Origin of the sequence: Kitasatospora misakiensis, assembly GCF_042656005.1 — a bacterium.
GTDB lineage: Bacteria > Actinomycetota > Actinomycetes > Streptomycetales > Streptomycetaceae > Kitasatospora > Kitasatospora misakiensis.
Genome location: NZ_JBHSOF010000019.1, coordinates 57,672 through 115,342, shown reverse-complemented (window position 1 = coordinate 115,342; position 57,671 = coordinate 57,672). Strand labels below are relative to the sequence as shown.

Sequence of the window (57,671 nt, the reverse complement as noted above, 5' to 3'; positions counted from 1 at the left end):
CGCTCGGAGGCCTCCTGGGCGGCGCGCAGGGTGGACTCGGCCTCGGCGCGCAGCGCCTCGTCCCAGGCCAGCGCCTCGGCCCGCTGCCGGGCCAGCTCGGCCTCGGCGGCCTCGCGCTCGGCGGCCAGCTCCAGCTCGGTCTGCTCGCGCAGCGCGGTGGTCTCGGCGGTGGTGCGGGCCCGCAGGTCGGCGGTCTCGTGCTCGGCGACCGCGCGCAGCTCGGCCACCTCGCGCTCGACGGCGTCGCGCAGCTCGGCGGTCTCGCGGTCGGCCAGCGCCCGGAGTTCGGCGGTCTCGCGGTCGGCCAGCGCCCGCAGCTCGGTGGTCTCCCGGTCGGCGGTGTCGCGCAGCTGGGCGGCGGCCCGCTCGACCTGCTCGCGCAGCTCCTCGGCGTCCCGCTCGGCGGCGGCCCGGAGTTCGGCGATCTGCTGGGAGGCGGTCTCGTGCAGCCCGGCCACCGACTGGCGGACCTCGGCGGCCTCCTCGTCGGCGGCCTCGACCAGCCCGGCGGCCTCGGTCCGGGCGGCGGCGACCAGTTCCTCGCCGTCGCGCCGGGCCTGCTCCAGCTCCTCGCCGGCCTCGGCGCGGATCGCCGCGGCGGTGGACCGGGCCTCGGACAGCTCGCGGCCGGCCTCGGCGCGGACCGTCTCGGCCTGCTCCTCGGCGAGCGCCAGCTCGGCCGCGGCCCGCTCACGCAGCTCCGCCGCGGCGGTCTCGGCCTCGGTGCGGACGTGCTCGGCGTGGGCGTCGGCGGCTTCGCGGACGGCGGTGGTCTCCGCGGCGGTGCGCTCGGTCAGCTCGGCGGCGGCGGTCTCGGCCTGTTCGCGGGTCTCCGCAGCGGCGGCCTCGGCCTCGGCCCGGAGCTGTTCGGCGACGGTCTCGGCGGTCTCCAGCGCCCGCTCGGCCTCGGCCTGGAGCCGGGCGGTCTCGATGGCGGTGCGTTCGGTGAGCTCGGCGGCGGCGGTCTCGGCCTCGGTGCGGACGCGTTCGGCGTGGGCGTCGGCGGCCTCGCGGACGGCGGTGGTCTCCGCGGCGGTGCGCTCGGTCAGCTCGGCGGCGGCGGTCTCGGCCTGCTCGCGGGCCTCCGCGGCGGCGGCCAAGCGCTCGGCGGTCTCCTCGCGCTCGCGGAGCAGCCCGGCGGAGGCCTCCTCGCGCTCGCGCCGGCTCTCCTCGCGCAGCGCCTCGGCGGCGGCCTCGGCCTCGGCCCGGCTGCGGGCCACCTCGGTGTCGGTCTCGGTGCGCAGCCGCTCGGCGGCGCCGACGGCGGCGTCCCGGACGGCGTCCGCCTCGGCCTGCGCGTCGGCCCGCAGGGCCTGCGCGGCGGCGGTCGCCTCGGCGCGCACCCGCTGGTCGAACTCGCCTGCCTCGCGGCGCAGTTCGGCGGTCTCACGTTCGGCGGCGGAGCGGTTCTCGGCGGCCGCGGCCTTCGCGGCGGTGAGCGCGTCCTGGCCCTGCTGCTCGGCCGCGGCGGTGATCTTCGCGGCCTCGGTGCGGGCCCGCTCCAGGGTCTGCTCGGCCCGGCCCTGGGTCTCGGCGGCGTGCTCCTTGGCCTGCGCGCGCAGCCGCTCGATCTCGGCGGCGGCGCCGGAGCGCAGCTCGTCCGCGTCGGACTTGGCCTTGGTGAGCAGCTCCTCGGCGGTCTTCGCCGACTCCTCGATCTGCACCACGGCCTGCCGGCGGGCCTCGCCGCGCACCCGCTCGGCCTCGGCGGCGGCCTGGGCGCGCAGCTCCTCGGCCTCGGCGCGCAGTCGGGCGGCCTCGTCCTGCATCTCCTGGATCCGCTCGCGGATCGCGGCGGCGTCGTCCAGGGCGGCGTTCTGGGCGGCCTCGACCGCGGCCCGCGCCTGCTCGCGCAGCCGCTCGGCCTCGGCGGCGGCCTCGGCCCGGATCCGCTCGGCCTCGGTGGTCGCCCCGGCGCGGGTGGCCTCGGCGTCCCGGCCGGCCCGGTCGAGCATCTCCTCGGCGCTCTTGGCGGCCTTGGCCAGGTGGGCGGCGGCGTCCGTGGCACCGGTCGCCCGGCCGGCCTCCTCGGCCTCGCCGCGCAGCCGCTCGGCGGCGGCCTCGGCCTGGGCCCGCAGCTCGGCGACGTCCCGTTCGGCCCGCTCGCGCATCTCGGCGATCGCGGCCTCGGCCTCGGCGCGCAGCTGACCGGCCACCGACTCGGCGGTGGCGCGCAGCCGCTCGCTCTCCTCGGCGGCGGCGGCCTTGGCGGCGTCCGCCTCGGCCTGCTTGGTGGCGGCCTCGACGCGGATCGCCTCGGCCTCCTTGGTGGCCTGGGCGACCATCCGGGCGACCTCGGCGCGGGCGGTCTGCGAGCGCTGCTCGCTGGCCGCCTCGCCGTCGGCGAACCGGCGCTCGGCGGCGGCCTCCGCGTCGGCCTGGAGCTGTTCGGCGGCGGCCGTGGCGCGGGTCCGCAGCTCGGCGGCCTCCTGCCGGGCCCGCTCGGCCTCGGCGACGGCCTCGGCGCGCAGCCGTGCTATCTCCGCCTGGGCGTGGGCGAGCTGCTGCTCGGCGCGGCTCTGCTCGGCGGCGGCGGCCTCGGTGAGCCGGCCGATCTCGGCGCGGGCGGCGGCCAGCTCCTGCTCGGCGGCGGCGTGCGCGGCGGCGAGCTGCAGCTGGGCCTCGCCGCGGGCGGCGTCCACGTCGGCGGCGGCCTGGGCGCCGGCCTGCTGGGCCTGCTCGGAGGCGGCCCGGAGGAGTCGTTCGGCGTCGTTCTGGGCCCGGTGGAGGGCGGCCTCGGCGGCGGCCTGGGCCTCACCGCGGGCGGCGTCCACGTCGGCGGCGGTCTGCGCGCGGGCCTGGTCGGAGAGGGCGGCGGCCTCGGCGCGGGCCGCGGCCATCATCCGCTCGGCCTCGCCGCGGGCCTCCTGGAGCAGGCGCTGGGCCTCCTGCTCGGTGCCGGCCCGGGTCTGCTCGGCCCAGTTGACGTTCTCGTTGACGTGCTGCTCGGCGCTGCGCCGCAGCTCGGCGAGCTCGTCCTCCAGCTGGCGGCGGCGGGCGGCCAGCTCGGCCTCCAGCCGGGCGGTGCGCTCGGCGGCCTCGGCCATGATCCGCTGGGTCGCGGCCTGGGAGTCGCGCAGCTGGCGCTCGGCGTCGGCGCGCAGCTGCTGGGCCTGCATCTCGGCCGTGCGGAGCATCTGCTCGGCCTGGCCGGAGACGGCGTCGAAGGCGCGCGGCTGGGCGAGCATGCGGCGGGATTCGTGCAGCTTGGCCCGGAGCACCTCCACCTGGTAGGCGAGGTCCTCGGCATGCTCGACTGACTTGTCCCGCTCCTTCCGAGTCCGATCCATCTCGGCCTCGAACTGGGAGAGGTGATCGTCAACCTCGTAGCGGTCGTAGCCCCGCACTCCGCGGTCCCATCCATCTCCTGGTCGCGTCCTCGACCCGGCCGGTCCGCTCCCGTGGTCCGGGCGCTGTTCCGACTGGTCCTTGCATCCGCGGACGTTCGGACGTCCCCCGTCCAATCGGGGGCGCCCGCCGCGTCGTCGGAGTCCTGGCCGTGGGAGCGCGGTCGATCCGCATTCCCCCGTCCGGGTGGACTCCTGGGCGAACTCTTGCCTTGTGGAGAATGGTGACAGATCCGTCTTGCGACTGTTCGGTCGTGCCCGCGTAATGGACTCCCCTGCGACGGGCCTCCCACCGGGGCGGGCGGGCCTGTCTCGGCCGTGCCCGTCTTCTCCGTCCCCCGGAGTCTTCGCGCACCTGGGCATTGTAGTGGGAGCGTCTTGCGGGGGAATGGCCGCGTAGGGGTTTCCGGCTCGACGGGCGAGGTTACCAGCGGGTTGGCGGTGCGGAGGGGCGGCGGACGGGCGCGGGGAGGCCCGGGTGCCGCCGCGCGGCGGCACCCGGGGGCGGCTCAGTGGTCCTCGTGGGCGCCCGGCTCGGCGGAGGTGACGAGCTCGGTCAGCACCCCGCCGCAGTCCTTGGGGTGCAGGAAGGTGATCCGCGAGCCCATCGAGCCGATCCGCGGCTGCTCGTAGAGCACCCGGACGCCCTTGGCGCGGATGGACTCGGAGTCGGCGTCGACGTCGGCGGTGCCGAAGGCGATGTGGTGGACGCCCTCGCCGTTCTTCTCCAGCCACTTGCCGACCGGGGAGTCCTCGCGGATCGGCTCCAGCAGCTGGAGGTAGGAGGCACCGCCGTCGCCGGTGTCGTTGATCTTGAGCATGGCCTCGCGGACGCCCTGCTCCTCGTTGACCTCGCTGTGGAACACCTCGAAGCCGTAGGTGGAGCGGTAGAACTCGACCGTCTTGTCGAGGTCTCGGCAGGCGATGCCGATGTGGTCGATGCGGGTGAGCACGGTGGCCTCCGGTGAGGGGCGGGCGTGACAGGACGGCAAACAGTGCAACGCATGGCGGTCGGCGGCGCCAGTGATCCCGGTGCGAGCCTGCTCACACGGAGCCGCCGAGGGTTCACCCGGATCGGTTCGGCACGGTGTTGACTTGAACGTGCCAGTGCGCTCGATCACACCATAGGTCCGGTGACGGGTGGGTAACAGGTCAGTACATTGAGCGGCATCCTCCACCCGGCCACGACGCGCAAAGGGGCTCGTCCCATGTCCTCCAACACCACCTCCGTGATCGTCGCCGGGGCGCGGACCCCGATGGGTCGGCTGCTCGGCTCCCTCAAGGGGTTCTCCGGCGCGGAGCTCGGCGCCTTCGCGATCAAGGCGGCGCTGGAGCGGGCCGGCGTGACCGGTGACCAGGTCCAGTACGTGATCATGGGCCAGGTCCTCCAGGCCGGCGCCGGCCAGATCCCGGCCCGCCAGGCCGCCGTCAAGGCCGGCATCCCGATGAACGTCCCGGCGCTCACCATCAACAAGGTGTGCCTCTCCGGCCTGGACGCCATCGCGCTGGCCGACCAGCTGATCCGGGCCGGCGAGTTCGACGTGGTGGTGGCCGGCGGCCAGGAGTCGATGACCAACGCCCCGCACCTGCTGCCGAAGTCCCGCGAGGGCTACAAGTACGGCGCGATCGAGCTGCTCGACGCAATGGCCCACGACGGTCTGACCGACGCCTACGAGAACATCCCGATGGGCGAGTCCACCGAGAAGCACAACGCCCGCCTCGGCATCCCGCGCGAGGCCCAGGACGAGATCGCCGCCGCCTCGCACCAGCGCGCCGCCAAGGCGCAGGCCGACGGCGTCTTCGACGCCGAGATCGTCCCGGTGGAGATCCCGCAGCGCAGGGGCGAGCCGGTCGTCTTCAGCCAGGACGAGGGCATCCGCGCCGACACCACCGTCGAGGGCCTGGCCCGGCTGCGCCCGGCGTTCACCAAGGACGGCACCATCACCGCCGGCACCTCCTCGCAGATCTCGGACGGCGCCGCCGCCGTGGTCGTGATGAGCAAGGCCAAGGCCGAGGAGCTGGGCCTGAGCTGGATCGCCGAGATCGGCGCGCACGGCAACGTCGCGGGCCCGGACAACTCGCTGCAGTCGCAGCCGTCCAACGCGATCAGGCACGCGGTCGCCAAGGAGGGCATCGCGGTCGAGGACCTCGACCTGATCGAGATCAACGAGGCCTTCGCCGCCGTCGCCCACCAGTCGACCAAGGACCTGGGCGTCTCCCCGGAGATCGTCAACGTCAACGGTGGCGCGATCGCGCTCGGCCACCCGATCGGGATGTCCGGCGCCCGCGTGGTGCTGCACCTGGCGCTGGAGCTGCAGCGCCGGGGCGGCGGCGTCGGCGCGGCCGCGCTGTGCGGCGGCGGCGGCCAGGGCGACGCGCTGATCGTCCGGGTGCCCAAGGCCTGACGACACCGGCCCACCCGACCGACGCACACCGGGGCTGCGCACCGCCATGGGCGGGGCGCAGCCCTTCGGCGCAAGGAGACCCACCCATGATCGATGTGCCGACCCTGGTCGAGCAGGCCCGGCAGGGCCGTCCGCGGGCCGTCGCCCGCCTGATCTCGCTGGTCGAGAACGCCGCGCCGGAGCTGCGCGAGGTGATGGCCGCGCTGGCGCCGCACACCGGACACGCCTACACCGTCGGCCTGACCGGCTCGCCGGGCGTGGGCAAGTCCACCTCCACCTCGGCGCTGGTCTCCGCCTACCGGCGGCTGGGCAAGCGGGTCGGCGTGCTGGCGGTGGACCCGTCCTCGCCGTTCTCCGGCGGCGCGCTGCTCGGCGACCGGGTCCGGATGCAGGACCACGCCACCGACCCCGAGGTGTTCATCCGCTCGATGGCCACCCGCGGCCACCTGGGCGGCCTGTCCTGGGCCGCTCCGCAGGCGCTGCGGGTGCTGGACGCGGCCGGCTGCGACGTGATCCTGGTGGAGACGGTCGGCGTCGGCCAGTCCGAGGTGGAGATCGCCGCGCAGGCCGACACCACGGTGGTGCTGCTCGCCCCCGGGATGGGGGACGGCATCCAGGCCGCCAAGGCCGGGATCCTGGAGATCGGCGACCTGTTCGTGGTCAACAAGGCCGACCGGGACGGTGCCGACGCCACCGCCCGGGAGCTCAACCACATGCTGGGCCTCGGCGAGGCCCGCGGGGCGGGGGACTGGCGCCCGCCGATCGTGAAGACCGTCGCGGCCCGCGGCGAGGGCGTGGACGAGGTGGTCGAGGCGCTGGAGAAGCACCGCGCCTGGCTGGACGAGCACGGCGAGCTGGCCGTCCGGCGCGCGCGCCGGGCCGCCGAGGAGATCGAGGCGATCGCGCTGGCCGCGCTGCGCGCCCGGATCGGCGATCTGCACGGCGACCGGCAGCTGGCCGCGCTGGCCGAGCGGGTGGTGGCCGGCGAGCTGGACCCGTACGGCGCGGCCGACCGGCTGGTGGCCGGCCTGACCACGCTCTGAGAAGTGGCGCGAACGACGGACGGGAGGCGGCCTCCCGTCCGTCCTGCGGGCGGGGTGCTCAGCCGCGCCCGCGCAGGCCCCGCAGGTGCTCGGCGACCGGGGCCAGCGCCTCGTACATCGCGTCGAGCTGCTCGGGGGTGAAGCGGTCGATGAAGTGCGCCCGGACGCTGCGCACGTGGCAGGGCGCGACCCGTTCCATGGTCGCCCAGCCCTGGTCGGTGAGGTGGGCGTAGAGGCCGCGGCGGTCGCCGGGACACTCCTGGCGCAGGACCAGGCCGGCGGTCTCCATACGGGTGATCTGGTGCGAGAGCCGGCTCTTCGACTGGAGGGTGGCGGTGGCCAGGTCGGTCATCCGCATCCGCCGCTCGGGCGCCTCGGAGAGCACGACCAGGATCTCGTAGTCGTTGATCGCCAGGTTGTGCGGCTGGAGTTCGCGGCTGAGCTGGTACTCCAGCAGCTTGGCGACCTCCAGGTGGGCGCGCCACAACCGCTGTTCCCGGGCGGTCAGCCAGGGGGTCTCCTCGGTCCCTTCGGGCTGCGGGGCCGAGATGTCTGCCGGGTCGATGGTGTGCGTGTCCATGGTGCCACGATAGCGCATTTAGTTCAATGTTGTACGACTTTACCGGCGTTCACGTCCGGCGGCCGTCGCGATCCGGCCACGGCGCCGCGCGCGGGGCGCGGCGCCGTACCGGTCGACGGCGATGGCGGCGCGGGTCAGAGCCCGAAGCGCCGTCCGAGGTCGCCCAGGTTGCCGAGACCGGGCACGTTCACGTTCGGCAGCTGGCCGCCGTGACCCGAGGCGTGCTGGCCCGGCACCCCGCCCATCGGCACCCCGGCCTCGGCGTGCACCTGGCCGACGGCGCGCTCGGCCATCAGCACCTCGGTCGACTGGAGCAGCACCTGGCCGGCGCCGATGAACTCGAACTGGTGCTCCTCGCCGGACGCCCCGCCCAGCCCGGTGAGCCGGCGGAGGCCGCCGATCACGCCGTGCATGTAGTCGTGGTCGTAGTGGTGGCACGGCGCCGGGCAGTCCGCCCAGCCGACCAGGGCCTGCGGGTCCACCCGGATCGGCGGCTCGACGAAGTGCACCGGCCCGTTCGAGGCGGCGACGAACTTGCCGCTGCCGATCAGGGTCAGGAACCCCGGGATGATCGACTGCTTGAGCCGCAGCGTGGGCTCGTACGCCAGGAGGTTCCCCGAGCGGACCGTCAGGTTCCCCTCCTCCAGGTCGTAGGAGTTGAGGTCGAAGGCCCGGTCGGCCAGCAGCAGCTTGCCGCGGCCCTCGGCGACCACCCAGTCCGCCGCGTGCATCGGCGAGTTGAAGTGCTGCCCGAGCATCCGGTCGATCGCTCCGGCGCCGACGCCCTTGAAGGAGATGTCGCCGTAGTAGGCGACCATCTTGCCCTTCTGCAGGAAGTACGAGCCGTTGAGGTCCACCGAGAAGGCGTACGGGTTGACGTTGTCGTTGGACGGCAGGCTGTGCGCGTCGTGCACCACGGGGCCGGAGCCGTCCTGGGCCTTGGGCAGCGGGGCCTGCGCGCCGCCGTACTGCTCCTGGGCGTACTGCTGCGGCGGCTGGGCCGGGTAGCCCTGCGGCGGGGGCGGCGGGTAGCCCTGCTGGGGGTGGCCCTGCGGCGGGTACGGCTGCTGCCCCTGCTGGGGGTAGCCCTGCTGCGGGTAGCCGGGCGGCGGGGCGGCGGGGTAGCCGGGCTGGGTCGGCTGGCCGTACGGGGACTGGCCGTACGGGTCCTGGGGCTGCCCGTACGGGGGCTGCGGCGGGTAGGACATCAGAGCTTCTCCTCGCTCGCCTGCACGTACACCGAGCCGTGCCCGGACAGCTCCAGCTGGAACGCCTCGCCGGAGCCGCGGCCGATCATGTCGCGCCACCCCAGCGCGGTGGACAGCTTGTTCTGGACCTGGCCGCGGTGCGCGACGTAGGCCTGCGGGTCGACGTGCACCGGCTGGTTCGGGGTGATCGGCAGCTCGAAGACGCCGCCGTGGGCCATCACGGCGACCGCGCCGTGGCCGTCCAGCTTGGTGGTGAACAGGCCCTGGCCGGTCACCTGACCGCGGACCATGCCCATCACGCCGCCCTGGGAGCCCATGAACATGGTGGACTGCTGCAGCGAGCCCTCGAAGGCCAGCAGCCGGTCGGCCTCGACGTACAGGGTGTCGCCGGTCAGGTCGATCACGTGCACGTGGTGGCCGCCGTGGCCGAACATCACGCTGCCCTGGCCCTCGACGGTCATCAGCGGGGTGTCCTCGTTGGCCACCCGGCGGCCGATCATCGACATGACGCCGCCCTGCCCGCCGGTGATGTTCGGCGTGAACCGCACCTCGCCGGTGTACGCGAGCATCGCGCCGCGCTGGCTGAACAGCCGCTGCCCGGGGACGACCCGGGCCTCGATCATCTTGTTGTTGATCTTCGTGAACGCCATCAGACGTCGCCCCCGACGGTCAGCTTCTCGGAGGGCTGCACGTAGACCAGTCCCTCACCGGTGAACTCCACCTGGACGGCCTCGCCGCCGCCCTCGCCGATGAAGGTGGTCCAGCCGGCGCCGGACTTGATGGAGCGGTTGAGGTTGCCGGTGTGCGCCACGTACGCGCCGGGGTCGACCCGCAGCGGCATGCCCTGGGTGACCCGCAGGATGACCGCAGGCCCCTTGGAGGTGACGGCGGCCCAGCCGTGGCCCTCGACCTTGGTGGTGAACAGGCCGTTGCCGGAGGAGACGCCGTTCAGGCCGGTGAAGCTGGTGCCGGTCCTGAGCGTGCCCTCGGTGCAGAGCAGGTTGTCGGACTCGACGTAGAGCGTCTCGCCGTTCAGCCGCACCAGGTTGATCTCGGTCGCCCGGTCGGCGAAGTAGCAGATGCCCTGTCCCTTCACCTCCATGACCGTCATCTGCTCACCGGTGAGCCGGCGCGTCACCATGCCGCGCAGGCCGTCGCCTCCGCCGCTGAGCTTCTTGAAGTTCATCTGGCCGGTGTACGCGACCATCGAACCGTTCTTGGCCTTCACGAGGTCGCCGGTCATGTCGACGGCGAGCGTCTTGGACCCCTGGAGTCGAAACTGTGCCACGGGCGCAATCTAGCGGTCGACGGGCCGAACGGGGGAGAGGGTGGCCCGGTTCTGGTACGCGTTCGCGACAAAGCGGGCGGTCGGACTCCGCTCGCCGCACCCCGGAGGCGGGTTCGGACATGTGCTCGGTGATAATGGGGCGGATGCTTGTGAGCCGGTTCACAAGCGATCTTCGAGCCCCGTGTCGAGCCCCCGTATCGAGGTACGCATCGTGAACAGCAGCGCCGTCCACCGCCTGCGCCTGGTCTCCGGCCCCGAAGGGGTCTCCTTCCTCCTCCTGCTGCTGTGCTCGGTGCTCAAGCGCACCACCAGCTTCAACGGGGTGCCGGTGATGGGCATGGTCCACGGGATCCTGTTCATCCTGTACGTGGTCTTCTGGATCCTGGCCTGGCAGACGCAGAAGTGGGACGTCAAGCGCGGTGCCCTGCTGTTCGTCCTCTCGGTGCTGCCCGGCGGCGGCTTCGTCGCCGAGCGGATGCTCGCCAAGGAGGAGCGCGGCAAGGCCGTGGACGCGGTGCCGGTCGCGGCCTGACCGCGCCACCCCGGGACGCCGACAGGCTGCCGGGGCCCCCTCTCCCGGTGGGGCCCCGGCAGCCTGTCGCTTTTCCGGGAGTGGTCCGCTCTCGGTTAGTTGACGTTCACCGCGCTCCAGGCGGCCGCGACCGCGTTGTACTCGGTGCTGCCGGTGCCGTAGAGGTCCTTGGCGGCGTTCAGCGTGCCGGTCCGGGCGCCCTTGTAGTTGGTGCTGGAGGTGAAGTAGACGGTCAGCGCGCGGTACCAGATCGCCGCGGCCTTGTCCTTGCCGATGCCGGTGACGGTCGAGCCGTTGGAGGTCGGGCTGTTGTACGCGACGCCGTTGATGGTCTTGGCGCCGCTGCCCTCGGCCAGCAGGTAGAAGAAGTGGTTGGCGACGCCCGAGGAGTAGTGGACGTCGATGTTGCCGATCCCCGAGTACCAGGAGTCCTTGGACGAGCCGTCCTTGGAGGGCTTGTCCATGTAGCGCAGCGGCTTGCCGTCACCGAAGATGTTGATCTTCTCGCCGATGAGGTAGTCCGGCACGTCGGTGGGCAGGTTGGCGTACCACTCGACCATGGTGCCGAAGATGTCCGAGGTGGCCTCGTTGAGGCCGCCGGACTCACCGGAGTAGGTGAGGTTCGCGGTCGCCGCGGTGACGCCGTGGCTCATCTCGTGGCCGGCCACGTCGAGGGCGGTCAGCGGGTTGACGTTGCCGCTGCCGTCGCCGTAGGTCATGCAGAAGCAGGAGTCCTGCCAGAAGGCGTTGACGTAGGCGTTGCCGTAGTGCACCCGGTTGCTGGCGCCGACGCCGTTGTTCTTGATGCCGTTGCGGCCGAAGGTGTTCTTGTAGTAGTCCCAGGTGGCGCCGGTGCCGAACTGCGCGTCCACCGCGGCGGACTGGGAGTCGGAGGCGGACCCGGTGCCCCAGGCGTTGTCCGCGTCGGTGTACAGCGCGTTGCTGCTCTTGGCGTTGCCGGTCCACTGGTTGCCGCGGGACGGGTCCTTGAGCTGGTAGCTGGAGCCGCTCTGGGTGGTGGTCAGGGTCACCGACCCGACGTGCACGCCCTTACCGGTGCCGGTGGCGGTCTGCACCTCCTCGTGGGTGGAGAGCACCTGGCCGGTGGCGGCGTCGGTGACCAGCCGCTGGCTGCTCGGGGTGCCGTCGGCACGCTCGCCCTGGACCGCGGTCTGGTACGCGAGTCGCGGGCTGCCGTCACCGGCCCAGACCACCAGGACCGGGGCGCTCGCACCGTCGACCCGGGAGACCGGGGAGGCGTCCTCGTCGGCCGGGGCGATGCCGACGGTGGCCCGGACCGAGTCGACGGCCTGGGTGGAGGCGGTGCCGGCGGAGAGCGCCGGGGTGAGGCTCGGCAGCGAGAGCCGGCCGACGAAGGCCCGGTCCACCGAGGCGATCGTGCCGTTGGCCTTCTGGTGGACGACCAGGTCGCCGCCGAGCACCGGCAGGCCGGCGTACGTCCGGTCGTAGCGCAGGTGGCGGGTGCCGTTGGCGTCGACCACCGCGTCCCTGACGACCAGCTGCTCCTGGCCGCCGAGGGCGAGCGCCTTGGCCACCGGCGCGGCCTGCTGGCCGGCCAGGGCGACCAGGGCCTCGCGCTGCTGGACGGGGGCGGCGTGGGCGGGGGCGGCGGCGACCTGGATGGCGCCGGCCAGCAGGGCGGAGGCGGAGAGTACGGCGCCGGCTGTCAGCTTTCGCTTCACGTGCGGGTTCCTTCCACGAAACCGCGGGTGCGCGGTCGCGCCGCATACCGGGGCGCCGGGGTTGGCGCCGTGGGGCGGTAGGGCGCTGACGTGCTGCTCCCGTGCGGCCTGACGGTCCGTCGATGGGTGGGGGCGACGGACGTCCTGACGGGGCTTGGGCAGAAGCATGACAATTCAGGCCGTGGAACAACAGGGCGCCTCGGGCGATTGGCCAGGTCTCGCCACCGCCGAGTACGGAAGGTTCGGGTGCGACAGGTGACCGGTTCGTCCCGGTCCGTCCGCTGGCGGGATCCCGCCAACGGCGGCCCTTGCCGACCCCGGCCGGCCATTGCTACGCGCGGGCGCGTCCCCCGCCGCGAACCCCGAACCGGAGGCGGGCGGGCGAAAACACGAGCGCCCGGGGCCTCCCCTCCCAGTGGGGCCTCGGGCGCTCGCGTTCAGCGGTTGTGGAACGGGTGGAACGTCAGTTGACGTTGACGCCGCTCCACGCGGCCGCGACCGCGTTGTACTCGGTGCTGCCGGAGCCGTAGAGGTCCTTGGCGGCGTTCAGCGTGGCCGTGCGGGCGGCCTTGTAGTTGGTGGTCGAGGTGAAGTAGACGGTCAGCGCGCGGTACCAGATCGCCGCGGCCTTGTCCCGGCCGATGCCGGTGACGGTCGAGCCGTTGGAGGTCGGGCTGTTGTAGGAGACGCCGTTGATGGTCTTGGCGCCGCTGCCCTCGGCCAGCAGGTAGAAGAAGTGGTTGCCCACACCCGAGGAGTAGTGGACGTCCAGGTTGCCCACCCCGGAGGACCAGGAGTCGGCCGAGCCGCCGTCCTTGGAGGGCTTGTCCATGTAGCGCAGCGGGGTGCCGTCCCCGTTGATGTCGATCTCCTCGCCGATCAGGTAGTCCGGCTTGTCGGAGGCGAGGTTGGCGTACCACTCGACCATGGTGCCGAAGATGTCCGAGGTGGCCTCGTTGAGGCCGCCGGACTCACCGGAGTAGTTCAGGCCGGCGGTGGCCGAGGTGACGCCGTGGGTCATCTCGTGGCCCGCGACGTCCAGCTCGGTCAGCGGGTGGGTGTTGCCGTCGCCGTCGCCGTACGTCATGCAGAAGCAGGAGTCGTCCCAGAACGCGTTGACGTAGTTGCGGCCGTAGTGGACCCGGCTGGTGGCGCCGACGCCGTTGTTCTTGATGCCGCTGCGGCCGAAGGTGTTCTTGTAGAAGTCCCAGGTCACGGCCGCGCCGAACTGCGCGTCCACCGCGGCCGACTGGCGGTTGGCGGCGGTGCCGTCGCCCCACGCGTTGTCGGTGTCGGTGAAGAGCGTCCCGGAGCCGGACGTCTTGCCCTTGAGGTCGCTGGTGGACTGGCCGCCGCGCGAGGCGTCCTTGAGCGAGAAGGTGGAGCCGCTCTGGGCGGTGGTCAGCGGGACGCTGCCGACGAAGACGCCGTCGCCGGTGCCGGTCGCGGTCTGCACCTGCTCGTGGGTGGAGAGCACCTCGCCGGTGGCGGCGTCGGTGACCAGCAGCTGGCGGCTCGGGGTGCCGTCGGCGCGGACGCCCTCGACGGTGGTGCGGTACGCCAGACGCGGGTTGCCGTCGGTGGCCCAGACGACCAGCTGGGCGGCGCCGGTCTGGTGCACCTCGGCCAGCGGGGACTCGTCCTTGTCCTCGGTGATGCCGACGGTGGACTGCACCGCGCCGGAGGCCTGGGCGGCGGCCTTGTCGGCCGGGATCTTCGGGGTGAGGCTCGGCAGCGCGATCTGCTCGGTGACGGCCTTGTCCACGGCGCCGACGGCGCCGTTGGCGGCCTGGTGCACGATCAGGTCGCCGCCCAGCACCGGCAGGCCGGCGTAGGTGCGCTCGAAGCGGAGGTGGCGCGTGCCGTCGGCGTCCACCACGGCGTCCTTGGCCACCAGGGTCTCCTGGCCGCCGAGGCCGAGGGCCTTGGTCAGCGGGCCGGCCTGGCCGCTCGCCAGGGCGATCAGACCGGCGCGGTGCTGGGCGGCCTGGGCCTGGACCGAGGGGGTGGGGGTGGCCTCGGCGGCGGTGCTCACCTGGATGACGCCGGTGAGGAGGGCGGTGGCGGAGAGTACGGCGCCGGCTGCGAGCTTTCGCTTCACGTACAGGTCCTTCCGGAAAACCGCGTGTGCGCGGTCGCACCACGCTCCGGGGTGCCGGGGTTGGCACCTTAGGGGCGGAACGGGCGCTGACGGGCTGCTCCGTGCGGTCCACGGTGGTCACCGGTGAGTGGGGCGGTGGCCACCGGACGGGGCTGGCCGAAAGCATGACAATCCAACAAGTGAAATGACAGGTCTGGTTCATGGATTGGCCAGGTCTCGCCAATGAGGCGGAATGTGAACAGAGTGACAATTGGTGCGTATCGCTCCGCCTTGCAGCGGGTTACCGCCCGAACCGACGCCCGATACCGGGGCGAACCCCGCTTCGGGGGCCAACCGCCCGGCCCGGAAAAATGGTTGGTGCCCGTTCACACCCCTGCAACGTGCTGGTATGTACCTGACGAACCGACTGGCGGGATCCCGCCACGCGTCGCGCTTGTCCACCCCTCAGAACGCCTGGTAGCACCCGCCCCACCCGCCGGTACGGTTAGGAGGTGGCCAAGCCCCTCGCACTCGACTTCGACCCGATCGCCCGTGCCGACGAGCTGTGGACCCGCCGCTGGGGGACCGTCCCCTCGATGGCGGCGATCACCTCGATCATGCGGGCCCACCAGATCCTGCTCTCCCGCGTGGACGCGGTCCTCAAGCCGTACGGGCTGACCTTCGCCCGCTACGAGGCGCTGGTGCTGCTCACCTTCAGCCGGACCGGGGAGCTGTCGCTCTCCAAGATCGGCGAACGCCTGATGGTCCACCCGACCAGCGTCACCAACACCGTCGACCGCCTGGAGCGGGCCGGGCTGGTCGCCCGCCGGCCCAATCCGCTGGACGGCCGCGGGGTGCTGGCCACCATCACCGACCGGGGGCGCGAGGTCGTCGAGGGGGCGACCGGGGAGCTCATGGCGATGGAGTTCGGCCTGGAGGAGTTCGACGACGAGCAGTGCCGCGCGGTGTTCGACCTGCTCCGCCCGCTGCGGGTGGCGGCCGGCGACTTCACCGAGGTGCCGGACGAGGGGGCTGCGCGGGACGGGGCGTGAGGGCGGCTACCCTCGTGGGAGCGGTGCGCGGATCCGGACGTACCCCCCCGATGCTGCCGAGCGAGGCGATGTAGTGATGAAGGCGACCCCCCTGCTGGGCTGGTACCGCGCCCTGGCCGTTGCGACCGGTGTGGCCCTGCTGGTCTTCTGCGGCTTCATGGTCGCGAAGTACGGCTTCCACGCGGCCGAGGACCTGACCACCTACGTCGCGATGCTGCACGGCTACCTCTACATCGGGTACTTCGTGGTGACCTTCCTGCTCGGCCAGAAGCTCAAGTGGCCGCTGGGCCGGATGGTCTTCTTCCTGGCCGCCGGCTGCATCCCGTTCGCCTCCTTCGTCGCCGAGCGCAAGGTGGTCGCCGAGGCCGCCGCCGGGCCGACCGCCGGTGACGCCGCCCGCCAGCCGGCCGGCGTCTGAGCGGAGCCGCGCCCGGCCGTCGCGCCGCCGTCGCGCCGCCGTAGAGGGCGCCCTTCCCCGCCCGGGGGAGGGCGCCCTTTCGCATGCACCCGGTGCCCTTGGCCGGGTCTCCGTCGACAAGTACTAGGACGTCCGAGTAAATTAGTAGGACGTCCTAACAGCTGTGCCGCCCCGCTGGTGTGGCGGCCGTACGGAGCGGAGTTCGGGGTCATGGACGCCGAGGAGATCGAGCGCGGACGGCAGCGCTGGCAGCAGCGGTACGACAGTGCCCGCAAGCGGGACGCGGACTTCACCACCCTGTCCGGGGACGAGGTCGAGCCGGTCTACGGCCCGGCCCCCGGGCAGGCCTACGAGGGCTTCGAGCGGATCGGCTGGCCCGGCGAGTACCCCTACACCCGGGGCCTGCACGCGACCGGCTACCGCGGCCGGACGTGGACCATCCGCCAGTTCGCCGGCTTCGGCAACGCCGAGCAGACCAACGAGCGGTACCGGATGATCCTGGAGGCGGGCGGCGGCGGCCTCTCGGTGGCCTTCGACATGCCCACCCTGATGGGCTACGACTCGGACGACCCGCGCTCGCTCGGCGAGGTCGGCCACTGCGGCGTGGCGATCGACTCGGCCGCCGACATGGAGGTGCTGTTCCGCGGCATCCCGCTCGGCGAGGTCACCACCTCGATGACGATCAGCGGCCCGGCCGTGCCGATCTTCTGCATGTACCTGGTGGCCGCCGAGCGGCAGGGCGTCGACCCGGCGGTGCTCAACGGCACCCTGCAGACCGACATCTTCAAGGAGTACATCGCCCAGAAGGAGTGGCTCTTCGCCCCCGAGCCGCACCTGCGCCTGATCGGCGACCTGATGGCCCACTGCGCCGAGGGCATCCCGGCGTACAAGCCGCTCTCGGTCTCCGGCTACCACATCCGCGAGGCCGGGGCGACGGCCGCGCAGGAGCTGGCGTACACCCTGGCCGACGGCTTCGCCTACGTCGAGCTGGGCCTCTCCCGCGGCCTGGACGTGGACGTCTTCGCGCCCGGCCTGTCGTTCTTCTTCGACGCGCACCTCGACTTCTTCGAGGAGATCGCCAAGTTCCGCGCCGCCCGGCGGATCTGGGCCCGCTGGATGCGCGAGCGGTTCGGCGCGAAGACCGACAAGGCCCAGTGGCTGCGGTTCCACACCCAGACCGCCGGCGTCTCGCTCACCGCGCAGCAGCCGTACAACAACGTGGTGCGCACCGCCGTCGAGGCGCTCTCGGCGGTGCTCGGCGGCACCAACTCGCTGCACACCAACGCCCTGGACGAGACCCTGGCGCTGCCCTCCGAGCAGGCCGCCGAGATCGCCCTGCGCACCCAGCAGGTGCTGATGGAGGAGACCGGCGTCACCAATGTGGCCGACCCGCTGGGCGGTTCCTGGTACGTCGAGGCGCTGACCGACCGGATCGAGCAGCAGGCCGAGGAGATCTTCCGGAAGATCCTGGACCGGGGCCGGGAGGACCACCCGATCGGTCCGATCACCTCCGGCATCCTGCGCGGGATCGAGGACGGCTGGTTCACCGGCGAGATCGCCGAGGCCGCCTTCCAGTACCAGCAGGCGGTGGAGAAGGGCGAGAAGAGGGTCGTCGGCGTCAACTGCCACCCGCGCAGCGTCACCCCCGAGCTGGAGATCCTCCGGGTCAGCCACGAGGTCGAGCGCGAGCAGGTCCGGGTGCTGGGCGCCCGCCGGGCGGCCCGGGACGAGGCCGCCGTCCGGGCCGGGCTGGACGCGATGCTGGCCGCCGCGCGGTCCGGCGAGTCGATGATCCCGCCGATGCTGGACGCGGTGCGCGCCGAGGCGACCCTGGGCGAGATCTGCAACGCGCTGCGCGAGGAGTGGGGGATCTACCGGGAGACCGCCCGGTTCTGACCCGCTCCGCCCCGCTCGCGTCGAGGGAGGGCCGCCCGCCGCCGTGTTCGGCTGCCGGGCGGCCCTTCGGCGTGCGCTCAGCCGCCCAGCAGGCTCGGGAACGGGCCGAGCAGCAGGCTGGTGAACCGGCGGGCCCACTCCGGGGTGACCGGCTCGCCGCTGATCAGCACCCGGTGCTCGACCGTCCCGGCGATGGTGTCGAAGATGATGTCGACCTCCTCGCGGGCGAGCGTCTCGTCGCCGTCCGGGGCCAGTTCGCCGCGCGCCTGGGCGGTCGCCCGGCCCTGCCGGACCAATCGTTTCTGCGGATCGACGATCGCCTCCCGGATCCGCCGCCGCAGCTGGGGGTCGCGGGTGCCCTCGGCGAACAGGGCGAGCAGCGCGGCCTGGGTCTCCGGGCGCGCCAGCAGATCGGCGAACTGGCCCACCACCGCCTCGATGTCGGCCCGCAGGCTGCCCAGGTCGGGCATCACCAGCTCGTCGAAGAGGCTGGCGACCGCCTCCACCACGAGCTCGTTCTTGGACGGCCAGCGGCGGTACAGGGTGGTCTTGGCGACCCCGGCCCGGGTCGCGACGTGGCCCATGGTCAGCCCGCCCCAGCCGAGTTCGGCCAGGGTCTCGCGGGTGGCGTCCAGGATGGCCCGGTCGGCGGCGGCGCTGCGCGGGCGGCCCTTGGCCCGGGTGGCGACGGCCTCCGGGCCCTCCGCGGGCCGGGCGGCGGACGGGACGGCGGACGGCGGCCGGGGGCTCCGCGGGGCGTCCTGGGAGTCCTCGGCCGGGCGGACCTCGTGCTCCGGGGTCGCGGGTGGCTGGGGGGCCGGCACCGGGCCTCCTTGCGATTTACCGGTAAGTAACTTGGCTGGGGCTGGTAACGGTAGCGACTCCTCCGCACCCAGGTCAGCGGGGCCGCCCGGGAAAGTGGCCCAGCTCACGTTCGGGGTGTGGCGGAAGGGGTTGCGGCGGATGCCCTCGGACCAGTTACGCTACGACTCGTAGCGAAAGCGACGACCAGGCGCCGGGTCCCCGTGGGAGGGGAGCGGCGCGGGCGCGGATGGGGATCCGCGCCGAACGGTTCAGGCTACTTCGGGGGTGGGTCCGCCACTCCGGGAACCGGCACCGCGCAGCCCGCGCGGGGCGTTTTCCGGGAGGTTGGTGCCCGCAGGCGGCGCGGGCGGGGGAGGATGGTGTCATGCAGCCACGGAATTCTCGTCTCAACAGTGCCGCCCTGCGTGGCGCGGTCGACCTCGCCGCAGTGAAGGCAGCCGGCGAGGCTGCCCAGAAGGCCGAACTGGCCAGGGCCGAGCGGGCCCGCCAGACGGCCGCCGCCGAGGAGGCCGGGGTCGCCCCGGCCGGGGCCGGCTACCCGCTCGTCATCGACGTCACCGAGGACACCTTCGAGACCGAGGTCGTCCAGCGGTCCGCCGAGGTACCGGTGGTCATCGACTTCTGGGCCGAGTGGTGCGGGCCCTGCAAGCAGCTCAGCCCGATCCTGGAGCGCCTGGCCGAGGAGTACGCCGGCCGGATCGTGCTCGCCAAGATCGACGTGGACGCCAACCAGCTGATCGCCCAGCAGTTCGGCATCCAGGGCATCCCGGCCGTGATGGCCGTGGTGGCCGGCCAGTTGGTGCCGCTGTTCCAGGGCGCCGAGAACGAGGCCAACGTCCGCAAGGTGCTGGACCAGCTGGTCCTGGTCGCCGAGCAGCGCTTCGGCATCGTCGGTGGAAGCGGCGTGCCGGTCGAGGGCGGCGAGGCCGAGGCCCCGCGCCGACCGGAGGACCCGGCCCTGTCCGCGGCCCACGACGCGCTGGACCGGGGCGACCTGGCCGGCGCCATCCAGGCCTACCGGAACGTCCTGGTCGAGCAGCCGGGCAACGCCGAGGCCAAGATCGGCCTGGCCCAGGCGCAGCTGCTGCACCGGGTCGAGGGGCTGGACCTGCAGGCGGTCCGGACGGCCGCCGCGGCCGACCCGAAGGACGTCGAGGCCCAGCTGCGGGCGGCCGACCTGGACCTGGTCGGCGGGCACGTCGAGGACGCCTTCGGCCGGCTGGTGACGACGGTCGGCAAGACCTTCGGCGAGGACCGGGACGCCGTCCGGCTGCGGCTGCTGGAGCTCTTCGAGGTGATCGGCACGGAGGACCCGCGGGTCACCGCGGCGCGCCAGGCGCTGGCCCGGGTGCTGTTCTGAGCCTGCTCTGAGCCTGCTCTGAGCCGGCCGGTGACACGGCTGATGACCTGCGGTGCCGCCCGGTGATTTGGCGACAATACGGTCATCGCCTCTGAGGTTTATCAAATCTTGACTCCACCCGTGGACGGTCACGACATGTGACCGTCCACGGGTGTTTCGCTGACGTTTCCGGGGGATTTCGCCCTCACTGCTCCTCCACTTCGTGACGCTGCGTGTCCGGGGCGCCGATTCCATGATCGCTGCGGCTCGTATGGGATTACCCGTCAGTAATGCGACCTCTTGTGCTTCGCCCGGGATTCGAGCAGCATCGGCACGCCCGGTCCCCACGCATCGACCTCCGCCGGCAGCCGGTCGGCAGGCCCGCGAAGGGGATCCCCACCGGGCTGCCGACGGCCCCGCCGCCGGCGAGAAGGCAGGGGGGTATCCGCTCCCACGGCGGTTCCTGTCCTTCGTAAGGCCGCGCTGCCCGCGCGGTCCCTGGTTGTCGCTCGGGGGGATCGCCCGTGTCGTCACGGCGCTCTCCGCTACCGAGGACGTAGCTCTCTCCCATCCCAGGCCCCCACCGACGCGGGACGCGCCACCGGGGAGCCGGAGATGTACGTCCAGAAGGAGGACACGCATGTCCCAGACCCACGGCAAGACCCGCTGGAAGCGCTTCGCCCTGGTGATGGTCCCGAGCATCGCGGCCACCGCGATGGTCGGTGTCTCGATCGCCAACAGCGCGCTCGCGGCGTCGTTCAGCGTCTCCGGCCAGCAGTTCAAGGTGAAGACCACGTACCTGAAGGGCGACAACTTCGCCCAGTTCGGCGCGGTCGACGTCGAGACCAACGGCACGCTGCACCCGGTCGCCGTCTCGGCCTTCGACGACGCCGAGATCCACAACCTCTGCCAGTCGGTGGTGACCGACCTGTCGAAGCTCGGCCTCGGCAAGATCACCCTCCAGCTGAACGCCGGCAACGACGAGAAGAAGCCGGTCACCGCGCACAACCTGCTGATCGACCTGGAGCAGTTGGACGCCGACGCGACGTTCACGGACATCAACATCGGCCAGGACGCCTCCACCCTCACCGGTTCGGCGACCAAGGGCTGGAAGGGCCACCCGGCGCTGAAGGAGGCCGGCGCGAAGCTCCCGAGCGGTTCCGTGGGCTTCGCCCAGGCCGCCAGGGAGGCCGTGCTGACCGACGTCAAGCAGACCGCGCGCGCCACCTCGGCCGGCACCTTCGTGCTCAACGGCCTGAGCCTGAAGCTCAAGAGCGGCGACGGCGCGGGCAACGAGTGCTTCTGATCCCGGCCTGACGGCGCGCCCACCGGCGCGCCCGACCGACGGGTTCTCCCGCGGGCCGGGGGCGGCGTTCGCCACCCCCGGCCCGACATCACAGTTTTCGCCTCGTAGAGACATCGAGGAGCTGCACCATGTCCAGCGCAACGGCCGAGGCTCGGCCCGAACACCGGAACCTGGTCGGGTCGTTCTGGCGGGGCTTCCGCGATTTCCGCCGCACCAGGCCCTTCTGGGGCGGCCTGCTGGCCATGATCGCCGGCGTCCCGATCCTGTACTTCCCCTACGCCCACCTGTCGCTGGGCGGCGTGACCATCGCCATGTCGACGACGGCCGGCGCCGGCTCGCTGATCATCGGCGTCCTGCTGATCATGCTCGGGCTCACCGGCTGGTTCCAGCCCGCCGTGCGGATCTTCGCCGGGGTCGCCACCACGCTGCTGACCCTGGTCTCGATCCCGGTCTCCAACCTCGCCGGCTTCGGTCTGGCCCTGCTGCCGGGGCTCATCGGCGGCGGTCTGATGATGGCCTGGGCCAAGCTGCCCGAGCCGGCGGTCGCCGAGGGGGCGACGGCGGAGTCCGTCGCCACCGCCGACCGGACGGAGGAGCCGGCCGCCGAGGCCGCCGCCGGCGGGACCGTTCCGGCACAGCAGGCCGCAGAGCCCAAGGAGATCCGGTGAGCGACCCGAGCGAGGAGCGCCGCGCGCCCCGGCATGCGGCGGCCCGCACGCCCGTCCGGGTCCGGCTGCGCGGCCGGGCGCTGGCGATGGCCGCGGTGCCGACCGCGCTGCTGATGGCCGCCGCCTACACGCCGAACCCCGCGATCGCCGAGTCGACCGCCGGCAAGCCGTGCGCCACCGCCCCGGACACCGCCTCGAAGCCGCCTGTGGTGGCCGAGACGCCGGTGCCCAAGAGCGAGCTGCCGCCGCCGATCCCCGGCCCGTCGGTGCCGATCCCCGAGGCGTCGGCGACCGCCGGCACCGACCCGACGGCCGCACCCTCCACTGCCGCGACCGCCGTGCCGACCGCACCCACCGCACCGACCGCACCGACCGCGCCTGCCTCGGCGGCGCCCACCGCGCCGGAGCCGACCGCCACCAAGGCGCGGTCCGCGGGCACCGGCGGCGGGGTCGTCCAGGCCGGGCTCATCGACGACCTCGTCGGCGGCATCACCAGCCTGGTCCGCCCGGGCGGCTCGCCGGGCCCGACCGCCACCGCGAGCCCGTTCGCCGGGCCGCAGGCCTTCGCCCCGGCCGCCCCGGCGCCCGCCGCCGTGCCGAGCACCGCGCCCCCGGCCCCGACCGCCCAGCCGTCCTCGGCCCCGTCCGGCGCGCCCACCGCCCCGGCCGCCCCGGCCGCCGCCGCCCCGGGCAGCACCGCGCCGACGGGCCCGAAGCCGGCCGCCTCGCCCTCGGCGAAGCCGTCGGGCGCCCCGAGCGGCACGCCCTCGGCGTCCTCCGCCGCGAAGCCGGCCGGGAAGCCGTCCGCGAAGCCCACCGCCGCCGGCACCGGCTCCGCGACGCCGTCCGCCCAGGGCACCCCGGGCACCCCGTCGAAGAACCCGAATTGCCTGGTCGACAGCAAGGGGCTGAGCCCGGCCGGCAAGCCGGCCGACAACCCGATCCTGGTGCCGGACCAGAACTGGACCCTCCAGACCAGCCGGCTCACCCTGAACCACTCCGTGCTGCTGGGCGTGGTCAACGTCCAGACGCCGACCGGCACCAAGCGGGCGCTGAAGTTCGAGGTCGAGACGGTCGACATCGAGAACCTGCACATGTCGACGCTGGAGGGCAACGGCCGGACCTTCCACGTGAAGGGCGCGCCCGGCTCGGTCTCGACCATGCGCAAGGGCCCGGTCATCATGTACGTCGAGCGGCTCTCCGGCCACCTGTCCAAGGTGCTCGGCCTGCCCGTCCCGATCGACCTGGGCGAGCTCACCCTCACCCCGGACGGGCCGCTGCCGCAGTGGCTGTACGACGTGATCGGCCAGCTCCACCTGCCGCTGTGGATCGAGCTGACCGGGGTGACCGCGATCCAGTCGGGTCAGTTCGGCGGCACCCTGAAGATCCCCGGCATGCAGCTGTACAACGACGACCGGCCGTACCCCGGGAACGCCTGATCCCGGCCGCCGGGACGCCCGTGGGGCGGCCCCTCCGGTTCGGAGGGACCGCCCCACGGGCGTTTCGTACGGCGCTTACGCGTGGCGGGTGCCCATGTGGTGCACCTGGACCATGTTGGTGTTGCCGGGGATGCCGGGCGGCGAACCGGCGGTGACGATCACGGTGTCGCCCTGGGCGAGCTCGCCGATGTTCAGCAGCTCGCGGTCGACCTGGGCGACCATCTCGTCGGTGGTCTCCACCTGCTCGGTCACGTGGGACTCGACGCCCCAGCTCAGCGAGAGCTGGTTGCGGGTGGCGTTGTCCGGGGTGAACGCGATCACCGGGATCGGCGAGCGGTAGCGGGAGAGCCGGCGCGCGGTGTCACCGGACTTGGTGAACGCGACCAGCGCCTTGCCGTTGAGGAAGTCGCCCAGCTCGCACGCGGCGCGGGCGATCGAGCCGCCCTGGGTGCGCGGCTTGCGGCCCGGGTTGAGCGGCTGGAGGCCCTGGGAGAGCAGCTCCTCCTCGGCCTTCTCGCAGATCCGGCTCATGGTGCGGACGGTCTCGACCGGGTACTTGCCGACGCTGGACTCGGCGGACAGCATGACCGCGTCGGTGCCGTCCAGGATGGCGTTGGCGACGTCGGAGACCTCGGCGCGGGTCGGGCGCGAGGCGTGGATCATCGACTCCATCATCTGGGTGGCGACGATGACCGGCTTGGCGTTCCGGCGGGCCAGGGTGATCAGCTGCTTCTGGACCAGCGGCACCCGCTCCAGCGGGTACTCGACGGCCAGGTCGCCGCGGGCCACCATGATCGCGTCGAAGGCGAGGACGATCTCCTCCATGGCCTCGACGGCCTGCGGCTTCTCGATCTTGGCGATGACCGGCACCCGGATGCCGACCTCGTCCATGACCGCGTGGACGTCCTTGATGTCCGCGGCGTTGCGGACGAAGGACAGGGCGACCATGTCGACGCCCAGGCGGAGGGCGAACCGCAGGTCGTCCTTGTCCTTCTCGGACAGGGCGGGCACGTTGACGGCCGCACCGGGGAGGTTGATGCCCTTGTTGTTCGAGAGCACGCCGCCCTCGACGACCACGGTCTTCACCTGCGGGCCGTCGACGCTGACGACCTCCAGGGCGATGACGCCGTCGTTGATCAGGATCGGGTCGCCGGGCTTGACGTCGCCGGGCAGACCCTTGTAGGTGGTTCCGCAGATGTGCTGGTCACCGGGGACGTCCTCGGTGGTGATGGTGAACTCGTCGCCGTTGTCGACGGTCACCGGGCCGTTGGCGAAGGTCGCCAGACGGATCTTGGGACCCTGGAGGTCGGCCAGGACGCCGATGGCCTTACCGGTGTCCTCGGAGACCTGGCGGACCTTGTGGTACCGCTCCTCGTGGTCCGCGTGGGTGCCGTGGCTCATGTTCAGTCGGGCGACGTTCATGCCCGCCTCGACGATGGCCTTCAGCTGTTCGTAGGAGTCCGTCGCGGGACCCAGGGTGCAGACAATTTTCGCTCGGCGCATATCGATCAGTCTATCCGTTCATGTTATGGGTGCATTCGGCCCGAATGGAGAGGAATCGCCGACGAAGGATTCCGTGGAACGAGACGACGGGGGGTCAGTTTTCGGACGATCGGTGCACCAGGGCGAAGGCCTGCCGGGCGATCTCCAGCTCCTCGTCGGTCGGGACGACGGCGACCGCCACCCGGGCGCTGCCGCCCGAGGGGAGCAGGGCGGGGGAGATGATCCTCGGCTCGCGCGAGCGTACCGAGTTGAGCTCCGGGTCGACGGCGATGCCGAGCTCCTCAAGCCCGGCGACGGCCGCCGCGCGCACCGGCGCCGCGTTCTCGCCGACACCCGCCGTGAAGGCGATCGCGTCCACCCGGCCGAGCACCGCGTAGTACCCGCCGATGTACTTGCGGAGCCGGTGGATGTACGTGTCGAAGGCCAGCCGCGCGTCCGCGTCCCCCTCGTCCGCGCGGCGCATGATCTCGCGCATGTCGTTGTCGCCGCACAGGCCCAGCAGCCCGCTGCGGCGGTTGAGCAGGTCGTCGATCGCGTCGATCGACAGGCCGCCGACCCGGTGCAGGTGGAAGACCACGCCGGCGTCGATGTCACCCGAACGAGTGCCCATCACCAGGCCCTCCAGCGGGGTCAGGCCCATCGAGGTGTCGACGCAGCGCCCGCCGCTGACCGCCGAGGCCGAGGCGCCGTTGCCCAGGTGCAGCACGATCACGTTGACCTCGGCCGGGTCCTTGCCGAGCAGCCGCGCGGTGGCCCGCGAGACGTACTGGTGCGAGGTGCCGTGGAAGCCGTAGCGGCGCACCCGGTGCTGGTCGGCCACCGCCCGGTCGATCGCGTACCGGGCGGCGTACTCGGGCATCGAGGCGTGGAAGGCGGTGTCGAAGACGGCCACCTGCGGCAGGTCGGGCCGCAGCGCGCGGGCCACCTCGATGCCGGTGATGTTGGCCGGATTGTGCAGCGGCGCGACCGGGATCAGCCGGCGGATCTCCGCGAGCACCTCGTCGGTGATCACGGTCGGCTCGGTGAACCGCAGCCCGCCGTGCACCACCCGGTGGCCGATCGCCGCCAGCTCGGGCGAGTCCAGCCCGAGCCCGTCGGCGGCCAGCTCCTCGGCGACCGCCTTGAGCGCCGCGCCGTGGTCGGGGAAGGCCTGCACGGCCTCCCGCTCGGCGCCGCCGCGCGGGGCGTGCACCAGCCGTCCGCCGGCCTCGCCGATCCGCTCGACCAGGCCGGAGGCCAGCCGGGCGCCGTCCAGCATGTCGATCAGCTGGTACTTCACCGACGAGGACCCGGCGTTCAGCACCAGGACGCGGGTACCCTCACTCACGCGGCCACCTCGCTGCGCTCGGCGGTCGCTTCGCGAGACACGCCCCTGTCCATGGTTCGCTCGCTCCGCTCACTCACCCTTGAACTCCTTACGCGACTGCGACTGGATGGCGGTGATCGCCACCGTGTTGACGATGTCCTGCACCAGCGCGCCGCGCGACAGGTCGTTGACCGGCTTGCGCAGGCCCTGGAGCACCGGCCCGACGGCGACCGCGCCCGCCGAGCGCTGCACCGCCTTGTAGGTGTTGTTGCCGGTGTTGAGGTCCGGGAAGATCAGCACGGTCGCCCGGCCCGCCACCGGCGAACCCGGCAGCTTGGTCGCCGCGACGTGCTCGTCCACCGCCGCGTCGTACTGGATCGGGCCCTCGACCAGCAGGTCCGGGCGCAGCGCGCGGACCAGCTCGGTGGCCTTGCGGACCTTGTCGACGTCCGCGCCGGAGCCGGAGGTGCCGGTCGAGTAGGAGAGCATCGCGACCCGCGGCTCCACGCCGAACTGGGCGGCGGTGGCGGCCGACTGGATGGCGATGTCGGCCAGCTGCTGGGCGTCCGGGTCCGGGTTGACCGCGCAGTCGCCGTACACCAGCACCTTGTCCGCCAGGCACATGAAGAAGACGCTGGAGACGATCGACGCGCCCGGCGAGGTCTTGATCACCTCGAAGGCCGGCCGGATGGTGGCGGCGGTGGAGTGCACCGCGCCGGAGACCATGCCGTCGGCGATGCCCTCCTGGACCATCAGGGTGCCGAAGTAGGAGACGTCGGTGACCACGTCCAGGGCCCGCTCCACGGTCATGCCCTTGTGCGCCCGCAGCTCCGCGTACAGCTCGGCGAACTGGCGGCGCAGCGGGCTGGTGGCCGGGTCGACGATCCGCACCTGGGCGCGGTCGGCGGCCGGCTCCCCCGCCGCCCCCGCGTCCGGCAGGTCGATGCCCAGGCCCGCGGCCTTGCGGCGGACGGCGTCGGCCTCGCCGAGCAGGGTCAGGTCGCAGATGTTGCGGCGCAGCAGGATCTCGGCGGCGCGCAGCACCCGCTCCTCGGTGCCCTCCGGCAGCACCACGTGGCGGCGGGCCGCCCGGGCCCGCTCCAGCAGCGCGTGCTCGAACATCATCGGGGTCACCCGCTCGGAGTGGCCGACCTCGATGCGGTTGGTCAACTCGGCGGTGTCCACGTGCAGTTCGAAGAGGCCGAGGGCGATCTCGGCCTTCCGCGGGCTGGCCGCGGAGAGCTTGCCCTCCAGGTGGGTCAGCGCGGCGGCGGTGAGCCAGCTGCCCTCCGGGACGACCGCCACCGGGGTGCCGGGGGCCAGCCGGGCGGCCAGCGCCATCACGTTCGGGCCCGGGTGCTGGCCGAGGGTGAGCAGCACCCCGGCGATCGGCGGGGCGCCGGCGGCGTGCGCGGCCAGCGAGCCGATCACCAGGTCGGCCCGGTCCCCGGGGGTGACGACCAGGGCGCCCTCGGTGAGCGCGTTCAGGAAGGTCGGCAGCATGGCGCCGCCGAAGACGAAGCCGCGGACGTCCCGGGCGAGGCCGGACGCGTCGCCGATCAGCACCTCGGCGCCGGTCGCCTCGACCAGCTGGGCGACGGTCGGCGCGGCCAGCGCCGGCTCCTCGGGGATGACGTAGGCGGGGATCGGCAGCGTCTCGGTCAGCTTGCGCTGGACCGGCTGCTTGGCGGCCGGGGCGACCCGGTTGGCGACCATCGCCAGGGTCTCGCAGCCGAGGTCGGTGTAGGCCCGGTGGGCGTTGCGGACCTCGGCGATCACCGCGTCGGCGTCCTCGCCGTGCCCGCCGACCACCGGCAGCACGGCGGCGCCGAACTCGTTCGCCAGCCGGGCGTTGAAGGCCAGCTCGTCGGGGATGTTGGTGTCGGCGAAGTCGGTGCCCAGCACCAGCACCGCCTGGCAGCGCCGCTCCAGCGCCCGGAACCGGTCCACCAGCACCGAGACCAGCTCGTCCTGCCCGTGCGCGGCCTGCAGGGCGGCGGCCTCCTCGTAGCTGAGGCCGTAGAGCTCGCCGGCCGGCAGGTCCAGCCGGTACCGGGCCCGCAGCAGCTCCACCACGTGGTCGGACCCCGCCCCGCCCCCCGCCGGCCCGGCGGCGTGGACCAGCGGCCGAAACACCCCGACCCGGTCCACCTGGCGGGTCAGCAGCTCCATGACCCCGAGCTCCACCGCCTGCCGGCCGTCCCCTCGGTCGATCCCGGTCACGTACACGCTGCGCGCCACGCGGCTCTCTCCGTCCCGTCGTCTCAGGAAGTGGTCATATCGACCATACCTTCGCACTGTGAACGCCCGTCCGCGAGCAGAGCGACCCCGCGCCCGGCAAGGGGCCGAAAGCCTGACCCGGGAAGGTGTGCAGAACGTAGTGCGTCACGCATACGACGTACTACGCTGTTCGTATGGCGAAGAAGAGATCCTCGATTTCCCTGGACGAACAGGACGACCAGCGGCTCAAGGCCGCGGCGGCGGCCGAGGGCGTCGACTTCTCGGCGTTCGTCGTGGCGGCGGCGCTGGAGCGGGCCGAGCGGCTGGAACGGACCGCCGCCCACCGGACGGTGTTCGAGGAGAAGGTCCGCCGGGTGCTGGCGGAGCGCGGCGACACCGCCGAGGCGGCGGAGGCCGGCGGCGACACCGACGAGCCCACGGCGGAGGAGCGGGCCGAAGCGCGGCGGGCCCGGGGCGGCAGCTTCGTCGCCGGCGGTCGCCGGGCGGTCGCGTGAGCCGGCCGGGAAGCGAGCGCTTCGCGGTCTACGACGCGGGCATGCTGATCGGCCTGGAGAAGCCGGGTCCGGCGCGGAGCCTGCACAAGTCGCTGATCGCGGAGCGGGTCACGCCGGTCGTCCCGGGTCCGGTCTACGCCCAGGCCTGGCGCCCCGGCCGGACGGCGGCGGCGATCGGCCCGTTCCTCGCCCAGTGCGAGATCCACACCGCCTACTCGTTCGACGACTACCGCACGGTGGCCCAGATCCTGGCGATCGCCACCCCGCCGAAGGGGAAGCGCCTCGACGTGGTGGACGCCCTGGTGGTGGTCACCGCCGAGCTCTACCGCGCGGAGGAGATCCTGACCTCCGACCCCGGCGACATCGCCGCCTACGCCGACGCCTACGGCTACGAGGTGCTGGTCACCCCGGTGTAGCCCGCCCGCCCAGGAGGGGCGGGCGGGCTGGGGGTCAGGCCGGGCGGAGCCAGAGGGTGGCGAGTGGGGGGAGGACGAGTTCGGCGCTGCGGGGGCGGCCGTTCCACTCGACGGCCTCGGCCTTCACCGGGTGGGAGTTGGCGAGCCCGCTGCCGCCGTAGGCCTCGGCGTCGGTGTTGAGGACCTCCTCCCAGAGCTGGTCGCGGCCGTCCAGCTCGGGCAGGCCGACGCGGTGGGCGTGCCGGACGACGGGGGAGAAGTTGCAGACCGCGACCAGCGGGGTGCCGTCGGCGGCGTAGCGGACGAAGGAGAGCAGGTTGTCCTCGGCGGCGCCGCCGTCGAGCCAGCGGAAGCCGGCCGGGGTGCTGTCCTGCTCCCACAGGGCCGGGGCGTCGAGGTAGCACCGGTTGAGGTCGCGGACGAGCCGGCGTACGCCGAGGTGGTCCTGGTGGGCCGGCCACTGCTCGTCGAGCACCCACCACTGCGGGCCCTGCTCGTGGTCCCACTCGGCGCCCTGGGCGAACTCCTGTCCCATGAAGAGGAGCTGCTTGCCGGGGTGGGCCCACATGAAGCCGAGGTAGGCGCGGTGGTTGGCGCGCTGCTGCCACCAGTCGCCGGGCATCTTGGCGACCAGCGCCTGCTTGCCGTGCACCACCTCGTCGTGCGAGATCGGCAGGATGTAGTTCTCCGACCAGGCGTACACCATCGAGAAGGTGATCTCGTTGTGGTGGTACTTGCGGTGCACCGGCTCCTTGCCCATGTAGACCAGGGAGTCGTGCATCCAGCCCATGTTCCACTTGAGGCCGAAGCCGAGTCCGCCCCGGTCGGTGGGCCGGGTGACGCCGTCCCAGGCGGTGGACTCCTCGGCGACGGTGATCACGCCGGGGCAGCGCCGGTAGACGGTGGCGTTCATCTCCTGGAGGAAGGCGGCCGCGTCGAGGTTCTCCCGCCCGCCGTACTGGTTGGGCGTCCAGGCGCCGCCCTCGCGTGAGTAGTCGAGGTAGAGCATGGAGGCGACGGCGTCCACCCGCAGGCCGTCGACGTGGAACTCCTCGCACCAGTAGACGGCGTTGGCCACCAGGAAGTTGCGCACCTCGACCCGGCCGTAGTCGAACTCCAGGGTGCCCCAGTCCGGGTGCTCGGCGCGCAGCGGGTCGGCGGGCTCGTACAGCGGCTCGCCGTCGAAGCGGGCGAGCGCGAAGTCGTCCTTGGGGAAGTGCGCGGGCACCCAGTCGACGATGACGCCGATGCCGTGCCGGTGCAGGGTGTCGACCAGGAAGCGGAAGTCGTCGGGGCCGCCGAGCCGGGCGGTGGGGGCGTAGTAGCCGGACACCTGGTAGCCCCAGGAGCCGCCGAAGGGGTGCTCCATCACCGGCATGAACTCCACATGGGTGAAGTTCAGCTCCTGGAGGTACCGCGGGAGTTCGGCGGCGATGGCGCGGTAGGAGGTGAGGTCGGGCCGCCAGGAGGCCAGGTGCAGCTCGTACACCGACATCGGGGCGCGGTGGTGCGCGGTGCGGGCCCGGCGGGCCATCCACTCGCCGTCCTGCCACTGGTAGGAGGAGCTGGTGACGACCGAGGCGGTGCCGGGCGGCAGCTGGGCGGCCCGGGCCAGCGGGTCGGCCTTGTCGAGGACCGCGCCGTGCCGGGTGTGGATCTCGTACTTGTACTGGGCGCCCTCGCCGAGGCCGGGGACGAACAGTTCCCAGACGCCGGAGGAGCCGAGCGAGCGCATCGGGTGGCCGGTGCCGTCCCAGTGGTTGAAGTCGCCGATCAGCCGTACGCCGGCGGCGTTCGGCGCCCAGACCGCGAACGCGGTGCCGGGCACCCCGTCGACGGTGCGCACGTGCGAGCCGAGGGCCCGCCAGAGCTGCTCGTGCCGGCCCTCGGAGATCAGGTGCAGGTCGAGCTCGCCGAGGGTGGGCGGGGTGCGGTAGCCGTCGTGCTGGCGCAGCGGCTCGGCGCCGGGGTAGCCGACCAGCAGCCGGTAGTCGGGGGCCTCCGGGGCCGCCAGCAGTCCGGTGAACAGGCCGCCCTGCTGGTGGGTGAGTTCGACGGGGCCCTGGTCGGTCTCCAGCAGGACCCGGTCGGCGAACGGGCGGAGCACCCGGATCGCGGTGCCGCCGTTGACGGGGTGGGCGCCGAGCAGGGCGTGCGGGTCGTGGTGCTGGCCGCCGACCAGCCGGTCCACCTCGCCGGGCGGCAGCGGCGCCTCGGGCAGCCGCAGCGCCCCGGCGGTCACGGGGGCGTCCCCGTCGTCGACGGGCGCGGGCGCGGGCGCGGGCGTGGCGCGTGTGGCGGGTACGGGCGCGGGTACGGCCGCGGCCGTCGGGGCCGGCTCGGACCGCCGGGCGGCGGCGCGCTCGCGCTTCGGGGAGTCCGGGCCGGCCAGGAAGGTGGCCGGCACGGTGCGGGTGGTGCGGCCTGGCGGGTCGAGCGGCGTCACGGCGAGGACCTCCTGGAGCGGGGCGCGGATTCGGGGGAGGGGGCTGCGGATGCGGGGTGCCGGCGGGGGATCCGGACGGGGCCGGGTCGGGCGGGGGGAGCGCGGGGGGAGCGGGGTGGTCCCCGGTGGGGCGGGGACCGGGCCGGCCGGCGAGGGGGCGCGGCGGATCAGACGGTGAGCGCGAGCCGGTTGATCGCGGCCAGCGGGATCGGCAGCCAGCTGGGCCGGTGCCGGGCCTCGTAGACCACCTCGTACACCGCCTTGTCGATCTCCAGGGCGCGCATCAGCTCCGGCGAGGCGGCCGGGTCGGTGCCCCCGCCCGCGGTGTAGCCGGCGCAGAACGCGGTGCGGTTGCGCTGCGCCCAGGCCGCGGCGAGGTGGGCCAGCTCCGGGTCGGACGGCCCGCCGGCCAGCAGGTGGGCGGCGGCGTAGTCGAAGGAGCGGAGCATCGCGGCGACGTCCCGCAGCGCGGTCTGCGGTTCGCGCCGCTCGGCGACCGACTTGGCCGGCTCGCCCTCGAAGTCCAGCAGGACCCAGCCGTGCGGGGTGCGCATCGCCTGGCCGAGGTGCAGGTCGCCGTGGATCCGCTGGACCGGCAGGCCGTCCGGGTGGGCGTCCGCCATCTGCCCGAAGGCCGAGCGCAGCGCGCCCCGGTAGCGCATCAGCCCGGGGACGGCTGCGACCGCGCTGTCCAGCCGGTCGGCCATCGCGCTGGCCAGCTGCCGGGTCTGCGCGCGGTCCAGCCGGGCGACCGGCATCGAGCGGGAGAGCACCCGGTGCACCTCGGCGGTGGCCCGGCCGAGTCGGTGCGCCTCGATCGCGAAGTTCCCCGGCGAGGGGTCGCCCTTCAGCCGGCCGACCTGGTCGAGGGCGAGCTCCCAGCCGTCCTCGGCCTCCGGGAGGTAGCGCTGGAGCAGCCCGAGGGTGGCCGGCTCGGCGCGCTCCAGGCGGCTCTCGAACCAGGCGGCGACCCGGGGGATGCGGGTCGAGCCGGCCCGGGAGAGCGCGAGCGAGAGTTCGAGGTCGGGGTTGGTGCCGGGATGGACGCGGCGGAACAGTTTCAGGATGTACGAGGTGCCGTAGATGACCGAGCTGTTGGACTGCTCGGCGGTGGAGGCGCGGCCGGGCAGGTTGGTGGGGAGCCCGGAGCCGGGGGTGCGGCGGAAGGACAGTGAGCCGAACCGGTCGCCGGTGGCCAGGTGTTCCAGCAGCCGCCCGGTGAGCTCCGGGTCGTGCACCGCGTCGAAGAGCGTCGCCCCGTCGTACGGGCCCTGGGTGAGCCGGCCGAGGACGGCGGTCGGTTCGATGCCGCCCGGGTCCTGCGAGCGGATGCCGAGCAGGAGTTGGTACAGGTCGCCGTGCGGTACGCCGGTGGTGGCGGCGTGCTCGACCCGGAGCAGCAGGTGCAGCAGGGCGGGGTCGCCGACCTGCAGGGGGGTGCCGACCACGGGGGTGAGGCCGGTGATCGGTCGGCCCTTCCCGGCGTACCAGCGCTGGGTGGGGAGCCACTCGGCGATCAGCGGCAGCGCCGCCTGGACGAGTTCGCTCACCCCCACCGCGGTCCTCCGGACCCCGGTACCCCGCGGGACGGCCGACGCGGCGGGGCCGGCGGGCGCGTCCTGGTGCAGGGGGGCTTGCGAACGGGAGGTTTCGGACATGACTCCCTTTCCCCGGAAGAGCTGGGCGGATCGCCCGACGGGTCTGGCCGGGTCCGTCAGTCTTCCGGATTGCGGCGGCGCGGCGGCGCGGCACGCGAGCGCTGGGCCCGGGTGTCACGCCTTCGTGTGGGTGGCCGTTGGGCTGTTCTCCGTACGCGGTGGTGCAGAGACGACCGGGGGCGCGGGGTACGAACTCGCGCCCCCGGAGGGTTGGGTGAGGTCTGCGGCGGATGCCGGATCGTTACTTCGATCGCCTGGTTCCGCTCAGCCGGGGAGGCCGGCGGAGCTGGAACCAGTAGAAGCCGTGGCCGGCCAGGGTGAGCAGGTACGGCCACTCACCGATCGAGGGGAAGCGCACCCCGCCGATCAGCTCGACCGGGTACCGTCCGCCGAACTGCCGCAGGTCCAGCTCGGTCGGCTGCGCGAACCGCGAGAAGTTGTTCACGCACATGACCAGGTCCCCCTCGTGCTCGCGGACGAAGGCCAGCACCGCGGGGTTGCTGGAGGGCAGCTCGGTGTAGGTGCCGAGGCCGAACGCCGGATTGAGCTTGCGGATCTCGATCATGCGACGCGTCCAGTGCAGCAGCGAACTCGAACTGCTCTGCTGCGCCTCGACGTTGGTCACCTGGTAGCCGTACACCGGATCCATGATGGGCGGCAGACTGAGCCTGCCCGGGTCGGCCGAGGAGAAACCCGCGTTGCGGTCCGGGGTCCACTGCATCGGGGTCCGGACGCCGTCCCGGTCGCCCAGCCAGATGTTGTCCCCCATGCCGATCTCGTCGCCGTAGTAGAGCACCGGGGAGCCGGGCAGCGAGAGCAGCAGGGCGGTGAAGAGCTCGATCTGGTTGCGGTCGTTCTCCAGCAGCGGGGCGAGCCGCCGGCGGATGCCCACGTTGGCGCGCATCCGCGGGTCCTTGGCGTACTCCGCGTACATGTAGTCGCGCTCCTCGTCGGTGACCATCTCCAGGGTCAGCTCGTCGTGGTTGCGCAGGAAGATGCCCCACTGGCAGCCGTGCGGGATGTTGGGCGTCTTGGCGAGGATCTCCGAGACGGGGTAGCGGGACTCCCGGCGGACCGCCATGAAGATCCGCGGCATCACCGGGAAGTGGAACGCCATGTGGCACTCGTCGCCGCCGGAGGCGAAGTCGCCGAAGTAGTCGACGACGTCCTCCGGCCACTGGTTGGCCTCGGCGAGCAGCACGGTGTCCGGGTAGTCGGCGTCGATCTCCTTGCGGACCCGCTGGAGGAACTCGTGGGTCTCCGGCAGGTTCTCGCAGTTGGTGCCCTCGCGGGCGAACAGGTACGGCACCGCGTCCAGCCGGAACCCGTCGATCCCGAGGTCGAGCCAGAACCGCAGCCCGGCGATCATCTCGTCCTGGACGCGGGGGTTGTCGTAGTTGAGGTCCGGCTGGTGGGAGAAGAACCGGTGCCAGAAGTACTGCTTGCGCACCGGGTCGTACGTCCAGTTGGAGGTCTCGGTGTCGACGAAGATGATCCGGGCGTCGGGGTACTGCTTGTCGTCGTCGGCCCACATGTAGAAGTCGCCGTACGGGCCGTCCGGGTCCTCCCGGGAGGCCTGGAACCACGGGTGCTGGTCGCTGGTGTGGTTCATGACGAAGTCGATGACCACGCGCATGCCGCGGGCGTGCGCGGCGTCCACGAACTCCATGAAGTCGGCGAGGTCGCCGAACTCCGGCAGCACCGACTTGTAGTCGGACACGTCGTACCCGCCGTCGCGCAGCGGCGAGGCGAAGAACGGCGGCAGCCAGAGGCAGTCGACCCCGAGCCACTGCAGGTAGTCGAGCTTGGACGTGAGCCCCTTGAGGTCCCCGATCCCGTCGCCGTTGCTGTCCTGGAAGGACCGCACCAGCACCTCGTAGAAGACCGCCCGCTTGAACCACTCCGGGTCCAGGTTCTTCTTCGAGGTCTCGGGGAAGGTGTCGGGGACGGGCTCGTTCACTGTCACGCTGGGTTCCTCCGAACCGTGAGGAGGTGGGCCGGCTCGGCTGAGGGGTCGAGCCGGACGTAGTTGTGCCGGCCCCAGGTGTAGGCGGCACCGGTGAGCTCGTCGTGGACCGCGTACGGCCCGTCCCCGTCCAGGGTGACGGTGGCCTCCTGGGTGTGGTGGGGATCCAGGTTGACCACGGTGATGAGGTGGTCGGTGAGGCCTTCGGGCGTCAGGGCGGTCTTGGAGTAGGCGAGCACCTGGTCGTTGTCGGTGGGGTGGAAGCGCAGTGAACGCAGCTGCTGGAGCGCCGGGTGACGGCGGCGCAGCCGGTTCAGGACGGTGAGCAGCGGGGCGAGGGTGTCGGTGCGGCTCCAGTCCCGGGGGCGCAGTTCGTACTTCTCCGAGTGCAGGTACTCCTCGGAGCCGGGGTGGGCGGGCTCGTTCTCGTAGAGCTCGTAGCCGGCGTACACGCCGTAGCTGGGGGAGAGGGTGGCCGCCAGCACGGCGCGGATCGCGAACGCGGCCGGACCGCCGTCCTGGAGGTAGGCGTGCAGGATGTCCGGGGTGCTGGCGAAGAAGTTGGGGCGCATGTAGGCGGCCGTGTCACCGGTGAGCTCGGTGAGGTACTCGGTGAGTTCGTCCTTGGTGTTGCGCCAGGTGAAGTACGTGTACGACTGGTGGAAACCGATCTTCCCCAGGGTGTGCATCATCGCGGGGCGGGTGAAGGCCTCGGCGAGGAAGACGACGTCCGGGTCGGTGCGGGCGATGTCGGCGAGCACCCGCTCCCAGAAGACCACCGGTTTGGTGTGCGGGTTGTCGACCCGGAAGATCCGCACGCCGTGCGCCATCCAGAACCGGAGGACCCTGATCGTCTCCTTGACGATTCCGTCCATGTCCTGGTCGAAGTTGATCGGATAAATATCCTGATATTTCTTCGGCGGATTCTCGGCGTGCGCGATGGTCCCGTCCACGCGGTGACTGAACCATTCCGGATGCTTGTTCACCCACGGATGGTCCGGTGAGCACTGGAGCGCGAAGTCCAGCGCCACCTCCAGGTGCAGCGCGGTGGCCTCGGCGACGAACTGGTCGAAGTCCTCGATCGTGCCGAGGTCCGGGTGGACGGCGTCGTGGCCGCCCTCCGGGGAGCCGATCGCCCACGGCGAGCCGACGTCGTGCGGACCGGCCGTCAGGCTGTTGTCCGGGCCCTTGCGGAAGGCTCGCCCGATCGGGTGGACCGGCGGCAGGTAGACGACGTCGAAGCCCATCGCGGCGATCGCCGGCAGCCGCTCGGCGGCGGTCCGCAGGGTGCCCGAGCGCGGCGGCTCCACCCCGGCCGGGTCGACCACCGCGCCCTCGGAGCGGGGGAAGAACTCGTACCAGGAGCCGAACAGCGCGCGCTCCCGGTCCACCTGGAGCGGCGCCGGCCGGGAGGCGCTCACCAGTTCGCGCAGCGGGAAGCGGCCCAGCAGCTCCTGCACCTCGGGGGCGAGCGCGGCGGCCAGCCGGGACAGCGGCGGCAGGCCCGGGTCGCGCAGCGCGTCGGCCGCCGCCAGCAGCACCGCCCGGCCCTCCTTCTTCGACACCCCGGTGGCGGCGCGTTCCAGCAGCTGCGCGCCCTCCTCCAGGACGAGCGCGGTGTCGATCCCGGCCGGCAGTTTGATCGACGCGGCCTTTCGCCAGGTGGCCAGCGGGTCGGACCAGGCCTCGACCACGTACGACCAGCGGCCGGGGGCCGTCGGGGTGACGTACGCGCCCCAGCGGTCGGTGCCCTCGGCCAGCTCGCGCATCGGCGTCCAGGGGCCGCCCCGGCCGCGCGGGTCGCGCAGCACCACGTTGGCGGCGACCGCGTCGTGGCCCTCGCGGAACACGGTCGCGCTGACCAGGAAGGTCTCGCCCGCCACGGCCTTGGCCGGGCGGCGGCCGGCGTCTACGAGGGGGCTGACGTCCAGGACGGGGATGCGGCCGATCACGGTGTCGCTCTCTGTCGTCGTGCGGGCGGTCTTGCGGGTGGTGGCGGGTTTCGCGCGCGCCCGGCCGGCGGCGGGCCGCTCGGCGGCGGACCGGGCCGGTGCGGAGCCCGGGGCCTTCGCGCCGGCGGTGGCTTTGGCGGTGGCTTTGGCGGTGGCGGCGGTGCTCGCGCTGCGGCGGGTGGTGGTGCGCTTGCGCGGGGCCTCGGCCCGGGTCGGCCCCGGAGCGGTCCGGACGCCCTCGGCCCCGGGTTCTCGGGCCGGCTCGTCCGGTCGCTCCGTACGGTCGGCCCCGGCGCCCCGGGGCCCCGGCATCGCCGGGTCTGTCCGAGTGTCAGAATCCGCCCGTCCGGGGGATTCCGCGACCGCTGCGTCGACGGTGTCGGCCACCGGTGTGGACTGGTCCCGCGTGTCGCCGTGCATGCCAAACTCCTGCCCGAGATCGGCGGCAGCTCCCGCGGGCCGGCGGGGCCAGGGGAGTACCGGGAGGACTGCTGGGTGGGGAGGACGTGCGACCGGAGCCTGCCCGCGCCGCCGTTCCGGGCAACCTGCCGCGCTTCCGCCGAGCCCGTGGCGGAGCGCCCGAGAGCCCGCGCGCGTCCCGGCGCACGCCTCTGCAAGCGCGCCCCCGGACGACCCGACCCACCCGTGAACGAGCGGGGTGAGCACGAGGACACGCGGTGGTCCTCGGTGGGCGCCGTATGGACCAATCAGGATGAGGAACGGTCAACGCGAAAAGGATTCGGACGTGCTGCTTTGCGGGAGTACGCCACCCGTCTCCGCACTCCCCGGGACATCAACGACCGGGCCTCATCCTCGCACCGGTGGACCCGATTCCGCAGCGGTACGGCACGAGTTTCGGGTCTGATCGGGCAAGGACCCGTCGGCGGAAATGGATCTGTTCCGCGGTGTTCACGTATTGGTGGCGCGGCGCCCCGGAAAGTGCGCCTCGTGCGCCCCCCGTGCAGACCAATGCGCCGAATGCGATCTCATCAATAGGCCGAACGGATGCCGAATAGCCCAACTGACGCACCATCATGCCATCCGGCGCGGCTACGCTTCACGCCGTGAAGGCAATCCGCAGATTCACCGTCCGCACCGTCCTGCCCGAACAACTCCAGCCGTTGCACGAGCTGGCCCTCAACCTGCGCTGGTCCTGGCACCCCGAGACCAGGGACCTCTTCCGGTCCGTGGACCCGGACGTGTGGGCCGCCACGGGCGAGGACCCGGTGCGGCTGCTCGGGGAGGTCCCGGCCGCCCGGCTCGCCGCGCTCGCCGCCGACCGCCGGTTCCTGCGCCGGCTCGGCGACCTCGCCGACGACCTGCGGGAGTACCTGGCCGGCCCGCGCTGGTACCAGACCGCGGGTCAGCAGGCCGCCGCCCCGCCGCCCGCCGCCATCGCCTACTTCTCGCCCGAGTACGGCATCGCCGCCGCGCTGCCCCAGTACTCGGGCGGCCTCGGCATCCTCGCCGGCGACCACCTCAAGGCCGCCAGCGACCTCGGCGTCCCGATCATCGGCGTCGGCCTCTTCTACCGGCACGGCTACTTCCGGCAGTCCCTCGACCGGGACGGCTGGCAGCAGGAGCGCTACCCGCTGCTCGACCCGGACGAGCTGGCCGTCACCCTGCTCCGCGAGCCCGACGGCACCCCCTGCCGGGTCGACCTCGCGCTGCCCGGCGGCCGCACCCTGGCCGCGCACATCTGGAAGGCCCAGGTCGGCCGCGTCCCGCTGCTGCTGCTCGACTCCGGCATCGAGGCCAACTCGCCGGCCGAGCGCGACGTCACCGACCGCCTCTACGGCGGCGGCAGCGAGCACCGGCTGCTCCAGGAGATGCTGCTCGGCATCGGCGGCGTCCGGGCCGTCCGCGCCTACCAGCGGCTGACCGGCCACCCCGCCCCCGAGGTCTTCCACACCAACGAGGGCCACGCGGGCTTCCTCGGCGTCGAGCGGATCCGCGAACTGGTCGCGGACGCCGGGCTCGACTTCGCCGCCGCCCTGGAGTCGGTCCGGGCCGGCACCCTCTTCACCACCCACACGCCCGTCCCGGCCGGCATCGACCGGTTCGACCGCGAGCTGGTCGCCCGGCATTTCGGCGGCGAGACCGCGCTGCCCGGCGTCCCGGTCGACCAGGTCCTCGCGCTCGGCGCCGAGACCTGGCGCGGCGGCGACCCCAAGCTGTTCAACATGGCCGCCATGGGCCTGCGGCTCGCCCAGCGGGCCAACGGCGTCTCCACCCTGCACGGCGAGGTCAGCCGCTCGATGTTCAACGGCCTCTGGCCGGGCTTCGACGCCGCCGACGTGCCGATCACCTCGGTCACCAACGGCGTCCACGCCGCCACCTGGATCGACCCGGCGGTCGTCCGGCTCGGCGCCGCCGAGATCGGCGCCGACCGCGCCGAGGAGGCCATGACCACCGGCGAGACCAAACGCTGGACCGGTCTGGAGAGGATCGGCAACACCGAGGTCTGGGACCTGCGCCGGACCCTGCGCGCCCAGCTGGTCGACGAGGTCCGCCGCCGGCTGCGCGTCTCCTGGCGCCAGCGCGGGGCCGGCGAGGCCGAACTCGGCTGGGTGTCCTCGGTGCTCGACCCGGACGTGCTCACCATCGGCTTCGCCCGCCGGGTGCCGTCCTACAAGCGGCTCACCCTGATGCTCCGCGACCAGGAGCGGCTGCGCGCGCTGCTGCTGCACCCGACCCGGCCGGTGCAGATCGTGGTCGCCGGCAAGGCCCACCCGGCCGACGACGGCGGCAAGCGGCTGATCCAGCAGATGGTCGCCTTCGCCGACGACCCGGCCGTCCGGCACCGGATCGTCTTCCTGCCGGACTACGACATGGCGATGGCCCAGCACCTCTACCCGGGCTGCGACGTCTGGCTGAACAACCCGCTCCGCCCGCTGGAGGCCTGCGGCACCTCCGGGATGAAGGCCGCGCTCAACGGCTGCCTCAACCTGTCGGTGCTGGACGGCTGGTGGGACGAGTGGTTCGACGGCCAGAACGGCTGGGCGATCCCCACCGCCGACACCGGCGACGGCGTGCTCGACCCGGACAGCCGGGAGGCCGAGCGGCGCGACGACATCGAGGCCGCCGCGCTCTACGACCTGATCGAGGAGCAGGTCGCCACCCGCTTCTACGACCGGGGCTCGGACGGCCTGCCGCACCGGTGGATCGCGATGGTCCGGCACACCCTGGTCACCCTCGGCCCCAAGGTGCTGGCCGGCCGGATGGTCCGCGAGTACGTCGAACGGCTCTACGCCCCGGCCGCGCTGGCCCAGCGGGAGCTGGCGGGCAGCGGGGCGCACCGCGCCGCCCGGGAGCTGGCCGCCTGGAAGGCCCGGGTGCGCGAGGCGTGGCCGGCCGTCCGGGTGGAGCACGTCGAGGCGGACTGTCCGGAGGAGGCGCAGGAGCTGGGCACCGCGCTGGACCTGCGGGTGCAGGTGACGCTCGGCCCGCTGGAGCCGGCCGACGTCGAGGTGCAGGTGGTCTCCGGCCGGGTCGACGAGTCGGACCGGATCTCGGACGCCTGCCTGCTCGCCCTCAAGCCGGTCGGCGGGCCCGACCTCGACGGGCGGACCAGGTACGAGGGCTCCCTGGAGCTCTGCCGCACCGGGCCGTTCGGCTACACCGTACGGGTGCTGCCCTCGCACCCCCTGCTGGCCTCGCCCGCCGAGCCGGGCCTGGTGGCGCTGCCGCCGGAGGTGCCGGGGATGGACGCCGTACTGCTCCGCTGAGGGGGGCGCGCGGGAGCGGGGCGCCGGTCCGGCCGGCGCCCCGTCCGCCCCCGTTCGCTCCGCACGCCCCCGGCCCCGCTCAGCGGACGGCGGCCACCATGGCGTCGGTGACCGAGCGCCAGGCCACCCCGGCCTCGGCGAAGCCGGCCGCCACCAGCCGCTCGGTGTGCCACCCGGCCGGGTGGGAGTCGCCGTCGGCGTGCGAGCCGTACACCGCGTTGCGGGCCGCCACCTGGTCGGCGAGCAGCGGGTCGGCCGCGGCGGCGACCCACCAGCCCTCCCAGTCGAGGACGCCCTCGGCCTGCTCCTGCTCCTGCCGCCCGTGCCGCTGGGTCCGCTCGGCGGCGTTGAGCAGCGGGACCGCCGGATCCGGCATGTGGTCGGCGTTGAGGAAGACCCCGCCGGGGCGCACCAGGCCGGCGAGGTCGCCGTAGAGCCGGACCAGGTCGGCGGTGGGCAGCCAGTGCAGGGCGGTGGCGGTCACCACCGCGTCGAACGGGCCGGGCGGCAGGGCGCGGGCCCAGCGCGGGTCCTTGAGGTCGGCGGTCACCAGGGTGAACCGCTCGTCCTCGCCGAGCACGCCCTGGGCGATGGTCATCAGCGCCGGGTCCTGGTCCACGCCGACGCTGGTGGCGCCGGGCAGCCGGGCGAGCAGGCGCTCGGTGATGCTGGCGGTGCCGCAGGCGAGGTCGAGGACGCGCGGGGCGGGCCCGGCCACCGCCTCGACCAGGTCGAGCATCACCCGGAACCGCTCCTCGCGGTCGGGCAGGTACCACTGCTGCTGGCGGTCCCAGCTGCGCTGCCACTGCTCCCAGTGCTGACGGTCGACCATGGTCGGTCCCCCTTCGTGGACGTGGGGTCGGTAAGCCCTGGGAACGACCCTAGGCCCTTTCGGTAATGGATGAAAGGGCCTAGGGATTATTACTTCTATGGTGAGCTGACTGTCAGACCAGGCTGTCCCGCCAGGCCCGGTGCAGCTGGGCGAAGCGGCCGGCGCCGTCGATCAGCTCGCGCGGGCTGCCGTCCTCGACGATCCGGCCCTGGTCCATCACCAGCACCCGGTCGGCGATCTCCACGGTGGAGAGCCGGTGGGCGATGATCACGGCCGTCCGGCCGGCCAGCACCGTGCGCATCGCCCGCTGCACCGCCTGCTCGCCCGGCACGTCCAGCGAGCTGGTGGCCTCGTCCAGGATCAGCACCGCCGGATCGGCGAGCAGCGCGCGGGCGAAGGCGACCAGCTGCCGCTGGCCGGCCGAGATCCGCCCGCCGCGCTTGCGCACGTCGGTGTCGTAGCCGTCGGGCAGCTCGGCGATGAAGGCGTGCGCGCCGATGGCCCGGGCGGCCTCCTCGACCTCGGCCCGGGTGGCGCCCGGCCGGCCGATCGCGATGTTCTCGGCGACGGTGCCGGAGAACAGGAAGGACTCCTGGGTCACCATCACCACGCCGCGCCGCAGCTCGGGACCGGCGAGGTCGCGCAGGTCCACCCCGTCCAGGGTGATCCGGCCGTCCGTCGGGTCGTAGAACCGGGCCAGCAGCTTGGCCACCGTCGACTTGCCGGCCCCGGTCGCGCCGACCACGGCGACGGTCTGCCCGGCGGGCAGCACCAGGTCGAACGGCGGCAGCACCTCCTTGCCGGTCCGGTACGCGAAGCGCGTCCCCTCGAAGCCGACCTCCCGACCCCGTACTCGCCCGCTCGCCTCCGGGCGCTCCCGTCCGGCGCCGACACTCCTCCCTCCGGCACTCCCTCCTTCGTCGGTCGCTTGTCGCTCGTCGCTTTCGGCACCGGCGCGCCCTTCGGCTCGGGGCGGTGCCACTCTCAAGGCGGGGAGCTCCCGGGGCTCCGCGGGCTCGGCGACGGTCGGCTCGTGGGCGAGCAGGCCGGCGATCTTCTCCAGCGCGGCGGCGGCCGACTGGTAGCTGTTCAGGAACATCGCCAGCTGGTCGATCGGGTCGAACAGCCGGCGCAGGTAGAGCACGAAGGCGGTCAGCACGCCCAGCGCGACCGTGCCGTCGGTGACCAGGTAGGCGCCGAGCAGCAGCACGCCGGTGGTCCACACATTGGCCGTCCCCCGGGAGAGGCCGACGTACCGGGCGATCTCCAGCAGGCCGTCCTGGGTGGCGGTGGCCGACTGCCGGTTCACCACGCCGAACGCCGCGTCGTTGGCCCGCTCGCGGCGGAACGCCTTCACCGGGCGGATGCCGTTCATGGTCTCGGTGAAGCGGACGATCAGCGAGGCCGCCGCGGTGCGCGAACGCCGGTAGACCCGGCGCGAGCGGCGCCGGAACGAGCGGGCGATCAGCCAGAGCGGCAGGAAGGAGGCCAGCGAGACCAGACCGAGCCGCCAGTCCAGCACCAGCAGGATGACCGAGATGGAGCAGACCGAGAGGAAGACCGTCAGCAGCTCCTGGAGGCCCTCGGAGAGCAGCTCGCGCAGCGCGTCCACGTCGCTGGTGGCGCGCGAGATGATCCGGCCCGAGGTGTAGCGCTCGTGGAAGTCCAGGCTGAGCCGCTGGGCGTGCCGGAAGATCCGGCCGCGCAGCTCCAGCAGGATGTCCTGGTTGACCCGGGCGCTGATCTTGATGAAGGACCACTGGAGCAGCGTGCCGAGCAGCGCGCAGCCCAGGTAGGCGACGACCACCGCGATCAGCGGACCGGCGTCGTCCTCGCGCAGGGCCGGGATGCCGCGGTCCATCGCGAACGCCACCAGCAGCGGACCGGCCTGGAGGGCGGCCTGCTGGAGCAGGATCACCGCCATGGCGGCGGCGATCCGGCCGCGGTGCGGGCCGAGCAGCGCGCGCAGCAGGGCGCGGGGCGCGCCGGGCGGGACGGGGATGTCCTCCTCGTCGCCCGGCGGGGGCGGCAGCTCCTCCTCGTCCGGTGCGGCCGGGTCGGTGCGCGCGGCGGCGGGTTCGACGGTGGCGGTCATCGGGCGGTGCTCCCCTCGGGGACGAGGGCGGCCTCGCCCGACATCAGTTCGCGGTAGCGCGCCGAGTCGCGCAGCAGCTCCTGGTGGGTGCCGACCGCCTCGATCCGGCCGTCGGCGAGGACGGCGACCCGGTCGGCGAGCAGCACGGTGCTCGGCCGGTGCGCGACCACCAGGGCGGTGGTGCCGGCGAGCACCTGGCGCAGGGCGCGCTCGACCAGCGCCTCGGTGTGCACGTCCAGCGCGGAGAGCGGGTCGTCGAGCACCAGGAACGCCGGGTCGCCGACCACGGCGCGGGCCAGGGCGAGGCGCTGGCGCTGGCCGCCGGACAGGCTGAGGCCCTGCTCGCCGACCTCGGTGGCGACGCCGTCCGGCAGCTTCTCGACGAAGCCGGCCTGGGCGGTCGCGAGCGCGGTGCGCAACTGGTCGTCGTCCGCGCCGGGGGCGCCCATCAGCACGTTGTCCCGGACGCTGGCGGAGAAGAGGGTGGGCTCCTCGAAGGCGACCGCGACCAGCTCGCGCAGCCGGGTGCGGTCGATCTCGCGGATGTCCCGGCCGTCCAGGGTGATGGTGCCGCCGGTGGCCTCGTAGAGGCGGGGGAGCAGCGCGGTGAGCGTGGTCTTGCCGCTGCCGGTGGCGCCGACCAGGGCCATCGTCTCGCCGCTGCGGATGTGCAGGTCGACGCCGCGGAGCAGGTCGGGGGTGCCGGCCGGCGCGTCGGGGTAGCGGAAGCGGACGGCGGTGAGCCGGATGCCGTCCGGGGCCCCGGCAGGCCTGGCGGACCCGTCGGCGGTGCTGCCGGTGGCCGCGCCGCTCACGGCGCTCTCCGCCTCCGGCTCGTCCAGCACCTCGAAGTAGCGGTCGGTGGCGGTGGCGGCCTCGTTGGCGTAGGCGAGCAGCCAGCCGAGCGACTCGACCGGCCAGCGCAGCGCGAGCGCGGTGGAGAGGAAGGCGACCAGGGTGCCCGCGCTCAGCTCGTCGTGCGCGACCAGGTAGGCGCCGACCGCGAGGGCGCAGCCGAGGGCCAGCTCGGGCAGGCCGACGATGACCGCCCACAGGTTGGCGAGCAGGCCGGCCTTCCGCAGCTCGGTGCGGCGCAGTTCGCGGGAGTGCTCGCGGAACCGCTCCGCCATTGAGCGGTGGCGGCCGAAGGCCTTGAGGATCCGGATGCCGAGGACGGACTCCTCGACGACGGTCGCGAGGTCGCCGTTCTGGTCCTGGGCGCGGCGGGCGGCGCCGGAGTAGCCGGCCTCGAAGCGGCGGGTGAGCACCAGCAGCGGGACGGCCGGCCCGAGCACGATCAGGGCCAGCCGCCAGTCCTGGGTGAACATCAGGGCGGTGCCGACCAGGAAGGTCACCGTGTTGACGATCAGGAAGACCAGCGGGAAGGCCAGGAACAGCCGCATGGTGTACATGTCGGCGGTGGCCCGGGAGAGCAGCTGGCCGGAGCCCCAGCGGTCGTGGAAGGACACCGGCAGGCGCTGGAGCTTGGCGAAGAGGTCGCCGCGCATCGCCGTCTCGACGCCGGCCAGGGGGCGGGCCAGCACCACCCGGCGGGTGTAGAAGAGGGCGGCCTCGGCGAGGCCGAGCAGGAGCAGCAGGACGGCCGGCGCCCAGAGGCCGCCGAGGTCGCGCTCGGCGATCGGGCCGTCGACGATCCGGCCGAGGACGGTCGGGACGATCAGCGTGCTGAGCGCGGCGAGCAGGGCGGCGGTGATCGAGACGGCCAGCCGCGCGCGGATCGGGTGGACGTAGGGCCACAGGCGCAGCAGTGAGCGCACCGTCGACCGGCGGGGGACGGTCGGCGCGGTGCCGGGGGCGGTGTCGGGGGCTTGGTTCTCGGCCATCGCCGTGAGGGTAGGCCGGGCGCCCGTCATTTCTCATCCGGTTTTTCGGACCTGTCGTCGATTACCGGCCAGGTCGGGACCGGGTCGGGGGCGAGGTCGGGGATGAGGCCGGGGACGGCGTCAGGGGAGCGTCAGGGGACGGCCCGGAGCAGGAGCAGGGCGCGGGCGCCGAGCAGCACCGGTGCGCCGGGGAGGTGCTCCCCGGCGGGGCCGGCGCCGTCCTCCGCGGCGGTGTCGACGACGGTCTCGTACCGGGTGCGGTCGGCCGCCCGGGGGGTGCCGGGCAGGGTGAAGGGGACCGGCCGGGGTCCGGCGTTGAGCAGCAGCAGGAAGCTGTCGTCGAGCAGCGGCCGGCCGCACGCGTCCCGTTCGGACATCGCGGTGCCGGTCAGCAGCATGCCCAGGGCGGCGGTCGGCGCGAACCAGTCGGCCTCGGTCATCTCCTTGCCGAGCGGGGTGAACCAGGCCAGGTCGGGCCGCTCGCCCGGCCCGGTGGCGCGGCCGGAGAAGAACGCCCGCTGCCGCAGCACCGGGTGCTCGCGGCGGAGCGCGACCAGCCGCGCGGTGAACGCGGACAGGCTCCGCCAGTCCGGGTCGTCGAGCAGTGTCCAGTCCAGCCAGCCGACCTCGTTGTCCTGGCAGTAGGCGTTGTTGTTGCCGCCCTGGGTGCGGCCGAACTCGTCCCCGGCGGTGAGCATCGGGACGCCGGCGGAGAGCAGCAGGGTGGCGGTGAGGTTGCGCAGCTGGCGCCGGCGCAGGGCGGTGACGGCGGGGTCGGCGGTCTCCCCCTCGGCGCCGTGGTTCCAGGAGCGGTTGTCGTCGGTGCCGTCCCGGTTGCCCTCGCCGTTGGCCTCGTTGTGCTTGCGGTCGTAGGAGACCAGGTCGCGCAGGGTGAAGCCGTCGTGCGCGGTCACGTAGTTGACGGACGCGTACGGGCGCCGGCCGTCGCGCTGGTAGAGGTCGGAGGAGCCGGAGAGCCGGTAGCCGAGCTCCCGGACGTCGGGGCGGGCGCCACGCCAGAAGTCCCGCAGGGTGTCGCGGTAGCGGTCGTTCCACTCGGCCCAGGGCGGCGGGAACCCGCCCACCTGGTAGCCGCCCGGGCCGACGTCCCAGGGCTCGGCGATCAGCTTCACCCGGCTGAGCAGCGGGTCCTGGGCGATGGCGGCGAGCAGCGGGTGCTCCATGGTGACGCCGCCGTCGGCGCCGCGGGCGAGGGTGGCGGCGAGGTCGAAGCGGAAGCCGTCCACGCCCATCTCGTGCACCCAGTACCGCAGCGAGTCGGTGATCAGCCGGACGACCTGGGGGCGGCGGGTGTCCAGGCTGTTGCCGCAGCCGGTGTAGTCGGCGTAGCCGCGCGGGCGGTTGGGCGGCAGGCGGTAGTAGCCGGCGTTGTCGATGCCGCGCAGGAACAGCGCTGGGCCCAGCTCGGCGCCCTCGGCGGTGTGGTTGTAGACGACGTCGAGGATCACCTCGATGCCGGCGGTGTGCAGCGCGCGGACCATCCGCTTGAACTCGCCGACCTGGCCGCCGCGCGAACCGGCGGCGGAGTAGCCGGCGTGCGGGGCGAAGTAGCCGACGCTGTTGTAGCCCCAGTAGTTGACGAGTCCGCGGGCCTGGAGGTGGTCCTCGCTGACGTGGTGGTGGACGGGGAGCAGCTCGACCGCGGTGACGCCGAGGCCGGTGAGGTGGGCGATCGCCGCGGGGTGGGCCAGTCCGGCGTAGGTGCCGCGCAGCTCGGGCGGCACGTCGGGGTGGCGGCGGGTGAAGCCGCGGACGTGCAGTTCGTAGAGGACGGTCTCGGCCCAGGGGGTCTTCGGCCGGTGGTCGTCGGACCAGTCGTCGTCGTCCCGGACGACCACGGCCCTGGGCACGTAGGGGGCCGAGTCGCGGTTGTCCCGGACGGTGTCGGCGACCTCGGCCTCGGGCCAGTTGCGGACGGCGGCGCAGACGGCGTCGTGCGCGGTGTAGTCGCCGTCGACGGCGCGGGCGTAGGGGTCGAGCAGCAGTTTGGCCGGGTTCCACCGGGCGCCGGTCCACGGGTCCCAGCGGCCGTGCACCCGGTAGCCGTAGCGGGTGCCGGGGAGGACGCCGGGGACGAAGCCGTACCAGGTGTGCGCGTCCTGCTCGGTGAGGCGCAGCCGGGTCTCGTGGCCGTCCTCGTCGAAGAGGCAGAGGTCGACGGCCTCGGCGCCGGCCGCCCAGAGCGCGAAGTTGGTGCCGGGCCGGCCGTCCGGGCCGGGGTGGAAGCGGGCGCCGAGCGGTTGCCGGCTGCCCGGCCAGGGCACCGCGCCGCCCGGCCGGTCGGCGGTGCGCCCGTCCGCGCGGGGCCCGTTGACGGCCGCGGGGGCGTGCGCGCGCACGGCGGCCGCCGACTCCTGCCCTGACGCCATGGCGTGCCCTCCCTGACGGGGCGTCCCGAACCCCGTCCGGTGTCTCATTCCCTGATCGCGCCGGAGGGAAGCGGCTGAACACCGTCTTACCGGCGGATGGCGCCCGGGCGAGGCCGCGGCACTGGGCCGTGGGGGTGGGGGTTTTCGGCGTGTCGGCGTGTCCTGCCGGGAGTGCCCTCGTTGTGCGGGGTATCGGACGGATACGGCGGGAGGCCCCGGAATGCGGCCCCGAGGACGGATGTGGGCACGGCGGCTGGCGGCGGTGGGCTGCTGCCTGGCGGTGCTGACCGGGTGCTCCGGCGGCGGCGGGGCGCCGAAGCCCCCGAGCGAGGACGCCGTCCTGGCGGGGCCGGCCGGTCCGCCGCCGGCCTCCCGGGCGGCGATCACCGCGCTGCCCGCCGACGACACCCAGAACCTCCCGCCCGACGGCCCGGTCCGGGTGACGGTGGCCCAGGGCCGGCTGGTCTCCGTGCGCCTGGCCGACACCCGGGGCTCCGAGGTGCCCGGCTCGCTCTCCGCGGACGGCACCGGCTGGGCGCCGAACGGTCCGCTGCCGCTGGGCACCAGGTTCACCCTGGACGCCGTGGCCGAGGACGACCAGGGGCAGCGGGCCGCCCAGCACGCCGACTTCTCGACGGTGGCGCGGGCGCACACCTTCGTCGCCTTCTTCACCCCCGAGGACGGCTCCACGGTCGGCGTCGGCATGCCGGTCTCGCTGCGGTTCAGCCGCCCGGTCACCGACCGGGCGGCGGTGGAGCGCGCGATCACGGTGACCGCCGACCCGCCGGTGGAGGTGGCCGCGCACTGGTTCGGCGGCCAGCGGCTGGACTTCCGCCCCGACCGGTACTGGGCGCCGGGCACCAGGGTGACGGTCGCGCTGCGGCTCAAGGACGTGCAGGGCGCGCCGGGCGAGTTCGGCACCCAGAACAAGGACGTCCGCTTCACCGTCGGCCGGGCCCAGGTCTCCACCGTCGACCTGGACGCCCACACCCTCACCGTCCGGGCCGGCCAGGGCGGCCGGGTGGTGCGCACGCTCAAGGTGTCCGGCGGGGACGCCAGGCACACGACGTACCGGGGCGTGCTCGTGGTGTCCGAGAAGTACCGGGTCACCCGGATGAACTCGCAGACCGTCGGGATGGGCGACGAGTACGACATCAAGGACGTGCCGCACGCGATGCGGCTGACCAACTCGGGCACCTTCGTGCACGGCAACTACTGGGCCGACCCGTCGGTGTTCGGCACCGCCAACACCAGCCACGGCTGCATCGGCCTGGCCGACGTCAAGGGCGGGACGAGCGGCGAGAGCCCGGCGGGCTGGCTGTTCGAGCACACGATCCCGGGGGACGTGCTGGAGGTGCGGGCCTCGACGGGGGACGTGGTGCCGCCGAGCAACGGTCTGAACGGCTGGAATCTGCCCTGGGCGCAGTGGGTGGCCGGGAGCGCCCTCCGGGCCACCGCGAGCCCGCCCGGCGCCCCGTCCGCCGGGCCGTCCGCCGTCCCCGCTCCGGGCGCCTCCCCGAGCCCCGGTCCGGCCTCTTCCCAGGGCCCGGGCACCGGCCCCTCCCCGAGCGCCGCCGCCGGTCCGTCCCCGGTGGCCAGGCCCTGACGGCCGTCTGCCGACGATCTTCACCCGCGTTCACCGGTAACCCTCCCAGGATTCACCCGATCGGCCCAGCTATCCTGCTTGCCGCGCCGAAGCCCGGCGCGAAAGATCACCGGTCCGGTGCAACCCGTCCGGGTGAGAGCGCGTCCACAGAGTTGGACACCGGGAGGGGAGAGACCGTGAAGCCGGTTAGGGCGGCCGACGCCGCGATACGTACCACCGTCACCAGCCGCCGTCTGCGTCAGAGCGCGGTGGCGTTGGCGATGGGCGGGGTTCTGCTGCTGACCGCGGCCTGCAACAGCGGGGGCGGGGACGACGACAAGGCCGCGGGCGGTGACAAGGCCACCACGGCGGCCGCCGGCGGCACGGGGGACCCCGGTAGCGGCGGCACGCCGGCGCCCGGCCAGACCTCGGCCACGCCGAAGACCTCGGCCGCCGTGGTCAGCGTCGAGCCCAAGGACGGCGCCCAGGACGTCGCCCCGGACGGCGCGCTCAAGGTCGGGGTGACCGGCGGCAAGCTCACCACGGTCGAGGTGACCGACAAGGAGGGCAAGCCGGTCGCGGGCGCCATCAGCGCGGACGGCAGCGGGTGGAAGCCCAGCGCGCCGCTGGCCGTGGGCATGGCGTACAAGGTGAACGCCCAGGCCACCGACGCCGAGGGCCTGGTGGCCGCGTCGACCACCTCGTTCACCACGCTGACCCCGGCGAAGAAGGTCTCCACCAACGACAACATCGCCGACAACGCCACCTACGGCGTCGGCATGATCGTGTCGGTGGTCTTCAACAAGGAGATCAAGAACAAGGACGCGGTGGTCCAGGGCATCACCTTCGAGGCCAGCGACGGCACCACCGTGAAGGGCCACTGGTTCGGCGCGAAGCGCCTGGACTTCCGGCCCGAGAAGTACTGGACGCCGGGTACCAAGGTCGTCATCAAGTACCGGCTGAAGAACGTCGAGATCGCCCCGGGCGTCTACGGCGACATCGACAAGGACGAGCCGTTCACCATCGGCCGTTCGCAGGTCTCGGTGGCCGACTCGGCCACCCACCAGATGACGGTGACCAGGGGCGGCGAGAGCCACACCGTGCCGGTGACCCTGGGCGACGAGAAGAACCCCTCCTGGAACGGCACCATGGTGGTGATGTCCAAGGAGAAGGTCACCCGGATGAACTCGCAGACCGTCGGCCTCGGCGGCGAGTACGACATCCCGGACGTGCCGCACGCCATGCGGCTGACCAACTCGGGCACCTTCGTGCACGGCAACTACTGGGCCAACCCGTTCGGCAAGACCAACGCCAGCCACGGCTGCATCTCGATGCAGGACGAGAAGGGCGGCAGCGACGCCTCGGTGGCGGGCAAGTTCTTCAACGACTCGATGATCGGTGACGTCATCACCATCAAGAACTCGAAGGAGAAGACCGTCGCCCCCGACAACGGCCTGAGCGGCTGGAACATCGGCTGGGCGAACTGGTAGCCCCTACTCCGAACCGGTAGACGCTACCCCGCGGTAGCCTCCGCCGGTCGCGGAACGGCCACGGCCGGCCCGATCCTCACTCGTTGGGGTCGGGCCGGCCGCGTTTCCGGGGCCGGTGACCCCCCGAACGGCGCAACCTTTTCCGTGTGCGGTGCGTGTAAGTGTCGAACGGTGTGACACAAAAGGGGGACGACGGTGACGTCGATACGCAAGGTGATGGCCGCGGGGCTGATCGGGGGCGCACTGGTGCTGACCAGTGCCTGCGGCGGGGGCGGCGGCGGGGGCGGGACGGCCGCCAAGGCCGAACTGGGGGGCGGCGCGACCGCGGGGAGCCCTTCCTCGGCCGGGTCGGCCGCCGCGCCGGCCGGTTCGTCGTCCGAGGCCCCGGCCTCGCCGGCCGCCACGAGCGCCGCACCCAAGGCCTCGCAGGCCGTGGTGGACATCCAGCCGAAGAACGGCGCGGTGGACGTCGCCCCGAACGGCGCGCTCAAGGTCGCGGTCGCCGGCGGCAAGCTCACCACCGTCAAGGTGAGCGACAAGACCGGCAAGGAGGTGGCCGGCGCCCTGGCCGCCGACGGGTCGAGCTGGGCGCCGTCCGGCCCGCTGGCGGTCGGCACCGCGTACCAGGTGAGCGCGCTGGCGGAGGACGCCGGCGGCGTGGCCGTCGAGGCGGTGAGCGGCTTCAGCACGCTGGCGCCCGAGCGGGAGTCGAAGGCGAGCGACAACGTCCAGGACAACGCCACCTACGGCGTCGGCATGATCGTCTCGGTCACCTTCGACAAGGACGTGAAGAACAAGGAGGCGGTGGCCCGGGGCATCACCTTCGAGACCGACAACGGCACCGTGGTCAAGGGCCACTGGTTCGGCAACCGCCGGCTGGACTTCCGTCCCGAGAAGCACTGGACCCCCGGCACCAAGGTCACCGTCAAGTACCGGCTGAAGAGCGTGGAGATCGCGCCGGGCGTCTACGGGGGAGTGGACCGGGACGAGCCCTTCACTATCGGGCGATCCCAGATCTCGACCGTTGACGCCAAGACGCACAAGATGACGGTGGTCCGGGACGGCCAGAGCTCGGTCCTGAACATCACCTCGGGCGACTCCGAGTTCCCGACCTGGAACGGCACCATGGTCGTGATGTCCAAGGAGGGCGTGGTGCGGATGCAGTCCAGCACCCTGCCCGGCATGACCGGCGAGCCCTACGACAAGCAGGTTCCGCACTCGATGCGGCTGACCGACAGCGGCACCTACGTGCACGGCAACTGGTGGCGCCCCGCCTCGGTGTTCGGCACCGAGAACACCAGCCACGGCTGCGTGGCCCTCCAGGACGTCAAGGGCGGCGCACCGGGCACCGAGGCGGGCAAGTTCTACGACGGTTCGCTGATCGGGGACATCGTCACGGTGCTGAACTCCACGCGCGGGCAGGTCAAGCCGGACAACGGCCTCAGCGGCTGGAACATGGACTGGAGCGCCTGGTAGCACATCGGCACGGGGGCGGCCCGGCCCGTACGAACGCGGGTTCGGGTTGCACCCGGCATATGCCGAAAGAGTAGTGATCGTTTGTTCATTGTCCGTACGCGGCCGCTTGCGTTCCGCAATGATGGGTCGCATGGCGGGTTGGGGCGAAACAGATCAGTCATCACTTCCGGGTTCCAGCTTGGTCGCTGACGCATCGTCGTGGGCCTCGTTCCAGGATGACCTGGCGGCGCTGGAGCGACTCAGCTGCGACGAACTGGAGCGGCTCTACGTCGGCCGGCTGTGCGACCGGACGACGTCGGGCGAGGTGCGGCTCCCGTCCCGGCCGGCGACCGGGCCGCTGGCGCGCCGGCTGGTGCTCGCGGTCCTGGGGGCCTGGGAGCTGCACCAGCACCTGGAGGTGGGCGAGTTGCTCACCAGCGAGCTGGTCGCCAACGCCGTGCGGCACGCCGCCGGGCGGACCGTCGGGCTCCATGTGGCGCGCAAGCCGGGCTGGGTCCGGGTGGAGGTGCGGGACTCCTCGCGGTCGCTGCCCTGCATGATCATCGCGGAGCCGCTGCCGGTCACCGAGCGCGGGCGCGGGCTGCAGGTGGTCGACGACCTGGCGGACCGCTGGGGCGCCGATCTGCTGCCGCGCGGCAAGGGCGTCTGGTTCGAGCTGAAGGTGCGCGAGCGGGTCTGATCCGGTCCGGGAAACACGCAGGGCCCCCGACTTCGCCGTGATCCGGCGGCTGGGGGCCCTTGCAGGTCATCGCGCGGCCAAGGGGGTGCGTGCCGTGCGATGGGTGTCGGCCGTGCCGGGTCGGGCGGGCCGAAGTCTTCATTGCTTCGACTATCGCACGGATCTCAGCATGTGGGCAAACCGGGTGGCTTGGATTTCAAGGTTTGTAACTTAGTTCACCTTGGGAATTTGCATAAGTTCACGTCCGCGCCTGAGATTATTCATGATTGACGCGGTGGGCGCCCGCGAACAGGGCTGCCCTGGCGCGGGCGGCGTGCCGGTGCACGGCGGTGGGGGTCAGGCGCGCGGACGGTGGCGGTGCGATCGACCGGCCGCCCGTGCGGCAGGCCCGGCAGAGGCCGCCGAGCAGGGCGTTCGGGCGGGCCGGGACGCGGCAGTCGGTGCACTCGGCGAGGCGGGTCACCGGCGGGACGGCGGCCGGGTGTCCCGGGTGTCCCGGGTGTCCCGGGCGGATCGGCGGGAGCTTGTCGACCAGCCGTCTGCGGGTGAACGCGGCCGGGCTGTGGATCTCCGGCGGCAGGCCGGCGGTCATCGCCGAGCGGAACACGTCCTCGGTGGTACCCCGGGCCAGTCACTCGGCGGCGAGCGGTTCGAGGGCCGCGCAGTCGGCGGCGGAGAGGGCGAGGCGGCGGTCGGCGACCCCGAGGTCGGCGAGCGCGCGGTAGGCGGGGGTCTCTTCCGGGGGAGGGGGTTGGACGTCGGTTGACTCCTCCCGGGGGCGCGCGGCCTCGGGCAGTGCGGCCTCGGGCAGTGCCTCGCCGGTGGCGATGAAGTGGTTCCACCAGCCGTCGCCGCGCGGGGTGCGGGAGAAGTACGTCCGGAACACCCACTGGGAGCGGTCGGCGCCGACGCGTTCGCGGACCCGGCGCAGATGGCCGGCGGCGGAGAGGTTGTTGAGCGCGGTGCGGACGGCCTGCTGCCCGTAGAGCGGGTTGAAGGCGGCGAGGGACTTCACGTCCATCGCCGCACCCTCGGGGAACCGGTCGATCATGTTGGCGAGGTACGCCTCGCGAACGGGCAGGTGTGCGAAGTCGCCGGCCTCGCGGGGGAGTTCACCGGGGGCGCAGCGCTTTCCGTAGCCCGGAGAGGCGAGTTCCGGCCCGGGCGGGAGCGTGATGGCGCTAAAGTCGTGGCTAGCCACAGGATCGACCTCTGATTTCGATCGTGAAGGTCAGACCCCCGTTCGGTGTTCGCAGCACCGGCGGGGGTCGTTTCGTCTGAGCCGCACGCTACATGGTCGTGATGCACCGTGGCGAACAGTGACGATAAGTCATATCGACTGGCTAGAGGCCTACTTGGGCGGGAGGGTGGGAGGTGGTTACCCGCCCATTCCTATGGGGGTCACTCGCCTTCCGGCACCTGAGCTTCGGAGGCGAAGGCGACGAAGTCCGCCCAGGCGGAGGGGGAGAAGGAGAGCCGGGGACCGGCCTTGTCCTTGGAGTCGCGGACGAGGACGGAGGAGGGGGAGGGGGCAATCTCGATGCACTCCCCGCCGTCGGTCGTGCTGTAGCTGGACTTGAACCACTTGCTGCTCATAGCTCTTCCACTACCCCTCTGATGAACGCTTCGGACTCCTCGATGCTGAGGGCCTGCATGCGGATCATGCCATGACGCTGGGCAATGACGTTCACTCGCGCGGCGTCGGCATACAGGATGCCCGTGTTCTGGCCTTCGACGTAAGCGAGTTGTTCGTGATCGGGAGTTTCCAGCAGAATGATGGGGCCGTTCAGGGCGGCGTAGGCGGCACGGCTGATCGGCAGCACCTGAATGGAGACGTTGCGCAGTCGGCCGATTTCCAGCAGGTGGTTCAACTGCCGCTTCATGAGTCCGGGTTCGCCGATGGGTGCTCGCAGGGCGACCTCGTAGATGACGAAACCATGGAACACGGTCGGGGAGCTTGTCAGTCGCTCCTGGCGCTGCATTCGGCCAGTGACACGCGCTTCGACCGTTTCGTCGTCCAGTGGTGGATAGGAGTTGCTGATCGTCTCGCGCGCGTACTCCTCGGTTTGCAGCAAGCCCGGTACAAGGAGGGCCGAGTAGGCCTGGAGCGCGATGGCCTCGCTCTCGGCCTGCGTGTATCCGCGCGAGTAGGACGAGAACTTCTCCGGAATGAGGTAGTCCTTCGCCCCCAGCAGCATCCCCCGCGCGTCGCACAGTTCATCCGCCGTCTCCAACAGCTTCAGCGACGGCTTCCGCCTCCCCGACTCCATCGACCGCACGCTCTCGATGTCGTAGTTGGCCGCGCGGCTCAACTCCTCCCGCGTCACCCCCGCTTGAGCGCGCCACCGCTTGATCTGGTCTCCGCAGTACTTCCAAGCCATCGGCGGCTGCGCGGGCGCGCCCATCCCGGACCCCCATCGTGTGCGGTCGGACGGCGAGTCACCTCGCCGGTGTACCTGAGGTGCAACTCCCGAGGCTATGCCCCCACCTCGTTATCTGGAACGTGAAATGGCCGAACTCCCCTCCCGTGAGTGACGCCCCCCTCCTCCCCGTCAAGGACTCCCATGGTCGAGTGGACGTTCCCCCGCCACCCCCGCAGCGTCGGCCGTGCCCGCGTCGCACTCCTCCGGCAGGCTCACGAGTGGCGCGTCCCGGACGAGACCACCGAGACGGCCCTGCTGCTCCTCAGCGAACTCGCCACCAACGCCTGCCGACACGCCAGGGCCCCGCGCGACCGCCACCTCCTCGTCGCCTGCGCCGTCCTCGACGACCTCACCCTCCGCATCGAGGTCTCCGACGCCGACTCCCGACTCCCCGTCCCACGCCACGCCGGCCCCGACGACGACTGCGGCCGAGGCCTCGAACTCGTCGCCGCCCTCGCCACCACCTGGGGCGCCCACCCCCGAGGCCCGGGCCACATCGGCAAAACCGTCTGGTTTGAGCTGAAGGGATAGTCGCCCGAGCGGGAAGGAGTCACGGCCGACGTCGCCCCGGCAGTCGAAAGCCGGCGGTCCGCCGCGATCCGGCCAGCACGGCGACCACCTGTGGCACCTGCTTCGCGTCGACCTTGTCCAGCGCCTTGGACAGCAGCCGGTAGAGGACGAGCTGCCGACATATGTAGACCACGACCCATGCCAGTACGCCGATCAGCAGCGCCCACCAGGGCCAGCGCACCAGAACGCCTTCGAGCAGGGTGAGAGCTCCACCCCAGGTCGTCATTTCTCCCCCTCGACTCGTGGCCGCGCCCGCCCGCCCCGCTGCTCCGCCTCGGCGTCCCGGTATCGGTCGGTGGGACTCTCCGGCAGATTGCGGCTGCCGTACGAGGCGCCGCCCGTGACCAGCGCTCCGACCAGTGCGAGGTCCCAGTCGCCCTGGAGCAGAGCGACAGCCGTCCCGGCCAGGGGGCCGATCACCAGCGCGGCGCCGACCGAGATCGACCCCCGCTCACGCCCCGGCGCGTCGGGGCCGAGGCGATAGCCCCGGACCAGGCCGAGGCCGAACCTCACCAGTGCGACAGCGCCGGTCACGGACGCGCCCTCGTGATGCGCGACGATCGCGTCGCACTCCGCCGCCCATTCCTCCGACCGCTCGTGCGCCTCCTCCGCGGGCAGTTCGTAGCAGGCGGCGCGGAGCAGCGCGGCCGTGACGGCACGCGCCGCACGCTCGACCGGAGGAACCCTCACAGCGCGTCCCCCAGGGCGGGCCGGGTCCTGGCGCCGGGCGCGGGCCGGCCCTGCTCGAATGCGGCAGCCAACTCCAACCGGGCGAAACGCACCCCTTCGCCCGTCAGGCGGTAGTACTTCCGGGGGCGTTGCGCTTCGTCGCCGGGTGTTTCCCAGGCGGACTCGACCATTCCCTCGCCCTCAAGTCTGGCCAGCAGCGGGTAGAGCGTCCCGCTCGACAGCTTGGCGGCCGTCATCAACTCGTAGCCGTACCTCCGGCCGGCGGGGTCGTCGACGAACGCCCGGAGCACGCGCAGCAGCTGGGGTGTCACCTTCACTCCAGCAGGATAGCCATGAAGTCGGCATATGTAGAGATGCTTTCGGGTCCGCCCTCGGCCGAGCTTGACCTGAAGTCGACTTCAGGTCCTACGGTCGTCCCCGGGACCGCCGGTACCGGCCGGCGGCAGCTTCCGAGGGGGAACCGTCATGACCATGACCACCACCGACAGCGTCGTTCCCGAGCGCTACCGCTACGCCGTCGTCCCGCACATCATGGTCGACGACGCCGCCGCCGCGATCGACTTCTACCAGCGGGCCTTCGGCGCCCGCCAGGACATCCGGATCGACGCCCCCGACGGCGGCGTCCTGCACGCGGAGATCAGCATCGGTCCGTCGGTGCTGATGCTGGGGGACTCCGGCGGGGGCGGGGGGCCGTTCACCGCCCCGGCGGCGCTCGGCGGCACCAGCGTCGCCCTGCACGTCTACGTCCCGGACGTCGA

At 72.8% G+C, this 57,671-nt stretch carries 46 protein-coding genes (2 of these 46 cut by a window edge); 19 read left to right on the top strand and 27 right to left on the bottom strand.

What is annotated here, in order from left to right; genetic code table 11:
* Together ACFP3U_RS16980 and mce are read right to left on the bottom strand one after the other, a co-directional pair.
* A protein-coding gene (locus ACFP3U_RS16980) for a hypothetical protein (protein ID WP_380226368.1) crosses the window boundary here: on the bottom strand, positions 1 to 3,347 show its 5' portion. The gene continues 1,270 nt to the left of window position 1, outside the view; only the first 3,347 of its 4,617 coding nucleotides appear in the window; its start codon is at positions 3,345 to 3,347; its stop codon lies off the left edge, out of view.
* Positions 3,348 to 3,856: 509 nt separating this feature from the next.
* Entirely contained in the window at positions 3,857 to 4,300 is a 444-nt protein-coding gene (gene mce / locus ACFP3U_RS16975) for a methylmalonyl-CoA epimerase (protein WP_380226367.1), read from the bottom strand.
* 255 nt (positions 4,301 to 4,555) lie between these two features.
* On the opposite strand from mce, the gene ACFP3U_RS16970 reads away from it, so the two are divergent.
* Together ACFP3U_RS16970 and meaB are read left to right on the top strand one after the other, a co-directional pair.
* The gene (locus tag ACFP3U_RS16970) at positions 4,556 to 5,752 is read left to right on the top strand and encodes an acetyl-CoA C-acetyltransferase (RefSeq protein ID WP_380226366.1); all 1,197 of its coding nucleotides are present in this window, start codon (positions 4,556 to 4,558) and stop codon (positions 5,750 to 5,752) included.
* A gap of 86 nt (positions 5,753 to 5,838) precedes the next feature.
* Complete coding sequence (meaB, locus tag ACFP3U_RS16965; RefSeq protein WP_380226365.1) at positions 5,839 to 6,795, top strand: methylmalonyl Co-A mutase-associated GTPase MeaB; 957 nt, start codon at positions 5,839 to 5,841, stop codon at positions 6,793 to 6,795.
* Between the two features lie 58 nt (positions 6,796 to 6,853).
* On the opposite strand, the gene ACFP3U_RS16960 is transcribed toward meaB, so the two are convergent.
* From ACFP3U_RS16960 to ACFP3U_RS16945, 4 genes are all read right to left on the bottom strand, one after another.
* Positions 6,854 to 7,375: a MarR family winged helix-turn-helix transcriptional regulator gene (locus ACFP3U_RS16960; protein ID WP_380226364.1), complete on the bottom strand. Its 522-nt coding sequence runs from the start codon at positions 7,373 to 7,375 to the stop codon at positions 6,854 to 6,856.
* A 134-nt stretch (positions 7,376 to 7,509) separates the two neighbouring features.
* Positions 7,510 to 8,322: an AIM24 family protein gene (locus ACFP3U_RS16955; RefSeq protein WP_380226389.1), complete on the bottom strand. Its 813-nt coding sequence runs from the start codon at positions 8,320 to 8,322 to the stop codon at positions 7,510 to 7,512.
* 260 nt (positions 8,323 to 8,582) lie between these two features.
* Positions 8,583 to 9,233, bottom strand: a complete 651-nt coding sequence (locus ACFP3U_RS16950) for an AIM24 family protein (protein WP_380226363.1) — start codon at positions 9,231 to 9,233, stop codon at positions 8,583 to 8,585.
* A complete protein-coding gene (locus ACFP3U_RS16945; RefSeq protein ID WP_380226362.1) occupies positions 9,233 to 9,871 on the bottom strand; it encodes an AIM24 family protein in 639 nt (212 codons plus the stop codon). The genes ACFP3U_RS16950 and ACFP3U_RS16945 overlap by 1 nt, the downstream gene beginning before the upstream one ends.
* 208 nt (positions 9,872 to 10,079) lie before the next feature.
* On the opposite strand from ACFP3U_RS16945, the gene ACFP3U_RS16940 reads away from it, so the two are divergent.
* Entirely contained in the window at positions 10,080 to 10,403 is a 324-nt protein-coding gene (locus ACFP3U_RS16940) for a DUF3817 domain-containing protein (protein ID WP_380226388.1), read from the top strand.
* Between the two features lie 95 nt (positions 10,404 to 10,498).
* Here ACFP3U_RS16940 and ACFP3U_RS16935 read toward each other — a convergent pair whose 3' ends face one another.
* Together ACFP3U_RS16935 and ACFP3U_RS16930 are read right to left on the bottom strand one after the other, a co-directional pair.
* The gene (locus ACFP3U_RS16935) at positions 10,499 to 12,106 is read right to left on the bottom strand and encodes a M4 family metallopeptidase (RefSeq protein ID WP_380226361.1); all 1,608 of its coding nucleotides are present in this window, start codon (positions 12,104 to 12,106) and stop codon (positions 10,499 to 10,501) included.
* 463 nt (positions 12,107 to 12,569) lie between these two features.
* Positions 12,570 to 14,207: a M4 family metallopeptidase gene (locus tag ACFP3U_RS16930; RefSeq protein WP_380226360.1), complete on the bottom strand. Its 1,638-nt coding sequence runs from the start codon at positions 14,205 to 14,207 to the stop codon at positions 12,570 to 12,572.
* A 491-nt stretch (positions 14,208 to 14,698) separates the two neighbouring features.
* Here ACFP3U_RS16930 and ACFP3U_RS16925 point away from each other — a divergent pair, with 491 nt between their 5' ends.
* From ACFP3U_RS16925 to ACFP3U_RS16915, 3 genes are all read left to right on the top strand, one after another.
* Complete coding sequence (locus tag ACFP3U_RS16925; protein ID WP_380226359.1) at positions 14,699 to 15,238, top strand: MarR family winged helix-turn-helix transcriptional regulator; 540 nt, start codon at positions 14,699 to 14,701, stop codon at positions 15,236 to 15,238.
* 76 nt (positions 15,239 to 15,314) lie between these two features.
* Complete coding sequence (locus ACFP3U_RS16920) at positions 15,315 to 15,656, top strand: DUF3817 domain-containing protein (protein WP_380226358.1); 342 nt, start codon at positions 15,315 to 15,317, stop codon at positions 15,654 to 15,656.
* 210 nt (positions 15,657 to 15,866) lie between these two features.
* A complete protein-coding gene (locus tag ACFP3U_RS16915; protein WP_380226357.1) occupies positions 15,867 to 17,552 on the top strand; it encodes an acyl-CoA mutase large subunit family protein in 1,686 nt (561 codons plus the stop codon).
* A 77-nt stretch (positions 17,553 to 17,629) separates the two neighbouring features.
* Here the strand turns inward: ACFP3U_RS16915 and ACFP3U_RS16910 are convergent, their stop codons facing one another.
* Positions 17,630 to 18,190, bottom strand: coding sequence for a TetR/AcrR family transcriptional regulator (locus tag ACFP3U_RS16910; RefSeq protein WP_380226387.1), 561 nt, complete (start codon positions 18,188 to 18,190; stop codon positions 17,630 to 17,632).
* A 551-nt stretch (positions 18,191 to 18,741) separates the two neighbouring features.
* On the opposite strand from ACFP3U_RS16910, the gene ACFP3U_RS16905 reads away from it, so the two are divergent.
* From ACFP3U_RS16905 to ACFP3U_RS16890, 4 genes are all read left to right on the top strand, one after another.
* Positions 18,742 to 19,737: a tetratricopeptide repeat protein gene (locus ACFP3U_RS16905; protein ID WP_380226356.1), complete on the top strand. Its 996-nt coding sequence runs from the start codon at positions 18,742 to 18,744 to the stop codon at positions 19,735 to 19,737.
* Positions 19,738 to 20,356: 619 nt separating this feature from the next.
* A complete protein-coding gene (locus ACFP3U_RS16900) occupies positions 20,357 to 21,022 on the top strand; it encodes a DUF6230 family protein (RefSeq protein ID WP_380226355.1) in 666 nt (221 codons plus the stop codon).
* Positions 21,023 to 21,150: 128 nt separating this feature from the next.
* Positions 21,151 to 21,690 (top strand): DUF6114 domain-containing protein, encoded by a 540-nt coding sequence (locus ACFP3U_RS16895; protein WP_380226354.1) that lies wholly within the window; start codon positions 21,151 to 21,153, stop codon positions 21,688 to 21,690.
* Entirely contained in the window at positions 21,687 to 23,129 is a 1,443-nt protein-coding gene (locus ACFP3U_RS16890) for a hypothetical protein (RefSeq protein WP_380226353.1), read from the top strand. The genes ACFP3U_RS16895 and ACFP3U_RS16890 overlap by 4 nt, the downstream gene beginning before the upstream one ends.
* 75 nt (positions 23,130 to 23,204) lie before the next feature.
* On the opposite strand, the gene pyk is transcribed toward ACFP3U_RS16890, so the two are convergent.
* From pyk to pta, 3 genes are all read right to left on the bottom strand, one after another.
* On the bottom strand, positions 23,205 to 24,632 hold the full coding sequence (pyk, locus tag ACFP3U_RS16885; RefSeq protein ID WP_380226352.1) for a pyruvate kinase: 1,428 nt from the start codon (positions 24,630 to 24,632) through the stop codon (positions 23,205 to 23,207).
* A gap of 94 nt (positions 24,633 to 24,726) precedes the next feature.
* A complete protein-coding gene (locus tag ACFP3U_RS16880; protein WP_380226351.1) occupies positions 24,727 to 25,959 on the bottom strand; it encodes an acetate kinase in 1,233 nt (410 codons plus the stop codon).
* 69 nt (positions 25,960 to 26,028) lie between these two features.
* Complete coding sequence (pta, locus tag ACFP3U_RS16875; RefSeq protein WP_380226350.1) at positions 26,029 to 28,179, bottom strand: phosphate acetyltransferase; 2,151 nt, start codon at positions 28,177 to 28,179, stop codon at positions 26,029 to 26,031.
* Positions 28,180 to 28,352: 173 nt separating this feature from the next.
* On the opposite strand from pta, the gene ACFP3U_RS16870 reads away from it, so the two are divergent.
* Entirely contained in the window at positions 28,353 to 28,673 is a 321-nt protein-coding gene (locus ACFP3U_RS16870; RefSeq protein ID WP_380226349.1) for a type II toxin -antitoxin system TacA 1-like antitoxin, read from the top strand.
* The gene (locus ACFP3U_RS16865) at positions 28,670 to 29,089 is read left to right on the top strand and encodes a hypothetical protein (RefSeq protein ID WP_380226348.1); all 420 of its coding nucleotides are present in this window, start codon (positions 28,670 to 28,672) and stop codon (positions 29,087 to 29,089) included. The genes ACFP3U_RS16870 and ACFP3U_RS16865 overlap by 4 nt, the downstream gene beginning before the upstream one ends.
* A gap of 34 nt (positions 29,090 to 29,123) precedes the next feature.
* Here ACFP3U_RS16865 and glgB read toward each other — a convergent pair whose 3' ends face one another.
* From glgB to ACFP3U_RS16845, 4 genes are all read right to left on the bottom strand, one after another.
* Positions 29,124 to 31,535 (bottom strand): 1,4-alpha-glucan branching protein GlgB, encoded by a 2,412-nt coding sequence (gene glgB, locus ACFP3U_RS16860; protein ID WP_380226347.1) that lies wholly within the window; start codon positions 31,533 to 31,535, stop codon positions 29,124 to 29,126.
* Positions 31,536 to 31,702: 167 nt separating this feature from the next.
* Positions 31,703 to 33,193: a maltokinase N-terminal cap-like domain-containing protein gene (locus ACFP3U_RS16855; protein WP_380226346.1), complete on the bottom strand. Its 1,491-nt coding sequence runs from the start codon at positions 33,191 to 33,193 to the stop codon at positions 31,703 to 31,705.
* Between the two features lie 241 nt (positions 33,194 to 33,434).
* Complete coding sequence (gene treS, locus ACFP3U_RS16850; protein ID WP_380226345.1) at positions 33,435 to 35,159, bottom strand: maltose alpha-D-glucosyltransferase; 1,725 nt, start codon at positions 35,157 to 35,159, stop codon at positions 33,435 to 33,437.
* Positions 35,156 to 37,111 carry an alpha-1,4-glucan--maltose-1-phosphate maltosyltransferase gene (locus tag ACFP3U_RS16845; RefSeq protein WP_380226386.1) on the bottom strand — a complete coding sequence of 652 codons (1,956 nt, stop codon included), beginning with the start codon at positions 37,109 to 37,111 and terminating at the stop codon, positions 35,156 to 35,158. The genes treS and ACFP3U_RS16845 overlap by 4 nt, the downstream gene beginning before the upstream one ends.
* A gap of 1,064 nt (positions 37,112 to 38,175) precedes the next feature.
* Here ACFP3U_RS16845 and glgP point away from each other — a divergent pair.
* The gene (gene glgP, locus ACFP3U_RS16840; RefSeq protein WP_380226344.1) at positions 38,176 to 40,839 is read left to right on the top strand and encodes an alpha-glucan family phosphorylase; all 2,664 of its coding nucleotides are present in this window, start codon (positions 38,176 to 38,178) and stop codon (positions 40,837 to 40,839) included.
* Positions 40,840 to 40,918: 79 nt separating this feature from the next.
* Here glgP and ACFP3U_RS16835 read toward each other — a convergent pair whose 3' ends face one another.
* From ACFP3U_RS16835 to glgX, 4 genes are all read right to left on the bottom strand, one after another.
* Positions 40,919 to 41,671: a class I SAM-dependent methyltransferase gene (locus ACFP3U_RS16835; RefSeq protein WP_380226343.1), complete on the bottom strand. Its 753-nt coding sequence runs from the start codon at positions 41,669 to 41,671 to the stop codon at positions 40,919 to 40,921.
* Between the two features lie 112 nt (positions 41,672 to 41,783).
* Positions 41,784 to 43,766: an ABC transporter ATP-binding protein gene (locus ACFP3U_RS16830; RefSeq protein WP_380226342.1), complete on the bottom strand. Its 1,983-nt coding sequence runs from the start codon at positions 43,764 to 43,766 to the stop codon at positions 41,784 to 41,786.
* Positions 43,763 to 45,610: an ABC transporter ATP-binding protein gene (locus tag ACFP3U_RS16825; RefSeq protein WP_380226341.1), complete on the bottom strand. Its 1,848-nt coding sequence runs from the start codon at positions 45,608 to 45,610 to the stop codon at positions 43,763 to 43,765. The genes ACFP3U_RS16830 and ACFP3U_RS16825 overlap by 4 nt, the downstream gene beginning before the upstream one ends.
* Positions 45,611 to 45,741: 131 nt before the next feature.
* Positions 45,742 to 48,000: a glycogen debranching protein GlgX gene (glgX, locus tag ACFP3U_RS16820; RefSeq protein WP_380226340.1), complete on the bottom strand. Its 2,259-nt coding sequence runs from the start codon at positions 47,998 to 48,000 to the stop codon at positions 45,742 to 45,744.
* 238 nt (positions 48,001 to 48,238) lie between these two features.
* On the opposite strand from glgX, the gene ACFP3U_RS16815 reads away from it, so the two are divergent.
* The 4 genes from ACFP3U_RS16815 (at position 48,239) to ACFP3U_RS16800 (ending at position 53,230) form a co-directional block, all read left to right on the top strand.
* Positions 48,239 to 49,606 (top strand): L,D-transpeptidase, encoded by a 1,368-nt coding sequence (locus ACFP3U_RS16815; RefSeq protein ID WP_380226339.1) that lies wholly within the window; start codon positions 48,239 to 48,241, stop codon positions 49,604 to 49,606.
* Positions 49,607 to 49,782: 176 nt separating this feature from the next.
* Positions 49,783 to 51,075, top strand: a complete 1,293-nt coding sequence (locus ACFP3U_RS16810) for a L,D-transpeptidase (RefSeq protein ID WP_380226338.1) — start codon at positions 49,783 to 49,785, stop codon at positions 51,073 to 51,075.
* 195 nt (positions 51,076 to 51,270) lie between these two features.
* Positions 51,271 to 52,551 carry a L,D-transpeptidase gene (locus ACFP3U_RS16805; protein WP_380226337.1) on the top strand — a complete coding sequence of 427 codons (1,281 nt, stop codon included), beginning with the start codon at positions 51,271 to 51,273 and terminating at the stop codon, positions 52,549 to 52,551.
* Between the two features lie 178 nt (positions 52,552 to 52,729).
* Positions 52,730 to 53,230 (top strand): ATP-binding protein, encoded by a 501-nt coding sequence (locus ACFP3U_RS16800; protein ID WP_380226336.1) that lies wholly within the window; start codon positions 52,730 to 52,732, stop codon positions 53,228 to 53,230.
* A 256-nt stretch (positions 53,231 to 53,486) separates the two neighbouring features.
* Here ACFP3U_RS16800 and ACFP3U_RS16795 read toward each other — a convergent pair whose 3' ends face one another.
* The 4 genes from ACFP3U_RS16795 to ACFP3U_RS16780 form a co-directional block, all read right to left on the bottom strand.
* Positions 53,487 to 53,837 carry a hypothetical protein gene (locus ACFP3U_RS16795; protein ID WP_380226335.1) on the bottom strand — a complete coding sequence of 117 codons (351 nt, stop codon included), beginning with the start codon at positions 53,835 to 53,837 and terminating at the stop codon, positions 53,487 to 53,489.
* 24 nt (positions 53,838 to 53,861) lie between these two features.
* Positions 53,862 to 54,431 carry a hypothetical protein gene (locus ACFP3U_RS16790; RefSeq protein WP_380226334.1) on the bottom strand — a complete coding sequence of 190 codons (570 nt, stop codon included), beginning with the start codon at positions 54,429 to 54,431 and terminating at the stop codon, positions 53,862 to 53,864.
* A 200-nt stretch (positions 54,432 to 54,631) separates the two neighbouring features.
* Complete coding sequence (locus ACFP3U_RS16785) at positions 54,632 to 54,826, bottom strand: DUF397 domain-containing protein (RefSeq protein ID WP_380226333.1); 195 nt, start codon at positions 54,824 to 54,826, stop codon at positions 54,632 to 54,634.
* A complete protein-coding gene (locus ACFP3U_RS16780) occupies positions 54,823 to 55,635 on the bottom strand; it encodes a helix-turn-helix domain-containing protein (RefSeq protein WP_380226332.1) in 813 nt (270 codons plus the stop codon). Before ACFP3U_RS16780 ends, ACFP3U_RS16785 begins: the two co-directional genes overlap by 4 nt.
* Before the next feature lie 159 nt (positions 55,636 to 55,794).
* On the opposite strand from ACFP3U_RS16780, the gene ACFP3U_RS16775 reads away from it, so the two are divergent.
* Positions 55,795 to 56,184, top strand: coding sequence for an ATP-binding protein (locus tag ACFP3U_RS16775; protein WP_380226331.1), 390 nt, complete (start codon positions 55,795 to 55,797; stop codon positions 56,182 to 56,184).
* Between the two features lie 19 nt (positions 56,185 to 56,203).
* Here the strand turns inward: ACFP3U_RS16775 and ACFP3U_RS16770 are convergent, their stop codons facing one another.
* From ACFP3U_RS16770 to ACFP3U_RS16760, 3 genes are read right to left on the bottom strand one after another with little or no spacing between them, the layout of a single operon-like run.
* Complete coding sequence (locus ACFP3U_RS16770) at positions 56,204 to 56,449, bottom strand: hypothetical protein (RefSeq protein WP_380226330.1); 246 nt, start codon at positions 56,447 to 56,449, stop codon at positions 56,204 to 56,206.
* Positions 56,446 to 56,913, bottom strand: a complete 468-nt coding sequence (locus tag ACFP3U_RS16765) for a hypothetical protein (protein WP_380226329.1) — start codon at positions 56,911 to 56,913, stop codon at positions 56,446 to 56,448. Before ACFP3U_RS16765 ends, ACFP3U_RS16770 begins: the two co-directional genes overlap by 4 nt.
* The gene (locus ACFP3U_RS16760; protein ID WP_380226328.1) at positions 56,910 to 57,230 is read right to left on the bottom strand and encodes a PadR family transcriptional regulator; all 321 of its coding nucleotides are present in this window, start codon (positions 57,228 to 57,230) and stop codon (positions 56,910 to 56,912) included. Before ACFP3U_RS16760 ends, ACFP3U_RS16765 begins: the two co-directional genes overlap by 4 nt.
* 148 nt (positions 57,231 to 57,378) lie before the next feature.
* Here ACFP3U_RS16760 and ACFP3U_RS16755 point away from each other — a divergent pair, with 148 nt between their 5' ends.
* A protein-coding gene (locus ACFP3U_RS16755; RefSeq protein WP_380226327.1) for a VOC family protein crosses the window boundary here: on the top strand, positions 57,379 to 57,671 show its 5' portion. The gene runs 178 nt beyond the window's last position; the window shows 293 of its 471 coding nt (coding positions 1-293); the start codon lies at positions 57,379 to 57,381; its stop codon lies off the right edge, out of view.

Coding starts and splice junctions, on each gene's coding strand:
- ACFP3U_RS16830 (WP_380226342.1), bottom strand. CDS start 43,766: ATGACCGCCACCGTCGAACCCGCCGCCGCGCGCACCGACCCGGCCGCA.
- ACFP3U_RS16825 (WP_380226341.1), bottom strand. CDS start 45,610: ATGGCCGAGAACCAAGCCCCCGACACCGCCCCCGGCACCGCGCCGACC.
- glgX (WP_380226340.1), bottom strand. CDS start 48,000: ATGGCGTCAGGGCAGGAGTCGGCGGCCGCCGTGCGCGCGCACGCCCCC.
- ACFP3U_RS16900 (WP_380226355.1), top strand. CDS start 20,357: ATGTCCCAGACCCACGGCAAGACCCGCTGGAAGCGCTTCGCCCTGGTG.
- ACFP3U_RS16895 (WP_380226354.1), top strand. CDS start 21,151: ATGTCCAGCGCAACGGCCGAGGCTCGGCCCGAACACCGGAACCTGGTC.
- ACFP3U_RS16950 (WP_380226363.1), bottom strand. CDS start 9,233: ATGGCGTTCACGAAGATCAACAACAAGATGATCGAGGCCCGGGTCGTC.
- meaB (WP_380226365.1), top strand. CDS start 5,839: ATGATCGATGTGCCGACCCTGGTCGAGCAGGCCCGGCAGGGCCGTCCG.
- ACFP3U_RS16870 (WP_380226349.1), top strand. CDS start 28,353: ATGGCGAAGAAGAGATCCTCGATTTCCCTGGACGAACAGGACGACCAG.
- ACFP3U_RS16785 (WP_380226333.1), bottom strand. CDS start 54,826: ATGAGCAGCAAGTGGTTCAAGTCCAGCTACAGCACGACCGACGGCGGG.
- ACFP3U_RS16835 (WP_380226343.1), bottom strand. CDS start 41,671: ATGGTCGACCGTCAGCACTGGGAGCAGTGGCAGCGCAGCTGGGACCGC.
- ACFP3U_RS16770 (WP_380226330.1), bottom strand. CDS start 56,449: ATGACGACCTGGGGTGGAGCTCTCACCCTGCTCGAAGGCGTTCTGGTG.
- pyk (WP_380226352.1), bottom strand. CDS start 24,632: ATGCGCCGAGCGAAAATTGTCTGCACCCTGGGTCCCGCGACGGACTCC.
- ACFP3U_RS16855 (WP_380226346.1), bottom strand. CDS start 33,193: ATGTCCGAAACCTCCCGTTCGCAAGCCCCCCTGCACCAGGACGCGCCC.
- ACFP3U_RS16960 (WP_380226364.1), bottom strand. CDS start 7,375: ATGGACACGCACACCATCGACCCGGCAGACATCTCGGCCCCGCAGCCC.
- ACFP3U_RS16915 (WP_380226357.1), top strand. CDS start 15,867: ATGGACGCCGAGGAGATCGAGCGCGGACGGCAGCGCTGGCAGCAGCGG.
- ACFP3U_RS16775 (WP_380226331.1), top strand. CDS start 55,795: ATGGTCGAGTGGACGTTCCCCCGCCACCCCCGCAGCGTCGGCCGTGCC.
- ACFP3U_RS16905 (WP_380226356.1), top strand. CDS start 18,742: ATGCAGCCACGGAATTCTCGTCTCAACAGTGCCGCCCTGCGTGGCGCG.
- ACFP3U_RS16815 (WP_380226339.1), top strand. CDS start 48,239: ATGTGGGCACGGCGGCTGGCGGCGGTGGGCTGCTGCCTGGCGGTGCTG.
- ACFP3U_RS16970 (WP_380226366.1), top strand. CDS start 4,556: ATGTCCTCCAACACCACCTCCGTGATCGTCGCCGGGGCGCGGACCCCG.
- ACFP3U_RS16780 (WP_380226332.1), bottom strand. CDS start 55,635: ATGGGCGCGCCCGCGCAGCCGCCGATGGCTTGGAAGTACTGCGGAGAC.
- ACFP3U_RS16920 (WP_380226358.1), top strand. CDS start 15,315: ATGAAGGCGACCCCCCTGCTGGGCTGGTACCGCGCCCTGGCCGTTGCG.